The 56,871-nt window shown below is 71.4% G+C and carries 49 protein-coding genes, 1 tRNA gene and 1 pseudogene (2 of these 51 only partly in view); 31 read left to right on the top strand and 20 right to left on the bottom strand.

Going from position 1 to position 56,871, the window contains the following annotated elements; translation table 11 throughout:
* The 3 genes from trpA to lgt form a co-directional block, all read left to right on the top strand.
* On the top strand, positions 1 to 195 hold the 3' portion of the coding sequence (gene trpA, locus ACZ6S6_RS01325; RefSeq protein WP_362953686.1) for a tryptophan synthase subunit alpha. 618 nt of this gene lie to the left of the window's left edge; only the last 195 of its 813 coding nucleotides appear in the window; its start codon lies beyond the left edge, outside the window; its stop codon occupies positions 193 to 195.
* A 75-nt stretch (positions 196 to 270) separates the two neighbouring features.
* Positions 271 to 1,098 (top strand): thioredoxin domain-containing protein, encoded by an 828-nt coding sequence (locus ACZ6S6_RS01320; protein ID WP_362953688.1) that lies wholly within the window; start codon positions 271 to 273, stop codon positions 1,096 to 1,098.
* A gap of 98 nt (positions 1,099 to 1,196) precedes the next feature.
* Complete coding sequence (gene lgt, locus ACZ6S6_RS01315) at positions 1,197 to 2,156, top strand: prolipoprotein diacylglyceryl transferase (protein WP_469702929.1); 960 nt, start codon at positions 1,197 to 1,199, stop codon at positions 2,154 to 2,156.
* A gap of 294 nt (positions 2,157 to 2,450) precedes the next feature.
* Here lgt and ACZ6S6_RS01310 read toward each other — a convergent pair whose 3' ends face one another.
* The 7 genes from ACZ6S6_RS01310 to ACZ6S6_RS01280 are packed head-to-tail and all read right to left on the bottom strand — an operon-like array spanning position 2,451 to position 10,279.
* Entirely contained in the window at positions 2,451 to 3,278 is an 828-nt protein-coding gene (locus tag ACZ6S6_RS01310) for an HpcH/HpaI aldolase/citrate lyase family protein (RefSeq protein WP_469702927.1), read from the bottom strand.
* Positions 3,275 to 4,474 (bottom strand): CaiB/BaiF CoA transferase family protein, encoded by a 1,200-nt coding sequence (locus ACZ6S6_RS01305; protein WP_362953694.1) that lies wholly within the window; start codon positions 4,472 to 4,474, stop codon positions 3,275 to 3,277. The genes ACZ6S6_RS01310 and ACZ6S6_RS01305 overlap by 4 nt, the downstream gene beginning before the upstream one ends.
* Complete coding sequence (gene rbsK / locus ACZ6S6_RS01300) at positions 4,471 to 5,355, bottom strand: ribokinase (RefSeq protein WP_469702921.1); 885 nt, start codon at positions 5,353 to 5,355, stop codon at positions 4,471 to 4,473. Before rbsK ends, ACZ6S6_RS01305 begins: the two co-directional genes overlap by 4 nt.
* Positions 5,352 to 6,734: an ADP-ribosylglycohydrolase family protein gene (locus ACZ6S6_RS01295; protein ID WP_469702918.1), complete on the bottom strand. Its 1,383-nt coding sequence runs from the start codon at positions 6,732 to 6,734 to the stop codon at positions 5,352 to 5,354. The genes rbsK and ACZ6S6_RS01295 overlap by 4 nt, the downstream gene beginning before the upstream one ends.
* Positions 6,731 to 7,933: an ADP-ribosylglycohydrolase family protein gene (locus tag ACZ6S6_RS01290; RefSeq protein ID WP_469702915.1), complete on the bottom strand. Its 1,203-nt coding sequence runs from the start codon at positions 7,931 to 7,933 to the stop codon at positions 6,731 to 6,733. Before ACZ6S6_RS01290 ends, ACZ6S6_RS01295 begins: the two co-directional genes overlap by 4 nt.
* The gene (locus tag ACZ6S6_RS01285) at positions 7,860 to 9,080 is read right to left on the bottom strand and encodes an ADP-ribosylglycohydrolase family protein (RefSeq protein WP_362953701.1); all 1,221 of its coding nucleotides are present in this window, start codon (positions 9,078 to 9,080) and stop codon (positions 7,860 to 7,862) included. Before ACZ6S6_RS01285 ends, ACZ6S6_RS01290 begins: the two co-directional genes overlap by 74 nt.
* Entirely contained in the window at positions 9,077 to 10,279 is a 1,203-nt protein-coding gene (locus ACZ6S6_RS01280; protein ID WP_469703815.1) for an ADP-ribosylglycohydrolase family protein, read from the bottom strand. Before ACZ6S6_RS01280 ends, ACZ6S6_RS01285 begins: the two co-directional genes overlap by 4 nt.
* A 264-nt stretch (positions 10,280 to 10,543) precedes the next feature.
* Between ACZ6S6_RS01280 and ACZ6S6_RS01275 the strand changes: the two genes are divergently transcribed.
* From ACZ6S6_RS01275 to ACZ6S6_RS01265, 3 genes are all read left to right on the top strand, one after another.
* Positions 10,544 to 11,278 carry a VIT1/CCC1 transporter family protein gene (locus ACZ6S6_RS01275; protein ID WP_469702910.1) on the top strand — a complete coding sequence of 245 codons (735 nt, stop codon included), beginning with the start codon at positions 10,544 to 10,546 and terminating at the stop codon, positions 11,276 to 11,278.
* A 417-nt stretch (positions 11,279 to 11,695) separates the two neighbouring features.
* Positions 11,696 to 16,279, top strand: coding sequence for a glutamate synthase large subunit (gene gltB / locus ACZ6S6_RS01270; RefSeq protein WP_469702908.1), 4,584 nt, complete (start codon positions 11,696 to 11,698; stop codon positions 16,277 to 16,279).
* Positions 16,272 to 17,732, top strand: coding sequence for a glutamate synthase subunit beta (locus ACZ6S6_RS01265; protein ID WP_362953705.1), 1,461 nt, complete (start codon positions 16,272 to 16,274; stop codon positions 17,730 to 17,732). Before gltB ends, ACZ6S6_RS01265 begins: the two co-directional genes overlap by 8 nt.
* A 120-nt stretch (positions 17,733 to 17,852) precedes the next feature.
* Here ACZ6S6_RS01265 and ACZ6S6_RS01260 read toward each other — a convergent pair whose 3' ends face one another.
* Positions 17,853 to 18,776 carry a rhomboid family intramembrane serine protease gene (locus ACZ6S6_RS01260; RefSeq protein WP_469702903.1) on the bottom strand — a complete coding sequence of 308 codons (924 nt, stop codon included), beginning with the start codon at positions 18,774 to 18,776 and terminating at the stop codon, positions 17,853 to 17,855.
* Between the two features lie 138 nt (positions 18,777 to 18,914).
* Here ACZ6S6_RS01260 and ACZ6S6_RS01255 point away from each other — a divergent pair, with 138 nt between their 5' ends.
* From ACZ6S6_RS01255 to ACZ6S6_RS01235, 5 genes are all read left to right on the top strand, one after another.
* Positions 18,915 to 19,499, top strand: a complete 585-nt coding sequence (locus tag ACZ6S6_RS01255; RefSeq protein ID WP_469702901.1) for a HutD/Ves family protein — start codon at positions 18,915 to 18,917, stop codon at positions 19,497 to 19,499.
* A gap of 133 nt (positions 19,500 to 19,632) precedes the next feature.
* The gene (locus tag ACZ6S6_RS01250; RefSeq protein WP_362953710.1) at positions 19,633 to 20,139 is read left to right on the top strand and encodes a pyridoxamine 5'-phosphate oxidase family protein; all 507 of its coding nucleotides are present in this window, start codon (positions 19,633 to 19,635) and stop codon (positions 20,137 to 20,139) included.
* Between the two features lie 68 nt (positions 20,140 to 20,207).
* Positions 20,208 to 20,819 carry a TetR/AcrR family transcriptional regulator gene (locus tag ACZ6S6_RS01245; protein WP_362953711.1) on the top strand — a complete coding sequence of 204 codons (612 nt, stop codon included), beginning with the start codon at positions 20,208 to 20,210 and terminating at the stop codon, positions 20,817 to 20,819.
* Positions 20,820 to 21,116: 297 nt separating this feature from the next.
* Entirely contained in the window at positions 21,117 to 21,320 is a 204-nt protein-coding gene (locus ACZ6S6_RS01240) for a cold-shock protein (RefSeq protein ID WP_015607926.1), read from the top strand.
* 242 nt (positions 21,321 to 21,562) lie between these two features.
* Entirely contained in the window at positions 21,563 to 23,155 is a 1,593-nt protein-coding gene (locus tag ACZ6S6_RS01235) for a DEAD/DEAH box helicase (protein ID WP_362953713.1), read from the top strand.
* A gap of 135 nt (positions 23,156 to 23,290) precedes the next feature.
* On the opposite strand, the gene ACZ6S6_RS01230 is transcribed toward ACZ6S6_RS01235, so the two are convergent.
* From ACZ6S6_RS01230 to ACZ6S6_RS01220, 3 genes are all read right to left on the bottom strand, one after another.
* Positions 23,291 to 24,268 carry an ankyrin repeat domain-containing protein gene (locus ACZ6S6_RS01230; RefSeq protein WP_362953715.1) on the bottom strand — a complete coding sequence of 326 codons (978 nt, stop codon included), beginning with the start codon at positions 24,266 to 24,268 and terminating at the stop codon, positions 23,291 to 23,293.
* Between the two features lie 51 nt (positions 24,269 to 24,319).
* The gene (locus tag ACZ6S6_RS01225) at positions 24,320 to 25,228 is read right to left on the bottom strand and encodes a hypothetical protein (RefSeq protein ID WP_469702895.1); all 909 of its coding nucleotides are present in this window, start codon (positions 25,226 to 25,228) and stop codon (positions 24,320 to 24,322) included.
* A gap of 77 nt (positions 25,229 to 25,305) precedes the next feature.
* Positions 25,306 to 27,132: a glycoside hydrolase family 35 protein gene (locus tag ACZ6S6_RS01220; RefSeq protein WP_469702893.1), complete on the bottom strand. Its 1,827-nt coding sequence runs from the start codon at positions 27,130 to 27,132 to the stop codon at positions 25,306 to 25,308.
* Between the two features lie 220 nt (positions 27,133 to 27,352).
* Between ACZ6S6_RS01220 and ACZ6S6_RS01215 the strand changes: the two genes are divergently transcribed.
* Complete coding sequence (locus ACZ6S6_RS01215; RefSeq protein ID WP_362953721.1) at positions 27,353 to 28,231, top strand: helix-turn-helix domain-containing protein; 879 nt, start codon at positions 27,353 to 27,355, stop codon at positions 28,229 to 28,231.
* A 35-nt stretch (positions 28,232 to 28,266) separates the two neighbouring features.
* Complete coding sequence (locus ACZ6S6_RS01210; protein ID WP_362953722.1) at positions 28,267 to 28,602, top strand: chorismate mutase; 336 nt, start codon at positions 28,267 to 28,269, stop codon at positions 28,600 to 28,602.
* A 92-nt stretch (positions 28,603 to 28,694) separates the two neighbouring features.
* On the opposite strand, the gene ACZ6S6_RS01205 is transcribed toward ACZ6S6_RS01210, so the two are convergent.
* A complete protein-coding gene (locus ACZ6S6_RS01205; protein ID WP_469702889.1) occupies positions 28,695 to 30,131 on the bottom strand; it encodes an MFS transporter in 1,437 nt (478 codons plus the stop codon).
* 321 nt (positions 30,132 to 30,452) lie between these two features.
* Between ACZ6S6_RS01205 and ACZ6S6_RS01200 the strand changes: the two genes are divergently transcribed.
* The 11 genes from ACZ6S6_RS01200 to ACZ6S6_RS01150 all read left to right on the top strand — a co-directional run bounded on the left by ACZ6S6_RS01200 (position 30,453) and on the right by ACZ6S6_RS01150 (position 41,063).
* Complete coding sequence (locus ACZ6S6_RS01200) at positions 30,453 to 31,934, top strand: aldehyde dehydrogenase (protein WP_469702885.1); 1,482 nt, start codon at positions 30,453 to 30,455, stop codon at positions 31,932 to 31,934.
* Positions 31,935 to 31,972: 38 nt separating this feature from the next.
* Positions 31,973 to 32,953, top strand: a complete 981-nt coding sequence (locus tag ACZ6S6_RS01195) for a VOC family protein (protein WP_362953727.1) — start codon at positions 31,973 to 31,975, stop codon at positions 32,951 to 32,953.
* On the top strand, positions 32,950 to 33,789 hold the full coding sequence (locus ACZ6S6_RS01190) for an aspartate dehydrogenase domain-containing protein (RefSeq protein ID WP_362953729.1): 840 nt from the start codon (positions 32,950 to 32,952) through the stop codon (positions 33,787 to 33,789). The genes ACZ6S6_RS01195 and ACZ6S6_RS01190 overlap by 4 nt, the downstream gene beginning before the upstream one ends.
* The gene (locus ACZ6S6_RS01185) at positions 33,786 to 34,616 is read left to right on the top strand and encodes an alpha/beta fold hydrolase (protein ID WP_469702881.1); all 831 of its coding nucleotides are present in this window, start codon (positions 33,786 to 33,788) and stop codon (positions 34,614 to 34,616) included. Before ACZ6S6_RS01190 ends, ACZ6S6_RS01185 begins: the two co-directional genes overlap by 4 nt.
* 43 nt (positions 34,617 to 34,659) lie before the next feature.
* Entirely contained in the window at positions 34,660 to 35,181 is a 522-nt protein-coding gene (locus ACZ6S6_RS01180; protein WP_469702878.1) for a cupin domain-containing protein, read from the top strand.
* A complete protein-coding gene (locus ACZ6S6_RS01175) occupies positions 35,181 to 35,948 on the top strand; it encodes an SDR family NAD(P)-dependent oxidoreductase (protein WP_469702875.1) in 768 nt (255 codons plus the stop codon). Before ACZ6S6_RS01180 ends, ACZ6S6_RS01175 begins: the two co-directional genes overlap by 1 nt.
* Before the next feature lie 318 nt (positions 35,949 to 36,266).
* Positions 36,267 to 37,064, top strand: coding sequence for an SDR family oxidoreductase (locus ACZ6S6_RS01170; RefSeq protein WP_469702871.1), 798 nt, complete (start codon positions 36,267 to 36,269; stop codon positions 37,062 to 37,064).
* 38 nt (positions 37,065 to 37,102) lie between these two features.
* On the top strand, positions 37,103 to 38,773 hold the full coding sequence (locus ACZ6S6_RS01165) for a thiamine pyrophosphate-binding protein (RefSeq protein WP_469702867.1): 1,671 nt from the start codon (positions 37,103 to 37,105) through the stop codon (positions 38,771 to 38,773).
* Entirely contained in the window at positions 38,770 to 39,732 is a 963-nt protein-coding gene (locus ACZ6S6_RS01160; RefSeq protein ID WP_362953735.1) for a PDR/VanB family oxidoreductase, read from the top strand. Before ACZ6S6_RS01165 ends, ACZ6S6_RS01160 begins: the two co-directional genes overlap by 4 nt.
* Before the next feature lie 22 nt (positions 39,733 to 39,754).
* The gene (locus tag ACZ6S6_RS01155) at positions 39,755 to 39,985 is read left to right on the top strand and encodes a recombinase-like helix-turn-helix domain-containing protein (RefSeq protein WP_362953737.1); all 231 of its coding nucleotides are present in this window, start codon (positions 39,755 to 39,757) and stop codon (positions 39,983 to 39,985) included.
* A gap of 7 nt (positions 39,986 to 39,992) precedes the next feature.
* Positions 39,993 to 41,063 carry an aromatic ring-hydroxylating dioxygenase subunit alpha gene (locus ACZ6S6_RS01150; RefSeq protein ID WP_362953738.1) on the top strand — a complete coding sequence of 357 codons (1,071 nt, stop codon included), beginning with the start codon at positions 39,993 to 39,995 and terminating at the stop codon, positions 41,061 to 41,063.
* A gap of 227 nt (positions 41,064 to 41,290) precedes the next feature.
* Here the strand turns inward: ACZ6S6_RS01150 and ACZ6S6_RS01145 are convergent, their stop codons facing one another.
* On the bottom strand, positions 41,291 to 41,857 hold the full coding sequence (locus tag ACZ6S6_RS01145; protein ID WP_469702863.1) for a MarR family winged helix-turn-helix transcriptional regulator: 567 nt from the start codon (positions 41,855 to 41,857) through the stop codon (positions 41,291 to 41,293).
* A gap of 128 nt (positions 41,858 to 41,985) precedes the next feature.
* On the opposite strand from ACZ6S6_RS01145, the gene pepN reads away from it, so the two are divergent.
* Positions 41,986 to 44,490 carry an aminopeptidase N gene (gene pepN, locus ACZ6S6_RS01140; RefSeq protein WP_469702861.1) on the top strand — a complete coding sequence of 835 codons (2,505 nt, stop codon included), beginning with the start codon at positions 41,986 to 41,988 and terminating at the stop codon, positions 44,488 to 44,490.
* Between the two features lie 93 nt (positions 44,491 to 44,583).
* Here pepN and ACZ6S6_RS01135 read toward each other — a convergent pair whose 3' ends face one another.
* A complete protein-coding gene (locus ACZ6S6_RS01135; RefSeq protein WP_362953744.1) occupies positions 44,584 to 45,243 on the bottom strand; it encodes a TetR/AcrR family transcriptional regulator in 660 nt (219 codons plus the stop codon).
* A 248-nt stretch (positions 45,244 to 45,491) separates the two neighbouring features.
* On the opposite strand from ACZ6S6_RS01135, the gene ACZ6S6_RS01130 reads away from it, so the two are divergent.
* A complete protein-coding gene (locus ACZ6S6_RS01130; RefSeq protein WP_469703813.1) occupies positions 45,492 to 46,547 on the top strand; it encodes a serine hydrolase domain-containing protein in 1,056 nt (351 codons plus the stop codon).
* Positions 46,548 to 46,602: 55 nt separating this feature from the next.
* Here ACZ6S6_RS01130 and ACZ6S6_RS01125 read toward each other — a convergent pair whose 3' ends face one another.
* Positions 46,603 to 46,836, bottom strand: coding sequence for a hypothetical protein (locus ACZ6S6_RS01125; protein WP_469702857.1), 234 nt, complete (start codon positions 46,834 to 46,836; stop codon positions 46,603 to 46,605).
* 126 nt (positions 46,837 to 46,962) lie between these two features.
* On the opposite strand from ACZ6S6_RS01125, the gene ACZ6S6_RS01120 reads away from it, so the two are divergent.
* Positions 46,963 to 48,372 carry a pyridoxal phosphate-dependent decarboxylase family protein gene (locus ACZ6S6_RS01120; RefSeq protein ID WP_469702855.1) on the top strand — a complete coding sequence of 470 codons (1,410 nt, stop codon included), beginning with the start codon at positions 46,963 to 46,965 and terminating at the stop codon, positions 48,370 to 48,372.
* The gene (locus ACZ6S6_RS01115; RefSeq protein WP_469702853.1) at positions 48,369 to 49,805 is read left to right on the top strand and encodes a lysine N(6)-hydroxylase/L-ornithine N(5)-oxygenase family protein; all 1,437 of its coding nucleotides are present in this window, start codon (positions 48,369 to 48,371) and stop codon (positions 49,803 to 49,805) included. Before ACZ6S6_RS01120 ends, ACZ6S6_RS01115 begins: the two co-directional genes overlap by 4 nt.
* An 80-nt stretch (positions 49,806 to 49,885) precedes the next feature.
* On the opposite strand, the gene ACZ6S6_RS01110 is transcribed toward ACZ6S6_RS01115, so the two are convergent.
* Positions 49,886 to 51,703 (bottom strand): bifunctional metallophosphatase/5'-nucleotidase, encoded by a 1,818-nt coding sequence (locus tag ACZ6S6_RS01110; protein WP_469703810.1) that lies wholly within the window; start codon positions 51,701 to 51,703, stop codon positions 49,886 to 49,888.
* Positions 51,704 to 51,868: 165 nt separating this feature from the next.
* On the opposite strand from ACZ6S6_RS01110, the gene ACZ6S6_RS01105 reads away from it, so the two are divergent.
* Complete coding sequence (locus tag ACZ6S6_RS01105; RefSeq protein ID WP_469702851.1) at positions 51,869 to 52,564, top strand: SIMPL domain-containing protein; 696 nt, start codon at positions 51,869 to 51,871, stop codon at positions 52,562 to 52,564.
* A gap of 124 nt (positions 52,565 to 52,688) precedes the next feature.
* Entirely contained in the window at positions 52,689 to 54,122 is a 1,434-nt protein-coding gene (gene pyk, locus ACZ6S6_RS01100) for a pyruvate kinase (protein ID WP_469702849.1), read from the top strand.
* A 35-nt stretch (positions 54,123 to 54,157) separates the two neighbouring features.
* Here the strand turns inward: pyk and ACZ6S6_RS01095 are convergent.
* Positions 54,158 to 54,319: pseudogene (locus ACZ6S6_RS01095) on the bottom strand (helix-turn-helix domain-containing protein); the annotation flags it as partial.
* Between the two features lie 140 nt (positions 54,320 to 54,459).
* A tRNA-Leu gene (locus ACZ6S6_RS01090) sits at positions 54,460 to 54,542 on the bottom strand.
* Between the two features lie 102 nt (positions 54,543 to 54,644).
* On the opposite strand from ACZ6S6_RS01090, the gene ACZ6S6_RS01085 reads away from it, so the two are divergent.
* Positions 54,645 to 55,295 carry an ANTAR domain-containing response regulator gene (locus ACZ6S6_RS01085; protein ID WP_123526669.1) on the top strand — a complete coding sequence of 217 codons (651 nt, stop codon included), beginning with the start codon at positions 54,645 to 54,647 and terminating at the stop codon, positions 55,293 to 55,295.
* Between the two features lie 73 nt (positions 55,296 to 55,368).
* On the opposite strand, the gene ACZ6S6_RS01080 is transcribed toward ACZ6S6_RS01085, so the two are convergent.
* Together ACZ6S6_RS01080 and ACZ6S6_RS01075 are read right to left on the bottom strand one after the other, a co-directional pair.
* A complete protein-coding gene (locus ACZ6S6_RS01080; RefSeq protein ID WP_362953754.1) occupies positions 55,369 to 56,085 on the bottom strand; it encodes an ABC transporter ATP-binding protein in 717 nt (238 codons plus the stop codon).
* Positions 56,082 to 56,871, bottom strand: partial view of an ABC transporter ATP-binding protein gene (locus tag ACZ6S6_RS01075; protein ID WP_362953817.1) — the 3' portion only. Its footprint extends 107 nt past the window's final position; the window shows 790 of its 897 coding nt (coding positions 108-897); the start codon falls outside the window, past its right edge; the stop codon is at positions 56,082 to 56,084. Before ACZ6S6_RS01075 ends, ACZ6S6_RS01080 begins: the two co-directional genes overlap by 4 nt.

Below are 56,871 nucleotides of genomic sequence, written 5' to 3'. Positions count from 1 at the left end.
ACCGGCATCCCGGTCTGCGTCGGCCTCGGCGTCTCGAACGCCGACCAGGCGGCGGAGGTCGCCGGCTTCGCCGACGGCGTCATCGTCGGCTCGGCCTTCGTCAAGCGGATGCTGGACGCTCCCGACGAGGCGGCCGGCCTGGCGGCCGTCCGCTCGCTGGCGGCCGATCTGGCCGAAGGTGTTCGAAAGCGCTGACACCGGGCGTCACCCGAACGGGTGGACCTGGGACCGGGGAGGCACGAGAGTGCCTCCCCGGGTCGTTGCTGCGGTGTGAGCGAGAAGAACCCAGAGGGAAAAAGGGCCGCGCGAGACCGGCTGATCCAGCAGCGTGAGCAGGAGAAGGCGCGAGAGCGCCGCCGCCGCACGCTGATCGTCTCCACCGCGGTGGTGGGTGTCCTTGCGCTGGCCGCCGTCGTCGGCGTGATCGCCGCGAACAGCGGCGGCAAGGGCAGCAAGAACAAGGCATCGGGCCCCGCCGTCGCGCCGTCGGGCGCCACCGGCAAGGACAGCCTGGCCATCCAGGTGGGAGCGGACGACGCCCCGTCCACGCTCACGATCTGGGAGGATTTCCGCTGTCCGGTCTGCGCCCAGTTCGAGAACGCGTTCCGGGACACGATCCACCAGTTGGAGCAGAGCGGGCAGCTCAAGGTCGAATACCACCTCGCCACGCTGATCGACGGCAATCTCGGCGGCAGCGGCTCCCTCAAGGCCGCCAACGCGGCGGCCTGCGCCCAGGACGCGGGCAAGTTCTCCGCGTACCACGACATCCTGTACCGCAGTCAGCCGCAGGAGGCCGACGACGCCTTCGGTGACAACAGCAAGCTGATCGACCTGTCCAAGAAGGTCGACGGGCTCGACACGCCCGCCTTCCGCAGCTGTGTCGAGGACGGCACCCACGACAGCTGGGTCCAGAAGTCCGACACCGCGTTCCGGAAGGGCGGCTTCCAGGGCACGCCGACTGCACTGCTCAACGGTGAGTCGATCTTCCCCAAGAAGGGGAACGAACCCATCACCGTGGCCAACCTGAAGAAGTGGGTCGCCGAGGCCAACAAGGGCAAGCGGCCGGGCACGGTCACACCCGCCCCGTCGGGGTCCTGAACGGCGGAAACCTGGGGAGTCGATGACCGGCTCGTTACCCAGCCGTTGTCGGGCGGGTTGCCGCACCGCCCGCCCGGCAAGGTAGCGTCGACCCTGTCATGGACCTTGCCTACATTCCCAGCCCGTCGACCGGCGTGATCGATCTCGGCCCGATCCCGCTTCGCGGCTACGCGTTCTGCATCATCATCGGTGTCTTCGTCGCCGTCTGGCTCGGCAACAGGCGCTGGATCGCCCGAGGGGGCAGAGCCGGCACCGTTGCCGACATCGCCGTCTGGGCCGTTCCCTTCGGCCTGGTCGGCGGGAGGCTCTACCACGTCATCACCGACTACCAGCTGTACTTCAGCGACGGTGAGAACTGGGTCGACGCCTTCAAGATCTGGCAGGGCGGTCTCGGGATCTGGGGTGCGATCGCGCTCGGTGCGGTCGGTGCCTGGATCGGCTGCCGCCGCCGCGGGATCCCGCTGCCCGCCTGGGCCGACGCGCTCGCACCCGGTATCGCCGTGGCCCAGGCCTGCGGCCGCTGGGGCAACTGGTTCAACCAGGAGCTGTACGGCCGGGCGACCGACGTCCCGTGGGCGCTGAAGATCAGCGAGGGCCCCAACCGGGTGGCGGGCACGTACCACCCGACGTTCCTGTACGAGTCGCTGTGGTGCATCGGCGTGGCCGTCCTGGTGATCTGGGCGGACCGCCGGTTCAAGCTCGGCCACGGGCGGGCGTTCGCGCTGTACGTCGCGTCCTACTGCGCCGGTCGCGCGTGGATCGAGTACATGCGCGTCGACGAGGCCCACCACATCCTGGGCCTGCGCCTGAACGTGTGGACCGCGCTGATCGTATTCGTGCTGGCGGTGGTCTACATCGTGGTCTCGGCGAAGGTACGGCCGGGGCGCGAGGAGATCGTCGAGCCGGGGGAGCCGGGGGAGCCGGAGGCTCCGGACGCGGTTGGTGCCGAAGACGCGGAGTCCGGTGACGTGGAGCCGGGTGAGGCGGAGTCCGGTGCGGCTGCTGTCGAGTCCGACGCGTCGAAGACGAAGGATGCGGCGGAGACGGCCAAGGGCTGACGCCGACGCAACGACTAACGAGGGGCCGCCGAGCGATCGGCGGCCCCTCGTTGTCGTTGTCTGCCGCGACCACCGTCGCCGGGTGTCCTCAATCGCCGGACGGGCTGGTTTTTGCCGTCTGTGACCGGTTCTGTGCGGGCCGTGGTGTCCTCAATCGCCGGACGGGCTGGTTTTGCCGTCCGTGATCGGTTCTCCGTGGGCCTTGGTGTTCTCAATCGCCGGACGGGCTTGGATGGACTGCCTGGGGGAAAACAAGCCCGTCCGGCGATTGAGGACAGAAGGCGGGGCGCGTGATCAGCGTTCGCCGGGCGGGGCGACGCGCCCGGCCAGGGCGAGCGTGCGGTGGGCCGAGGCCACCACCGCCGCGTCCACGAAGCGGCCGTCCGGCAGGGCCAGCGCACCCGCCTCCGTCCGGGCCGCCTCGACGATCTCCTGCGCCGCGTCGACCTCCTGCGGCGTCGGCCGGAACGCCCGCTCGATCACCGGCAGCTGCCGGGGGTGGATCGCCGCCCGGCCGAGGAACCCCAGCGCCCGCCCATGGGCGCAGGACGCCCACAGACCGTCCAGGTCCCTGACGTCCGGGAACACCGACTGGGTGGGCGGGGCCAGCCCGGCCGCGCGGGCCGCGACCACCGTCCGGCTGCGCGACCAGTCGAGCCCCGTATCGTCCCGGACCCCCAGATCGGCCCGGAGATCCGCCTCGCCCAGGGCGATGGACCGCACCTGGGGGTGGGCGGCGGCCACCGAGTACGCGTGCTCGATGCCGAGTGCCGACTCCAGCAGCGGACAGAGCGCGACGCCGGGGGCCAGCGCCGCGATGTGATGGACGGACGCCGCGTGCGTGATCTTCGGCAGCCGCAGTTCGGCGAGGCCCGGCAGCCCGGCCAGGGCCAGGACGTCGGCCTCGGTGTGGACCCGGACATGGACCGGCACCGCGTCGGCGGCGGCGGGTCCGGAGAGGAGCTCCGCGGTGGCGGCCCGTGCGTACTCCTTGCGCTCCGGGGCGACCGCGTCCTCCAGGTCGACGATCACCACGTCCGCCCCCGAATCGCGCGCCTTGCGCACCACGTCCGGCCGGTCCCCGGGGACGTAGAGCCAGGTGAGGGGGATCGCCGGGGTCACAGGACCCGCTCCGCCCGCAGCGCCGAGATCTCCGGGCCGGTCAGCCCGAGCCCGGTGAGGATCTCCTCGGTGTCCGCCCCGTGCGGCCGGCCCGCCCAGCGGATCGCCCCCGGGGTGCCGGAGAGCCGGAACAGGACGTTCTGCATCCGCAGCGGGCCCAGCTCGGGGTCGTCGACCTCCGTGATGGAGTCCAGCGCCCGGTACTGCGGGTCCTCCATCACGTCGCGGATGTCATGCACGGGCGCGATGGCCGCCTCCGCCTTCTCGAACGCGGAGACCGCGTCGTCCCGGGTGTGCCGGGCGATCCAGTCGCCGACCGCCTCGTCGAGCTCCTCGCAGTGGTCGGCGCGGGTGGTGCCGGAGCCGAACCACGGCTCGTCGATCAGCTCCGCCCGTCCCACCAGGCGCATCACCCGCTCGGCGACGGACTGCGCGGAGGTGGAGACGGCCACCCACTGCCCGTCCGAGGTGCGGTAGGTGTTGCGCGGGGCGTTGTTGCGCGAACGGTTGCCGGTGCGCGGCTGGACGTAACCGAGCTGGTCGTACCAGAGCGGCTGCGGGCCGAGCACCGTCAGGATCGGCTCGATGATCGCCAGGTCGACGACCTGCCCCTCGCCGGTCCGCTCCCGTCCGGCCAGCGCGGTCATCACCGCGAACGCCGTGGCGATCGCCGCGATCGAGTCGGCGAGACCGAACGGCGGCAGCGTCGGCGGCCCGTCCGGCTCCCCGGTGATCGCCGCGAATCCGCTCATCGCCTCCGCGAGCGTGCCGAAGCCGGGCCGGTGCGCGTACGGGCCGAACTGGCCGAAGCCGGTGACCCGGACCAGTACCAGCCGGGGATTGACGGCGTGCAGCTCCTCCCAGCCAAGACCCCACCGCTCCAGCGTGCCCGGCCGGAAGTTCTCGATGATCACATCGGTGCCGGCGGCGAGCCGCAGCAGGATGTCGCGGCCGCCGGGCCCGGACAGATCGAGGGTCATGGTGCGCTTGTTGCGGCCGAGCAGTTTCCACCACAGCCCGATGCCGTCCTTCGTGGGGCCGTGTCCCCGGGACGGGTCGGGCCGCCCCGGATGCTCGACCTTGATCACCTCGGCGCCGTAGTCACCGAGCATGGTGGCGCACAGGGGGCCCGCGAAGAGCGTGGCGAGATCGATGACCCGGAGCCCGGTCAGCGGCGCGGCCGCCGGCCCGGTCATGCGGCGTCGATTTCGCTGCGGTACGGCATGGACGTCGAGGCGCCGGGTTTCTGTACGCAGAGCGCGGCGGCCGACGAGGCCCAGGCGATGGCCTGCGGCACCGGCCGGCCCTCACCGATCGCCACCGCGAGCGCCCCGGCGAAGGTGTCCCCGGCGCCGGTGGTGTCGACGGCCATGACGTCGGGGGCGGGGAAGTGCACGGGCGTGCGGCCCCGTGCCGCGTACAGGCAGCCCTTCGAGCCGAGCGTGATCACGACCGCCGGCACCTGGCCGAGCAGCACCTTGGCCGCCGCGTGCGGCTCGGAGTGCCCGGACAGCTCGGCCGCCTCGTGCTCATTGGGGATCAGCAGGTCGACGCAGTCCAGGAGTTCGTCGGGCAGCTGCCGCACGGGGGAGGGGGTGAGGAGAATCCGTACCCCCTGGGCATGGCCGGCCCGCGCCCCCTCGATCACGGCGGACAGCGGCAGCTCCAGCTGGAGCAGCAGCAGATCGGCGCCGGAGATGGCGGCGATCTCGCCCGGACCGAGCGCGGTGACGGCGCCGTTGGCGCCGGGGATGACCACGATCGCGTTGGAGCCCTTGGCGTCCACCACGATGTGCGCCGTTCCGCTGGGCCCCTCGGCGGTGTGCAGCAGATCCGTGTCGACGCCCGAGTGCTCCAGGTTCTCCCGCAGCCGGACGCCGTACTCGTCGTTGCCGACCGCACCGATCATCATCACGTCGCCGCCCGCACGGGCGGCGGCGACGGCCTGGTTGGCCCCCTTGCCGCCGGGCACGGTGCGGAACTCGCTCCCGGTGACGGTCTGTCCGCGCTCCGGAGCCCGGTCGACGTAGGCCACAAGATCCATATTGGTGCTGCCGAGCACCGCGATACCGGTCATGGGCGGAGTGCCTCCTGCTGGGTGAGCCGGTGGGTCAGGTCGGCCAGCGTGTCGAAGCCGACCGAGTCGAAACCGGGGACGGACGTGGCGAGACGGTTCTTCAGCGGGGTGGTCCACCGGTCGGGCAGCGCCTCGGGCCGCCCGGCCAGCAGCCCGGCGAGCGAACCGGCGGTCGCCCCGTTGGAGTCGGTGTCCCAGCCGCCGGACACCGCGCGGCAGACCGAGCCGGTGAAATCGCCGTCGGCGTGCGTGAGCGCGGCGGCGAGCAGCGCCGCGTTGGGCAGCACATGCACCCAGTGGTACCCGCCGTACGTGTCGTGGAGCCGGTCGACGACCGTGTCGAAGCCGGACGTGCCGCGGGCCGCCGCGACACCGTCCCGTACCGCCCGTGCGAACCGCGAGCGCGGTGGTACGACCCTGAGCCCGGCGGCCAGGCAGCCGTGCACATCGGCCTCGCCGCCGGCCGCCTCCGCGAGCGCTGCCGCGGTGAACATCGCGCCGTACACCCCGTTCCCGGTGTGCGTGAGGACCGCGTCCCGGTGGGCCTGCTCCGCCGCCGCGGCCGGGTCGCCGGGGTGCGTCCAGCCGTGCACATCGGCCCGGATCCGCGCCCCGATCCACTCCCGGAACGGATTGCGGTACCGGGCGGTGTCCGGCGGTTCGACGCCGTCCAGCAGATTGCGGTACGCGACGCGCTCGGCGGTGAACGTCCGGCCCGCCGGGAGCTCCTCCAGCCAGAGGCGGGCCAGGTCGGCGGTGGTGAACGACCGGCCGTACCGCTGGAGCAGCACCACGGTCAGCAGCGGGTAGTTGAGGTCGTCGTCCTCCGGCATCCCGTCGATGTTCTCGGCGAGCGAGGTGGTCGCGGAGCGCCGGTTCCAGGGGTAGGCGGCCGACAGGCCGGGGGGCACCCCCTTGGCGGTGAACCAGGTGGACAGCGGCCAGTTCCCGGTGGCGCGGGCCAGCGCGCGGATGCCCTCCAGCGGCAGCTTCTCGACCGGCTTGCCCAGCAGACAGCCGGCGGCGCGCCCCAGCCAGGCCGCGTGCAGCCGGTCGCGGCCCACGGCGGCCAGGTCCCTGCGGGGGCCGGGCCAGTGCGGGCAGGCGGCCCGGATCGCGTCCAGGCCGGTCGGCTCGTCCTGGGCGAACGGCGATTCCAGCAGCGCGAGTTCGTCCAGCAGACGCCCGGCGACCGCGCGCAGTTCCGGCGGTGCGGGGGGTTCGGAGGCGCCCGCGCGGTCCGGGGCGGGCGAGCCGCCGGCCTCGTACCACCGGCGCTCGATGTCCCGGGCGTCGCGCCCGTCCTCGGCGGCCTGCCGCAGCTCGTGCCCGACCAGGTCCTCCGGCTGCACCCAGGTGACCCGCACCCCCGTGCTCACGCGGTGCCCGCCAGTGCGGCGAACGCGGCCTCGTGGGCGCGGCGGCGGGCCGTGTCGTGTGCGAACACCTCGCGGGCGACCTCGGTCAGGGTCCGGGCCGGGGCGTGCAGATCGAGGCGGCTGGCCTCGCCGACCGTGCTCACCCAGTCGGCGGGGATCGCCCCCTCGCCGTGCAGCGCGCCCGCGACGGCGCCGCTCATGGTGGCGATCGAGTCGCAGTCCCGCCCGTAGTTGACCGACCCCAGGACCGTGCGCCGGTAGTCCCCGTCCCCGACGAGCAGCATGCCGAGCGCGACGGGGAGTTCCTCGATGGAATGCAGCCGGGAGGGGCGGCGGGCGCCGAGCGAGGGGGCGCGGTAGTCGGGGCCGACGGTGTCGAAGGGGGCGACGGCCTCGCGGATCGGGGCCAGGGCGGATTCGAGGTCCCGGTACCTGTCGGCCGTTTCGCACACCGCCTCGATGGCGGCCCGAGTGCCGTCCTTGGCGAGCGACAGGCAGGTCTCGACGACCGAGGCGGGCGTCGCACCGGGCGTACAGGCCGCGGCGACGGCGGCGGCGAAGACGCCGGCCGCCTCCCTTCCGTACGACGACTGGTGGGCGCCCGCGACGTCCAGGGCCTCGGCGTAGGCGGCCTGCGGATGGGCCGCGTTCACCAGGCCGACCGGCGCCATGTACATCGCCGCACCGCAGTTGACGATGTTGCCCGAGCCCGCCTCGCGCGGGTCGACATGGCCGTAGTGCAGCCGGGCGACGATCCACTTCTCCGCGAGGAAGATCCGCTGGAGCGGCAGCGCCTCGGCCTCCAGCTCCGGAATCCAGCGGGGGTTCGAGATCAGCTCCGGTACGAGGTGGTCGGCCACGGAGTACGCGTCGAGGTGGCCGCGCACCTTCCCGTACACCCGGACCAGCGCATGGGTCATCAAGGTGTCGTCGGTGACGTGCCCGTCGCCCTTGTGGTACGGGGCGATGGGGCGGGCGGTGCGCCAGTCGTCGCCGTCCCAGGGGCCGACGACGCCGGTGATCCGCCCGCCGTGGCGGGCCGCGATCTGCTCGGGGGGCCGGCCCTCGACCGGACCGCCGAGCGCGTCACCGACGGCGGCGCCGACGAGCGCGCCCGCGATCCGTTCATCGAGAGTGAGCGCCGTGGGCGTCGTGGGCGGTGCGGACCTCGTGGGCGCCGGGGGCGCGGTGGATGTCATGTCCGGATTGTCCACCCGGGGGTGCTGGTTCCGTGTCTGCCAGCAGCCCGGCGAGTTCCATCAGATCCGTGCCCGCGAAACGGGGCAGCGCGCACCCCGCCAGGGTGCGGCAGGCCTCGCGCCAGCCGTCGGGCACGGTGGCGATGCCGCCGAGCGCACCCGTCAGCGCACCGGCCAGGGCGGGCGCCGAATCGGCGACCCGGGACAGGCAGGCCGCGGACGGCACGGCCTGCGCGATCTCGCCGCGGGCCGCGGTGGCCAGCGCGAGGGCGACCGGGACGGTCTCGGCGGCGGCGATCCCGTAGCTGTAGACGTGGTCGACGATCTGATGCTCCAGCACCGGTACGAGGGCGAAGGCGCCGGCCGCCTCGCCGGCGAAGTCGCGGGCGATCCGGACCGCGTGGGCGGCGTTGCGGGCGATCTCGGTGCCCTCGGGGAGCTGCGCGAGCGCGGCGTTCACCGCCGTGTCCACGTCCGCCCCGCCGAGCGCCGCGGCGATCGCGGCGGCCATCGCCCGCGCACCGTGCACCCCGTCGCCGTCCTGGGTGTAGCGCGCGTCGAACTCGGCGAGGTCGGCGGCCGCCGCGGGGTCGCCGGGGTGGACGACGGCCAGCACGGCGGCCCGCACACACGCCGCGTCGTCGAAGTAGTGGGGGTTGTCGTGGCCGGTGGCGGGCGGGCGCAGCCCGGCGGCCAGGTTGCCGAGCCCGGCCCGCACCGAGATCCGGGCCCGCAGCGGCAGGACCGCCGACTCGACCTCGGGCGCCCGTGCGGCGGCCGCGGCGACCTCGGCGGCCAGCGCGTTCCAGGCGACGTCCACCGCGGCCCGCATCCGGCGGCCGGGGGAGAGGCCGTGCAGCGGGCCCGCCGCCGAGGTCAGGACGGTCCCGGCCGCGAACGCCGCCCATTCGGCGTCGTCGGACGGGCCGAGCCGCAGGGGTTCGGGCGGCTGGTTGAGGGCGATGGGGACGGGCAGTGTGGTGGTCGCGTTCTGCTCGGCGAAGGTGTCGAGCTCGCGGGTGAGGCGCCGGGTCCACTCCGGCATCCGGGCCGCCCGGTGCCGCGCGGCCGGCCACCCGGCGGCGTCCCCGGCGGCCAGCCCGAGCAGCAGTCCCTCGATCCGGGCGCGCCGGACGGTGCCGGTCATGGGCGCACCGCCGGTGCGTCGGCGCGGATGTCCCGGCGGCCGGCGCTGTCGCTGACGGCTCCACCGGGAGGGGGAGCCCCGCCGCCGGGCGAGGGGGCCGGGTGCCCCCTCCGTTCGTCCGCATCGGCCGGGGTGAGCAGCTCCGCGATGTCCAGGACGTGGTAGCCGCGCATCGACGGGAGGCAGCTGCCCCGGACCGGGCCGATCGCCTCCGCCCAGGGGCGCGGAATGGCCGAGGCCCCGTGCAGCGCCCCGGCCAGGGCGCCCGCCACCGCGGCCGTGGTGTCTGCGTCGCGGCCCATGTTGACCGCGGTCAGCACCGCCGTACGGAAGTCGCCGCGCGCCGCGGCGAACGCCCCGAAGGCCAGCCCCACCGCCTCCGGCGCCAGGTCCGTCCACGGGTAGCCGCCGATGACCACGGCCGAGCGCACCGCGCGTTCCATCGTGAGCCGGTCGGGGTACGGGTGCCGCGCGGCCGTCACCGCGCGGCGCAGCGAACGCGCGGTCCAGGAGTCCATCGGCACGGCGGAGAGCGCGGCGGCGATCACGGCGGTGACCCCGGCTCCCGTCATCGCGGCCGCCACCCCGGCCGCCACCGCCTGGCCGCCGTAGATGCCCTCGCCCTCGTGGCTGACCCGGCCGTCCACCGCGACCAGCCGGGCCGCCTCGGCGGGGCGGCCCGCCGCGAAGACGCCGAACGGTGCCGCCCGCATCGCCAGACCGTCGCTCCAGGCGTGCCGGTGCTGGGCGGAGATCGGGGCGGCCAGGCCCCGGCGCAGGTTCTCCAGGGTGCCGCGCTCGCTGAACCCGGCACCGCGGAACGGCCCCTCGTCCAGGTCCGCGATCCACAGCCGCCAGGCCCGCTCGACATGGCTGACGGTCAGCGCCGAACCGTGCCGGGCCAGCAGCAGCCCCGAGAAGATCGCGTACTCCGTGTCGTCGGTGCCCGCCGGGTCGTCGCTCACGAAGCCCTCGATGCGGCCCCAGCGGCGGCGGATCTCGGAGGGCCGCATGTTCTCCGCGGGGGCGCCCAGCGCGTCGCCGACCGCGAGGCCCAGCAACGAACCCCTGGCCCGGTCACCCGGACCGCCCCGGACCGTCCCGCCGGGGGACGGCGCTCCGTGTACCGGCGCCCCGCGTGCCGCCGTCCGCGTGCCGTCCGTCCGCGGCGCTGCCGGATTTCCTGCGATCAGCTCCATCGCGTCGACCCTTCGCTCGTACCGAGCCAGTTCCCGTACCTGTGGGATCTGTGCCACGCGGAGCCACGACAGAGGCCGACAATCGCAACAAAAGGGCCACTCGGATGACGGTCTTCGGACAGCAAGGCAAGCCGTACCTACCTGGTCACAGACGGTGGTAAGTACGGCCTGCCTTGCTGGCGGGGGCCATTTTTCGTGCGTACTTTCGATGGTGTCGAGCGGGGGCGGAGCGGGTTGGACCCGCGCCGCAGTAAGGGGAGAGCTGTGTCCATCATCGAGACCGACGCCGTACTGCACGAGGCGCACCGGGACAACCACACCCACCGCGATGTGAACGGTGGCTGGCTGCGGCCGGCGGTGTTCGGTGCCATGGACGGTCTCGTCTCGAACCTCGCCCTGATGACCGGTGTCGCGGGCGGCGCGGTCTCGCACCGGACGATCGTGATCACCGGGCTGGCCGGTCTGGCCGCGGGCGCCTTCTCCATGGCGGCCGGCGAGTACACCTCCGTCGCCTCGCAGCGCGAGCTGGTGGAAGCCGAACTCGACGTGGAGCGACGGGAGTTGCGCAAGCACCCGCTGGACGAGGAGCGGGAGCTCGCCGAGCTCTACGAGTCCCGGGGGGTCGAGGCCGGCCTCGCCCGCGAGGTCGCCCGGCAGCTGTCGCGCGACCCGGAGCAGGCCCTGGAGATCCACGCCCGCGAGGAGCTCGGCATCGACCCGGGCGATCTTCCCTCGCCGCTCGTCGCCGCCGTGTCCTCGTTCGGCGCCTTCGCGCTGGGCGCCCTGCTGCCCCTGCTGCCGTACCTGCTCGGCGCGAGCGCGATGTGGCCGGCCGTGCTGCTCGCCCTGACCGGCCTCTTCGGCTGCGGCGCGGTGGTGGCCCGGGTGACGGCCCGCAGCTGGTGGTTCAGCGGACTGCGTCAGCTGGTGCTCGGCGGCACGGCGGCCGCGCTCACCTACGGTCTGGGCATGCTGTTCGGCGTCGCGGTCGGCGGCTGAGCCGCTCCGGGGTCCGCCCCCGCGTCACGGGCCGGGACCGGAGCACCGGTCCCGGCCCGTCGCGAGTGCGCCATCCGTGTGACGTACGTCCCGGCACCCGCCGCTGGGCGGAACGGCCTGGCGCGACGTAAAATGAGACTCTATGCAGGGCCACACATAAGTAGTCATCACCCGGCTGTTTCGTTTCCGCCGCCGCCGGGCATGAGCTGTAGACACAGCAGGCAACGTTGCCTTCTCTCTGCGGTCTCCCGGGCGCCGACCCTCCGGCTGAGACCCACTCCACCGCCCTCGCGGTGTCCGTATGTTGGAACAAGTTATCCGCTTCTTGAGAAGCGTCATGTAATCTGCACGAAATTTCGCAGAGGGCCAACGTCGTCCCTCGGCAGCTCATATGCCACGACGACGACGGGAGAGCCAATGCGCACCGACGCCTGGTCGCCCATGGACGGTCGCCCCGCCCAGCAGGGGATGTACGACCCCCGCAACGAGCACGACGCCTGTGGCGTCGGATTCGTCGCCACTCTGACCGGTGTGGCCGGCCACGAGCTGGTGGAGCAGGCGCTGACCGTACTGCGCAACCTCGAACACCGCGGCGCCACCGGATCCGAGCCCGACTCCGGTGACGGCGCCGGAATCCTGCTCCAGGTACCGGACACCTTCCTCCGCGCGGAGGTCCCCTTCGACCTCCCCGATGCCGGTGCCTACGCCGTCGGCATCGCGTTCCTGCCCGCGGACGACTCCACGGCGGCCGTCCGGGGCCTGGAGAAGATCGCCGCCGAGGAGGGCCTGAAGGTTCTCGGCTGGCGCGACGTCCCGGTCACCCCCAACATCCTCGGCAAGGGCGCCCGCGCCACCATGCCCGAGTTCCGTCAGCTCTTCGTCGCGGACGGCGAGAGCACCGGGATCGTCCTGGACCGCAAGGCCTTCGTGCTGCGCAAGCGCGCCGAGCGTGAGACCGGGGTCTACTTCCCGTCGCTCTCCGCCCGCACGATCGTCTACAAGGGAATGCTCACCACCGGGCAGCTGGAGCCGTTCTTCCCGGACCTCTCCGACGACCGGTTCGCCACCGCGGTCGCGCTGGTCCACTCGCGCTTCTCCACCAACACCTTCCCGAGCTGGCCGCTCGCCCACCCCTACCGCTTCGTCGCGCACAACGGCGAGATCAACACGGTCAAGGGCAACCGCAACTGGATGAAGGCCCGCGAGTCCCAGCTCGCCTCCGGCTTGTTCGGCTCCGCCGACGACGGGCACAGCGGTACGGCGGGGCTGGACCGGATCTTCCCCGTCTGCACCCCGGACGCCTCCGACTCCGCCTCCTTCGACGAGGTCCTGGAGCTGCTCCACCTCGGCGGCCGCTCGCTGCCGCACTCGGTGCTGATGATGGTCCCCGAGGCGTGGGAGAACCACGCCTCCATGGACCCGGCCCGGCGCGCCTTCTACCAGTACCACTCCACGATGATGGAGCCCTGGGACGGCCCGGCCTGCGTCACCTTCACCGACGGCGTCCAGGTCGGCGCGGTCCTCGACCGCAACGGTCTGCGCCCCGGCCGCTACTGGGTCACCGACGACGGCCTCGTCGTGCTCTCCTCCGAGGTCGGCGTCCTGGACATCGACCCCGCCAAGGTCGTCCGCAAGGGCCGCCTGCAGCCCGGCAGGATGTTCCTCGTCGACACCGCCGAGCACCGCATCATCGAGGACGACGAGATCAAGGCGTCCCTCGCCGCCGAGCAGCCCTACCAGGAGTGGCTGGAGACCGGCGAGATCGAGCTGGAGGACCTCCCCGAGCGGGAGCACATCGTGCACACGCACGCCTCCGTCACCCGCCGCCAGCAGACCTTCGGCTACACCGAGGAAGAACTCCGCGTCATCCTCGCCCCGATGGCCCGCACCGCCGGCGAGCCGCTCGGCTCCATGGGCACGGACTCGCCGATCGCCGCGCTGTCCGCCCGGCCCCGACTGCTCTTCGACTACTTCACCCAGCTGTTCGCGCAGGTCACCAACCCGCCGCTGGACGCCATCCGCGAGGAGCTCGTCACCTCGCTGCGCTCCACGCTCGGCCCGGCCGGAAACATCCTGGAGCCGACCGCCGCCGCGTGCCGCAGCGTCACGCTGCCGTTCCCGGTGATCGACAACGACGAGCTGGCCAAGCTCATACACATCAACGCCGACGGCGACATGCCGGGCATGAAGGCCGCCACGCTCTCCGGTCTCTACCGGGTCGGCGGCGGCGGCGACGCACTGGCCGCACGGATCGAGGAGATCTGCGCCGAGGTCGACGCCGCCATCGAGGACGGCGCCCGCCTGGTCGTCCTGTCCGACCGGCACTCCGACGCCGAGCACGCGCCGATCCCGTCGCTGCTGCTCACCTCGGCCGTCCACCACCACCTCATCCGCACCAAGCAGCGCACCCAGGTGGGTCTGCTGGTCGAGGCCGGTGACGTCCGCGAGGTCCACCACGTCGCGCTGCTGATCGGCTTCGGCGCCGCCGCGGTCAACCCGTACCTGGCCATGGAGTCCGTCGAGGACCTGGTCCGGGCCGGCACCTTCATCGAGGGCATCGAGGCCGATCAGGCCATCCGCAACCTCATCCACGCGCTCGGCAAGGGCGTCCTGAAGGTGATGTCCAAGATGGGCATCTCCACCGTCGCCTCCTACCGCGGCGCCCAGGTCTTCGAGGCCGTCGGCCTGAACGAGGACTTCGTCGCCCAGTACTTCAACGGCACCGCCACCAAGATCGGCGGCGCCGGGCTCGACGTCGTCGCCAAGGAGGTCGCCGCCCGGCACGCCAAGGGCTACCCCGCCACCGGCATCTCCGCCTCGCACCGCGCGCTGGAGATCGGCGGCGAGTACCAGTGGCGCCGCGAGGGCGAACCGCACCTGTTCGACCCGGACACGGTCTTCCGCCTCCAGCACGCCACCCGCAACCGCCGCTACGACATCTTCAAGCAGTACACGGACCGGGTGAACGAGCAGTCCGAGCGGCTGATGACGCTGCGCGGCCTGTTCGGCTTCACCCCGGACCGCGAGGCGATCGACATCGAAGAGGTCGAGTCCGTCTCCGACCTCGTCAAGCGCTTCTCCACCGGCGCCATGTCCTACGGCTCGATCTCCCGCGAGGCGCACGAGACCCTCGCCATCGCCATGAACCAGCTGGGCGGCAAGTCCAACACCGGTGAGGGCGGCGAGGACGCCGACCGGCTCTACGACCCGGCGCGCCGCTCCTCCATCAAGCAGGTCGCCTCCGGCCGCTTCGGTGTCACCAGCGAGTACCTGGTCAACGCGGACGACATCCAGATCAAGATGGCGCAGGGCGCCAAGCCCGGCGAGGGCGGCCAGCTGCCCGGCCACAAGGTCTACCCGTGGGTCGCCAAGACCCGGCACTCCACCCCGGGCGTCGGCCTGATCTCCCCGCCGCCGCACCACGACATCTACTCCATCGAGGACCTGGCTCAGCTGATCCACGACCTCAAGAACGCCAACCCGGCGGCCCGCATCCACGTGAAGCTGGTCTCCGAGGTCGGCGTCGGCACGGTAGCCGCCGGTGTCTCCAAGGCACACGCGGACGTCGTCCTCATCTCCGGCCACGACGGCGGAACGGGCGCCTCCCCGCTCACCTCGCTCAAGCACGCGGGCGGACCCTGGGAGCTCGGCCTCGCCGAGACCCAGCAGACGCTGCTGCTCAACGGATTGCGCGACCGCATCGTCGTGCAGACCGACGGCCAGCTCAAGACCGGCCGCGACGTCGTCATCGCCGCACTGCTGGGCGCCGAGGAGTTCGGTTTCGCGACCGCGCCGCTCGTCGTCTCCGGCTGCGTCATGATGCGCGTCTGCCACCTGGACACCTGCCCGGTCGGCATCGCCACCCAGAACCCGGTCCTGCGCGAGCGGTTCTCCGGCAAGGCCGAGTACATCGTCAACTTCTTCGAGTTCATCGCCCAGGAAGTCCGCGAGATCCTCGCCGAACTCGGCTTCCGTACGATCGAAGAGGCCGTCGGCCACGCCGAGCTGCTCGACACCGACCGCGCGATCACGCACTGGAAGGCCCAGGGCCTCGACCTCGCCCCGCTGTTCCACGTCCCCGAGCTGGCCGACGGCGCCGTCCGCCACCAGATCGCCGAGCAGGACCACGGCCTGGCCAGGGCCCTCGACAACGAGCTGATCAAGCTCGCCGCCGACGCCCTGAAGGCCGACAGCGCCGAGACCGCCCAGCCGGTCCGCGCGCAGATCGCGATCCGCAACATCAACCGGACCGTCGGCACCATGCTCGGCCACGAGGTCACGAAGAAGTTCGGCGGTGCGGGCCTGCCCGAGGACACCATCGACATCACCTTCACCGGCTCCGCGGGCCAGTCCTTCGGCGCCTTCCTCCCCAGCGGTGTGACGCTGCGCCTGGAGGGCGACGCCAACGACTACGTCGGCAAGGGCCTCTCCGGCGGCCGCGTCATCGTCCGCCCGGACCGCGGCGCCGACCACCTCGCCGAGTACTCCACCATCGCGGGCAACACCATCGCCTACGGCGCCACCGGCGGCGAGCTGTTCCTGCGCGGCCGCACCGGCGAGCGGTTCTGCGTCCGCAACTCCGGCGCCACGGTCGTCTCGGAAGGCGTGGGCGACCACGGCTGCGAGTACATGACCGGCGGACACGCCGTCGTCCTCGGCGAGACCGGACGCAACTTCGCGGCCGGCATGTCGGGCGGCGTCGCGTACGTCATCGACCTCGAACGCGACCACGTCAACGTCGGGAACCTCGGCGCGGTGGAGGAGCTCTCCGACACCGACAGGCAGTGGCTGCACGACGTCGTGCGCCGCCACCAGGAGGAGACCGGATCCACGGTCGCCGAGAAGCTCCTCGCCGAGTGGGAGACCTCGGTGGCCCGCTTCAGCAAGATCATCCCGTCCACCTACAAGGCAGTGCTCGCCGCCAAGGACGCCGCTGAGCTCGCCGGTCTCTCCGAGCAGGAGACCACCGAGAAGATGATGGAGGCGGCGACCAATGGCTGACCCCAAGGGCTTCCTGACCACCGGCCGCGAGGTCGCCGAGACCCGCCCCGTCGACGAGCGCGTCAAGGACTGGAACGAGGTCTACGTTCCCGGCTCGCTGCTCCCGATCATCAGCAAGCAGGCCGGCCGCTGCATGGACTGCGGCATCCCGTTCTGCCACCAGGGCTGCCCGCTCGGAAACCTCATCCCCGAGTGGAACGACTACGCCTACCGCGAGGACTGGACGGCCGCGTCCGAGCGGCTGCACGCCACGAACAACTTCCCGGAGTTCACCGGGCGGCTCTGCCCCGCCCCGTGCGAGTCGGCGTGTGTGCTCGCCATCAACCAGCCGGCCGTCACCATCAAGAACGTCGAAGTCTCCATCATCGACCAGGCGTGGGACCGCGGCGACGTCACCCCGCAGCCGCCCGAGCGCCTCTCCGGCAAGACCGTGGCCGTCATCGGCTCCGGCCCCGCCGGACTCGCCGCCGCCCAGCAGCTGACCCGGGCCGGCCACACGGTCGCCGTCTACGAGCGCGCGGACCGCATCGGGGGCCTCCTGCGGTACGGCATCCCCGAGTTCAAGATGGAGAAGTCGCACATCAACCGCCGCATCGAGCAGATGCGCGCGGAGGGCACCAAGTTCCGCACCGAGGTGGAGGTCGGCACGGACGTCGACGCCGCCAAGCTGCGCCGCCGCTACGACGCCGTCGTCATCGCCGCCGGCGCCACCGTCTCCCGCGACCTTCCCGTCCCGGGCCGCGAGCTGAACGGGGTGCACTTCGCGATGGAGTACCTGCCGCTCGCCAACAAGGTGCAGGAGGGCGACCTGACGGTCTCCCCGATCACCGCCGAGGGCAAGCACGTCGTCGTCATCGGCGGCGGCGACACCGGCGCGGACTGCGTCGGCACCGCCCACCGGCAGGGCGCGCTCTCCGTCACCCAGCTGGAGATCATGCCCAGGCCGGGCGAGGACCGGAACGCCAACCAGCCCTGGCCGACCTTCCCGATGCTCTACAAGGTCACCTCCGCGCACGAGGAGGGCGGTGAGAGGATCTACTCCGTCTCCACCACCCACTTCGAGGGCGACGAGGAAGGCAACGTCCAGTCGCTCCACCTCATCGAGGTGGAGTTCAAGGACGGCAAGCCGGCGCAGAAGCCCGGCACCGAGCGGACGATCCCCGCCCAGCTGGTCACCCTCGCCATGGGCTTCACCGGCACCGACCAGGCCAACGGTCTGGTCCGGCAGTTCGGCCTGGAGCTCGACGCACGCGGTAATGTTGCCCGTGACGACGACTACGCCACCAACGTCAACGGCGTCTTCGTCGCCGGTGACGCCGGCCGAGGCCAGTCCCTCATCGTGTGGGCCATCGCCGAGGGCCGCTCCGCGGCACGCGGCGTGGACCGCTTCCTCACCGGGGCCAGCGCACTGCCGGCCCCGATCCGCCCGACGGACCGTTCCATGATGGTCTGATCACGGCACACCAGACGTCCCGTACAACGGCGTACGGAACTGAACGCGGCGCCTGCCCGTCCCCGACCGGACGATTCGGCAGGCGCCGTGGCGCGTCCCGGGGCAGGCGCACAGAGGGGTTCAGCCCGTCAGCGCCGACGTCTTGAGGACCACCAGCAGCATCAGCACGGCGAACAGCACCACGCACCCGGCGGCCTGGACCGCCGTACGGCGCTCCGCCGGGGCGTACGCGTAGACGACCGTCACGAACGCACCGGTCAGCAGCCCGCCCAGATGCCCCTGCCACGAGGTGAAGCCCGCCGAGATCACCATCCAGACCAGGAACCCGGCCAGGAACCTGTTCACCGCCTGCATGTCCCGGCCCAGCCGCCGGTTGATGACGTAGAAGGCCGCCGCGAGCCCGAAGATCGCACCCGAGGCGCCCACCGCGGTGTCCAGCGGCGCGATCAGGTACACCAGCACCGAACCGCCCAGCGCGGACAGCAGGTACAGCGCGAGGTAGCGGACCCGCCCCAGCCGCTCCTCGACGACCCGGCCCAGGTTCCACAGCGCGTACATGTTGAAGGCGATGTGCAGCACCCCGAACGGCACCGAGCCGAGGGCGGAATCGCCGGGCGGCAGATGCAGGAAGGCACTGGTCAGCAACCGGTACCACTCGCCGTCCACCACCCCGATCACATGGAGGCCGGGGAAGCCGCCGGGCTCGTAGACGTACTGGCTGCCGTCCGGACCGGCCAGCCCCGCACCCGTCATCCCGAACCGGTCGACGATCCCCGGGCGCACCAGCTCGCCCAGATACACCAGGATGTTCAGGCCCATCAGCACATAGGTGACGAGCGGCACCGTGCTCCGGGCCACCGCCCCGCCGAAGACCGTCCGCGCCTGCCGGACCGAACGCCGCCCCTCCTTCACGCACTCCACGCAGTGGTGGCCGACCGAGGCCACGCGCATGCAGTCCGGGCAGATGAAGCGTTCACAGCGGGTACAGCTCACATACGTCTCGTACGAGGGATGGCGATAGCACGTGGTGATGGCGGCCTCCATGGCCGGCTCCTTCATCGGTGAACGGGGCAAGAGCGGCCGGTGGGGGGCGGCGGCGATCAAGATAGCGAACCCCTGGGACAACCCAGTACAGGCCCTAAGCTCGACGTCCCCGACCCCGTTCGAGACTGGAGCATCCGTATGACCTCCGAGGCGTTCAGGATCCTGCGCGCGGCCGGCCGGGTGCAGGCGCCCTGGAAGAACGGCGGGGGAGTCACCCGCGAGATCGCCGCGTCCCCCGGCGCGGCGGCCGGCGCCTTCGACTGGCGGGTCAGCCTGGCGGACGTGACCGGGGACGGGCCGTTCTCCGTGTTCCCCGGCGTCGACCGCACCCTGACCGTGGTGGAGGGCGCCGGGATGGACCTCATGGTGGACGGGGAGCACCACATCGTCGACGAGCCGTACTGGCCGCACGACTTCCCGGGCGACGTGGAGACCGGTGGACGGCTGCTGGCGGGCCCGGTCGTCAATCTCAACGTGATGTACCGCAGGGACCGTACGCGGGCCGAGGTGGCGGTCGTACGCGGCACCCTGCGGCTGATGGCGCCCGAGGGCGGGACGGTGCTGGCCGTGGCGCTGGAGGACGGCGCCGTCATCGACGGTACGGACACCGGACTCGGCCGCTACGACGCGGTGCTGCTGCACGGCCGGGCGCCGTGCGTGCTGCGGACGCAGGGATACGCGGCGCTGATCACCCTGACGGGACAGGGGCCGGGCAGCCGGTAGGGGACGGCACGGGACGGTTTCCGGACGGGATCCGCCGGACGGGATCCGCCGGACGGGATCCGAACGGGTGGTCCGCGACAGCCGAGGAGGAAACCGGACAGGAGATGTCGGGATTACGGAGTTCGATGAACCCATGACATCGAACTCCTGGGCAGATTTCCGAACCGCGGAGCCGGACTTCGCCGACACCGTCCGACAGCGCTTCCAGCAGTACAGACACCACGTCCTGGCGACCCTCCGCAAGGACGGCTCGCCCCGGGTGACCGGCCTCGAAGTGGAATTCCGGCTGGGCGAGCCGTTCCTCGGCATGATGCCGGACTCCCGCAAGGCGCTGGACCTGCGCCGCGACCCCCGCTTCGCCGTGCAGGCCAACCCCGGCCCCGACGCCGAGATGGCCGACGGGGACGTCCGGATCTCCGGGCGGGCGGTGGAGGTGACCGACCCCGCCGTGCTGGCCCGCTTCGTCGACGAGGTGAAGCCGCCGGAGCCCTTCCACCTGTTCCGGATCGAGCTGACCGAGGTGGTGCGCACCGGCATCGAGGGCGGCGACACCCTGGTCATCCAGGTCTGGCGCCCCGGCCGCCCGCTGCGCTCCTTCCGCAGGGGCAACGACGACGGCTCCCCGGCCGAGACCTCCTGACGGCCCCGGCAGGGCGTGCTCGCGGCCCGTAGGGCGGCTGGGGAGGCGGCCGGGCGGAGAATGGGCGGGTGCCTACCAAGAAGAAGCCACAGGCGACGCCTTCCCCCGAGCGGCGCGGCGAACTGCTCGCCACCGCCGCCGAGGTGTTCGCCGCGCAGGGATACAACGCCACGACCGTCCGCCGGATCGCGGACGCGGCCGGAATGCTCGCGGGCAGCCTCTATTACCACTTCGATTCCAAGGAATCGATGGTCGACGAGATTCTCTCCACCTTCCTGAACGAGCTCTGGGAGGGGTACGACGCCGTGCTCGACGCCGGGCTCGGCCCCAGGGAGACCATCGAGGCTCTCGTCACCGAGTCCTTCCGCGAGATCGACCGGCACCGTGCCGCCGTCGCCATCTACCAGAAGGAGTCCCAGCACCTGGCGGCCCAGCCGAGGTTCCAGTACCTCCTCGACTCCCAGCAGAAGTTCGAGAAGGCCTGGCTCGGCACCCTGGAGCGCGGCGTCGCCGACCGGGTCTTCCGCGCCGACCTCGACATCCGCCTCACCTACCGGTTCGTCCGGGACACCGTCTGGGTCGCCGCCTCCTGGTACCGGCCGGGCGGGCAGCACAGCCCCGAGGAGATCGCCCGCCAGTACCTGTCGATGGTCCTGGAAGGGATCGCCCTGCGCGGCTGAGGCAACCCGTCCAGGACCGGTCTCCGACGATCTTCGAACGGCTCCGACCCGTACGCCCCAAGGGTTCACCCGGACAACAGCCGGCCGGCGGCGTGGCGTGTCCCACCGCCGGTCGGCAGATTGTGCTACGGTGATCCGGTTGCAGTTTTGGTACCCATGAACTTTATGTGCGCCTGACGGGAATGCTTCCTCAGGCGCTTTATTGTTTTCCGGCTTTCTCCGGGTGGGGCTCAATGCGGCGACTTGGAATTCGTAAAGTGCGGATTTCCGGCACTGCACCTGTTTTAGGAGAATGACATGGCTACTGGAACCGTGAAGTGGTTCAACTCGGAAAAGGGCTTCGGCTTCATCGAGCAGGACGGCGGCGGCGCTGACGTCTTCGCCCACTACTCCAACATCGCCACCCAGGGCTTCCGTGAGCTCCAGGAGGGCCAGAAGGTCTCCTTCGACGTCACGCAGGGCCAGAAGGGCCCGCAGGCGGAGAACATCGTCCCGGCCTAATTGCCGGACGCGTACCTCGCAGCCGGGGCCCGCACCGTGAAGGTGCGGGCCCCGGCTTGTGCTGTCCCTGGGAAGTACGGAAGTTCCGGGCGCCTTTGAGCGCCCCGCACCGGGTGCGACGAAGCACCCCGGGTGTTCCGGGCCCCCGCGCACCGCGTGCCGCAGTCCGCATTCCGCGCAGGCCCCGGCAAGTCCCAGCATTCCCACGTAGTTCCCAGGAATCCCCAGGAGGGCAATTCCGTATGATCCGCTCCGAACGTCAGGACCGTCCCGCCCGCAATCGCCCGTCGAGGGGGCGTGGCACGGCCCAGGCAAAGGCAACCGCACAGGGTTCCGGCAAGGGATCCGGCAAGGCGTCGCCGCGTCGCAAGGCAACGCCGCCGCAGGGTGAGTTCGCCCTGCCCGAAACCATGACCCCCGCACTGCCCGCCGTCGAGGCGTTCGCCGAGCTGGACATGCCCGCCGCCCTGCTGAAGACCCTTGCCGCGCAGGGCGTCACCGACCCGTTCCCGATCCAGGGCGCCACCCTGCCGAACTCGCTCGCCGGCCGGGACATCCTCGGCCGCGGCCGCACCGGCTCCGGCAAGACCCTCGCCTTCGGCCTCGCGCTGCTGGCCCGTACCGCCGGACGCCGCTCCGAGCCGAAGGCGCCCCTCGTCCTCGTCCTCGTCCCGACCCGCGAGCTCGCCCAGCAGGTCAGCGACGCACTGACGCCGTACGCGACGTCCGTCAACCTGCGGATGGCGACCGTCGTCGGCGGGATGTCGATCAGCAAGCAGTCCGGCACCCTGCGCCGCGGCGCCGAGGTGCTCGTCGCCACGCCGGGCCGGCTCAAGGACCTCATCGAGCGCGGCGACTGCCGCCTGGACCAGGTCGCCATCACCGTCCTCGACGAGGCCGACCAGATGGCCGACATGGGCTTCATGCCGCAGGTCGTCGCCCTGCTCAAGCAGGTCGAGCCGGACGGGCAGCGGATGCTCTTCTCCGCGACCCTGGACAAGAACATCGACCGGCTGGTCAAGATGTTCCTGACCGACCCCGTCGTGCACTCGGTCGACCCGTCCGCCGGCGCGGTCACCACCATGGAGCACCACGTGCTCCATGTGCTCGACGAGACCGACAAGAAGGCCGTCGCGACGAAGATCGCCGCCCGCGAGGGCCGGGTGATCATGTTCGTCGACACCAAGCGGGCCGCCGACCGCTTCGCCAAGCGGCTGCTCGCCAGCGGTGTACGGGCTGCCGCCCTGCACGGCGGCCGCTCCCAGCCGCAGCGCAACCGGACCCTGGACCAGTTCAAGAACGGCCAGGTCACCGCGCTCGTCGCGACGAACGTGGCGGCGCGCGGCATCCATGTCGACGACCTCGACCTGGTCGTCAACGTGGACCCGCCCACCGACCACAAGGACTACCTCCACCGCGGCGGGCGCACCGCGCGCGCCGGGGAGTCCGGCAGCGTCGTCACGCTGGTGCTGCCCGAGGAGAAGCGGGAGATGACCCGGCTGATGCAGGACGCGGGCATCGCGCCGCGCACCACCCGGATCAGGTCCAGCGACGAGGAGCTCACCCGGATCACCGGGGCGCGCGAGCCGTCGGGCGTCGCCATCGTCGTCGAGGTCCCGCAGCCGACCCAGCCGAAGCCGCGCACGCGGCCCGGCGGCACGGGGTCCGGTGCGGGCGCCGGCGGCGGTTTCCGCTCGGGCACGCGTGGCCGCGGCCGACGCGGCGGCGGTGCGGGGGGTGCCGGCGGCGCCGGTGCGCAGGGTGCGGGTCGCTCCGGCGGCTCCGGCGGCTCCGGCCGCGGTGGTGCGCCCGCGCGTGGTCGTCGCGCGGCGTAGCCGATACGTTTCAGCCCGTCCGGAGCTTCCGGGCGGTGCGCGCAAGCACATTCAGCCCGTCCGGCGATTGAGGACGGAGCGTCAGCCGGGTTCGCCCGAGCGCCGCTTCCGTCCTCAAGCGCCGGACGGGCTTGTTCATGTCCCGGGGTGCCCGAGCCGTGCCAGGACATCCGCGCCGAACGCCCGGCGCAGGGGATCACCCGCCGCGCACCACGCGGCCGCCGCCTGCCGGGTCTCCTCGCCGCCGCGCTCGCGCAGCGCCTCCGCCGACGCGTGCCAGTTGTCCAGGTCCGGGCTCCCGGACCGCAGCGCGCGGCGCGCCAGCTCCTCGAACGAGGCCAGGAGCCCCAGCTCGCTCTCCAGGAGCGTGGCGATCGCGCCGTGCCCCGTCTGCTGGTCCAGGCCCGCGAACGGCTCCCCGTTCCGCACCAGTTCGACGGTCAGCGTCTCCCCGCCGTCCACCACGGCACGGTGCACCGAGACCTGGTGCCCCTCCGACTCCCCGTAGGCGTCCAGCAGTCCGCCGCGCAGCTCCCGCTCCAGGTCCACGGCCAGCATGCGGCGCGTCTCGACGAGGGCCTCCTCCAGCGCCCCGTCCGGTGCTCCCGCACCGTGGCGCAGCAGCGCCCGTACCGTCTCCAGCGAGCCACGACGGGCGGCCAGGAGGAGAGGCGCCTCGCCCTCCGGCCCCGGCAGGCAGGGGTCGGCGCCGTGGGCGAGCAGCGTCCGCGCGGTCCGCGCGTGGCCGAGCCCCACCGCCCAGCGCAGCGCCGTGAACCCGAACTGCTCACGCAGATCCGGCCGGGCCCCGGCGGACAGCAGCGCCTCCACCACCTCGGTGTGACCGCCGCACGCCGCCCCGCAGATCGGCAGATCGCCCGACTCCGGCCCGCAGGCCCGGTCCGGATCGGCGCCCGCGGCGAGGAGCAGCCGCACCACACCCGGCCGGTCCGAGACCGCCGCCAGGTAGAGCGGGCTCGCGCCGTCCTCGTCGGACGACTCGGCGGACGCACCGGCGCGGAGCACCCGTACGACGGCGTCCTCGCCCTCGTACAGCGCGTCGAACAGGCTCAGCCCGTCCGCCACCGCCTCCGCCATCCGGTCTTCTGTCACATTTCGACTGTAATACCTTTCACTCCGCGGCCCGTTGCGGGCGGCGGCGCCTCACGTCGTGCAGTCCAGCACCGTGCGGCACAGCGCACACCGGGCCCGCACCCGGCCGCGGACCGGAACCCGGTTGCGCTGATGGCAGGTCGGGCACGGGAAGGCGACCCGGAGCCCGTCCGGGGCGGTCTCGAAGGTGTACGGAGGCTCGGGGCCCGGAGCCGCGCCCGCACCGGGATGGTCCTGGGCGTACCGCCGGTCCTTGGCGTACCGGCGCCGGCCCGCCCAGCCGGCCGCCGTCAACGGCGGCTGCAGGCCCTCGCGCAGGGCCTGCGCCCGGCCCTTCGTGTACGCCGTGTAGGCCTGCGGGCTGGTGAACCACGGCGAGGGGTCCTCGTCGAAGGCGAGCGCCCGCTTGGCCAGTACGTACCCGAACTCCTCGGGGGTGAGGTAGCCCAGCTTCTGGCTGGAGGTGGCGTCCTCCCGGAACGCGTCCAGCAGCAGCCAGCCCGCTCCCAGATAGGCGGCCGCGGTGTCGGTGAGGATCTCGTTGTCGCGGGTCCCGGGGAACTGGAGGTCGAGCCGGTGCAGCAGCACATGCATGACCTCGTGCGACAGCGCGGCCCCGATGTCCCTGCGGTGGGTGCGGAAGCGGTCGTTGAGCTCGATGAAGTACTCCGGCCCGGCCGCGAGTTCGACACTTCCCGCATGTTCCATCGCACGGAACGCGACGACCATCCGGGCGTCCGGCAGACGCAGGTGCTGCACCATCGCCCGCGCCACACGCTGCGCGCCGAGATGCAGATCGTCCGAGTCGGCGAAGGCCGCGTCGACGGGCAGGAGGCTCGGTGCGAACCGGTGGACACCGTCGTACGACAGCCGCCGGTACAGCGCGGTGATCGCCGACCGGACGGTGGCCAGGTGCGGGAAGCCGTGCACCACCGGGCTGCCGTGGGGGCTGTCGCTCACGCCCTCACCCCCGTCCGCGCCGCTCGGCTCCGCCCACTGTAGCCGGGGCGCCGCCGAGCGGCCCGGAAAGCCGGACGTCAGTCCAGGGCCTCCTCCGGGGTACCGGCACCGGCAGCGGTGCCCGTCCGCGCGGGCAGCCCCGGCCCCAGCTCCGCGAACGGCGCGCCCGCGTCCTCCACCTCCAGCACCCACACCTCGTTGACACCGTCCCGCAGCACCGGACCCGGTACGTACAGCGTCCGCTGCGGGCCCGCCGACCAGTACCGCCCGAGGCAGAACCCGTTCACCCAGACGAATCCGCGCGTCCAGCCCGGCAGTTCGAGCCCCGCGTGCCCGGTGCCGCCCGCGTCCGCGACCTCGAAGGAGCCCCTGTACAGGCCGCCGCGCCCGGACCCGTCGACCGGGGCGAACGGGACACCGGCCACCGCCGCCGCGTCCTCGAACGCGTCGAGCCGCAGCGCCCGCGCCCGTACGCCGTGCAGGAACTGGCGCTCGTGCAGCACGCCCCCGGTGATCCCCTTGGCCTCGCCCAGCCGCGGCCCGTAGTTGACCCGGCCCAGCGACTCCACCCACAGCTCGACCTCGGCGGGCCCGGCCACCGGCTCCGCCAGGGTGCCGTCCTCCTCGCTCAGGACGCCCCTGCGGACCCCGTCCACGTACACCACCGCCCGGTCCCGGAGGCCCGAAACGCCCAGGGCGTACGGCTGTCGGGGACCCGGTACGCCGACCCGGTAGCGCACCAGGCCGCGGTCGACGCCCAGCTCCTCGAACGTGGGCGGAACGCCGGACTCCGGCTGCTCCTCGTCGCCGAGTGCCTCCATGACGTCCTGGAGCGGTGCCCAGTCGGTCAGCGCGGCCCGCAGCGGTGCGGCGAGCGCGGCGGGCGCGTCCGGCAGCTCGGGCAGCGGCCCGTCCGCGTACTCGGCGAGGATCTTCCGGAACAGCCAGAACTTCTCCGTGGGCCGCCCGTACTCGTCGACCGGCGCGTCGTAATCGTACGACGTCACCGTCGGCTGGAGCTCCTGGTCCTGGAGCGGGCCCGCGCGGTTGGCGCCCGCCCAGCCGCCGAAGTTCGTCCCGCCGTGCGCCATGTAGATGTTGACCGACGCCCCGCACTCCAGGATCTCCCGCAGCGCGTCGGCGGCCTGTGCCGGATCGCGTACGACCGGCGGGGCGCCCCAGTGCTCGAACCAGCCGCACCAGAACTCCATGCACATCAGCGGGCCCGAGTCCTGGTGACGCCGCAGGACCCGGAACGCCTCGCGCGCCCCCGAGCCGAAGTTGGCCGTGGCGAGAAGACCGGGCACCGAGCCGCCCGTGAGCATGTGGTCCTCCGGCCCGTCGGAGGTGAACAGCGGGACGCTCACGCCGTACTCGCCGAGCATCGCGGCCACCTGCCGCAGGTAGGCCTGATCGGTGCCGTAACTGCCGTACTCGTTCTCCGCCTGCACCATGATCACCGGGCCGCCGCGGTCGATCTGCCGCTCCACGACCTGGGGCAGCAGTTCGGCGAACCAGCGTCGTACCGCGTCCAGATAAGCGGCGTCGCGGGTCCGCACCCGCCGCCCGAACCGCCCGGTCACCCAGACCGGCAGACCACCGTTCTCCCACTCCGCACAGATGTACGGCCCAGGGCGGACGATCGCCCACAGGCCGGCCCGCCGCACCGCGTCCAGGAAGCGGCCGAGCGCCGCCACGTCCCGGAACCGGCCCGGCCGCGGCTCGTGGAGATTCCACGGCACGTACGTCTCGACACAGTTCAGGCCCATCGCCCGCAGCATCGACAGCCGGTGATCCCACTGCGCCTCGTGCACCCGGAAGTAGTGCAGGGCGCCCGACAGCAGCCGTACGGGCCGCCCGTCGAGTCTGAAGTGGTCGTCGTCGCCCACCGTGAAGTCAGCCATCGTGCTCGTTCTCTCCTGTGCGGGCGGTCCCGGCCGCCGCGCCCCGCGAACCGGTACCGGCGGAATGCGGCACCGTGCGACGGAGCGGGCGAACTCGGGAGGAATGTCGCGACCCAGCCTCACCCCTGGCGTGCGGCCGGTCCATGGACAAAGATCATTGCTGTTTGGACGCAGCACATCGCTGTCGGCGCACGACGCGAGAACCGGGGAGCGAAAGCCGATGTACCACACCTGGATGCGCTTCTTCACCCCGAGCCCGCTCCACCACCGCCTCGGCCTGGTCTGCCTCGGGGTGGGGCTCCAGCACGGCGCGCTGCCCACCGTCGGCCCCCGCACCCTGGACCACCACGTGGCCGTGGTCATCAACTCGGGCAGCGGATGGTTCGCCGGGCCCGACGGGCGGCGGGTGCCGGTCACCGGGCCCAGCCTGATCTGGCTGACCCCGGGCACCCCGCACCACTACGGCGCCGATCCGGCCACCGGCTGGGACGAGAGCTTCGTCGACTTCACCGGCCCCGCCACCACCACGTACACCGAACTCGGCTACATCGAGCCGGACCGCCCCCTCGTCCCGCTCTCCGACACGGCGGCACCTCGGGCCGCCATCGGCCGGATGGTACGGGCGGCGCGGCGCGGGAACCCGCTGCTGGAGGTGGAGACCGGTGCGGCCGTCCACGAACTGCTCGTCGCACTGCGCCGGGCCCGCGCCGATGTCAGCCCCGACGGCGATCCGGTGCTCCAGGCCATGACGCGGGACGCGTTCCAGCCGCTCTCCGTCGCCGAGCACGCCGCCCGGCACGGCATGACCCCCGCCGAACTGCGCACGGCCGTCCGGCGCGGTGCGGGCTGCAGCCCGAAGGACTACCTCCTCGGTATCCGGCTCGGCCGCGCCAAGGAGCTCCTCGCCACCAGCGATCTGCCGGTCGCGGCAGTCGCCCGCCGCGTCGGGTACGACGATCCGGCGTACTTCTCCCGGCTGTTCGCCCGCCGGGTCGGCATCGCCCCGGTCCGCTTCCGCGAACAGCAGGGACGCAGCGTGCCGGGCGGCTGGAGCGACCGGGTGCCGGACCCGGACCACCCGCCGACGATCGCCCCGTAGTCCGCCGCGCCGGAGAGGACCTAAGCTCGATGACCATGACCACGAGCGACATCGACGAGTCCGTAGGCGCCGAGCTGAACCGGCTGCGCGAGAGCATCGACAACATCGACGCGGCAGTTGTCCACATGCTCGCCGAGCGCTTCAAGTGCACTCAGCAGGTGGGCCATCTCAAGGCCGCCCACCAGCTTCCCCCGGCCGATCCGGCGCGCGAGGGCCGCCAGATCGCCCGGCTGCGCCAGCTGGCGGAGAGCGCCCACCTGGACCCGGCGTTCGCCGAGAAGCTGCTGAACTTCATCGTGGCGGAGGTCATCCGCCACCACGAGCGCATCGCGGACGAATCGGCGAACGGGACGGCCGGCGCACAGGCCTGACCGAGGTCGTGTCCGAGAAGTCCCGTTGCCCGCCCGTAGCCGCCCGCCCGTAGCCGCCCGCCCGTAGCCGCCCGCCGGCTGCCGACCGCCCGTCAGGGCGAGATCTCCTCCAGCGGGCGGTTCGCCGTCTCCTCGGCCAGGGTTCCCGCCACCACCGCGCCCACCACGGCCACCGCACCCAGCATCACGAACACCGCCGCGACGCTGTCTCCCGCCGCGTAGACCACGCCGACCAGGATCGGGCCGAGGATCACGCCCAGGCGGTTGACCGCACCGCCGACACTGCACCCCAGGGCGCGCATCCGGGTCGGGTACAGCTCGGGCGTGTACAGGTACAGGCAGATGTTGGAGCCGAAGAAGCCGACCGCCGACAGCGAGGTCCAGATCAGGACCTGGGCGGGGGAGCGGGCGCCGAGTGCGGCGAGGGTCAGCAGGAGCGCGGCCGAGGCGCCGAGGCAGATGGCGAAGATCCGGCGGCGGCCCAGGACGTCCACGGTCAGCGCGACCAGCAGACAGCCGAGCAGACCGGCGACCGAGGTCACCGTGGAGTAGAGCAGGGCGTCGGAGAGGCTGAGGCCGTACTCGTCCTTGTAGATGCTGGGCAGCCAGGACGTCACGCCGTAGTTGACGAAGTAGCCGGTGAACCAGATCGCGCCGACGACCAGGGTGCGGCGCCGGTAGCGGCCGGTGAACAGGCCCCGGATGCCGATTGCGGCGCGTTCCGCCGGGGTGGCGGCCGTTGCCGCGGACGCCGGTTCCGCCTCCGGCGAGGCGCGGAGCGGCGGGGGCAGCGGTTCGCCCGTCGCCGCCGACACCTTCGCCTCGATTTCGGACATCACCGCGTCGGCCTCCGTGAGCCGGCCCCGGTCCGCCAGCCAGCGCGGTGACTCCGGGACCTTGCGCTGGACGAGGAAGGCCAGCAGGCCCGGCACGGCGGCGATCGCGAACATCACGCGCCAGCCCGCCGCCGGGACCACCCAGGCCGCGACCAGGGCGCCGATGGTGAGGCCGGCCGGGAAGACGAGCTCGTACAGCAGGACGAAGCGGCCCCGCTTGAAGCTCCGGGTGATCTCGCTGATGAACGCCGCGGCCACCGGCACCTCGCCGCCGATCGCGAGCCCCTGCACGAAGCGGAGCGCGAGGAAGGGGGTGAGTGAGGTGCAGGCGGTCAGCGCCAGACTCACCAGGCCCGAGACCGCCACGCAGTACGCGATCACCTTCACCCGGCCGTAGCGGTCGGCCAGCCGCCCCGACAGCAGGGCGCCGGCGAGCATGCCGACCGAGCCGACGGTGAGGACCGCCGTGGCGTCGCCCGTGGTCAGGTGCCATTCGTCGCGGAGTTCCGGCAGCGCGTAGGCGATCAGCAGCTGGTCGAAGGCCTCGAAGAAGGTGACGACACCCACGATGAGCCGGACGGTGACATGCCAGCGGGAGAGGGGCAGCCGTTCGAAGCGGGCTGCGATGGCGGCGCGAGTGGTGCCGGCGGGTGGTGGGCCCGGTGCGGCGTCCTTCGAGGTGTCGGTGCTCATCCAGGGTTCCTCCTGCTCCGCGTGGAGCCGGAGCGGTTGGGGAGCCAGGCGTACGGGGTGCAGAGGGGACGAGAGTGAGCCGAGCGTACGGGAGGGACACGGCCGTCGAGGGCTCGTGAGCGTGTGGCGACGCCCACTGTCTCCATGAGATCTCTGCAAGTGCCTAGCTTCTTAGTGCTTAAGTTTTATCCGCCCAGGGGTGGGCGCCGTCAAGACCTCCGAGGCGGGAGAGTTTTTTTCCGAGGAGGCTTGCGGACAATTACTTAAGGGCTTAGATTTTTAGTCCTGAGGTAACCGGATTCGACAGCAGGAGGCCAACTGATGCTTGCCGACGAGGTGTTGGTCGCGGGGCAGTGGCGCCAGGGCCGCGGAACCCTCATCGAGACGGTCGACCCGGCCACCGGCCAGGTCATCGCCACCGTGCACGCCGCCTCCCTGGACGACATCGAGGAGGCCGCCGCGGCCGCCTCCCGGGCGGCCCGTGACCCCGCCTGGCGCGAGCTGCCCGCCCACCTCCGCGCCCGGCTGCTGCACCGCGTCGCCGACCTCGTCGAGGAGAGCGCCGACCGGCTCTCGGCCCTGCAGACCGCCGACACCGGCAAATGCCGCACCGAGACCCGCGCCCTCGTCCTCAGCGCCGCCGGCACCTTCCGCTACACCGCCGCCGCCCTGGAGACCGCCGAGGACGCCCTCACCCCCTCCCGCGGCCCGTACGTCACGATGAGCGTCCACGAACCCATCGGCGTCGTCGGCGCGATCACCCCCTGGAACTCGCCGATCGCCAGCGACGCCCAGAAACTCGCCCCCGCACTCGCCGCGGGCAACGCCGTCCTCCTCAAGCCCGCCGAGTGGACCCCGCTCGTCGCCCTCGCCCTCGGCCGCCTCGTCCACCGGGCACTCACCGAGGCCGCACTGCCCACCGCACTGCTCTCCGTGCTGCCCGGCCGCGGCAGCGTCATCGGCGACGCGATCGTCCGCCACCCCGCCGTCGGGAAGGTCACCTTCACCGGCGGTACGAGCACCGGCCGCACCCTCGCCCACGCCGCCGCCGACAAGCTGATGCCCCTGTCGCTGGAGCTCGGCGGCAAGTCACCGACCATCGTGCTGGCCGACGCCGACCTGGAACAGGCCCTGGCCGGCGTCATGTACGGCGTCTTCTCCTCCAGCGGCCAGAGCTGCATCGCCGGCTCCCGGCTCTTCGTCGCCCGCTCCCGCTACGAGGAGTTCACCGCCGAACTCGTCGCCCGTACGCGGAAGCTGCGCGTCGGACCCGGCACCGACCCCGCCACCCAGGTCGCACCCCTCGTCCACCACCGCCACCGCGACAGCGTGGCCGCCCACGTCGACCTGGCCCGCGCGGAGGGCGCCACCGTCCGGTGCGGGGGAGCGGCCCCCGAGGGCGACCAGTACCGCGACGGCGCCTACTACCTGCCCACCGTCCTGGACGGGCTGCCCAACACCGCCCGCGTCTGCCAGGAGGAGATCTTCGGCCCCGTCCTGATCGCCCTGCCCTTCGACGACGAGGACGACCTCGTCGCCCAGGCCAACGACAGCGTGTACGGACTGGCCTGCGGAATCTGGACCCGCGACCACGCCAGGGCCTGGCGCCTGGCCCGCCGTATCGACGCGGGCACCGTCTGGATCAACACGTACAAGCAGTTCAGCATCTCCACCCCGTTCGGCGGACTCAAGGACAGCGGCATCGGCACCGAGAAGGGCCGCGACCTCATCCGCGGCTACCAGCGGCAGAAGTCCCTCTACTGGGCCACCGACACCACCCCACTGCCCTGGGCCGCCCACTGACGCCGCACGCGCCCCACGAACCCGAGCGGGAGAACACCATGCCCCACGAGAACCCCCAGCCCCACCACCGGCCCGTCGCCCGGCTGCGCGCCCTGCGCTCCGTCGAGCTGCGCACCCCCGCCTTCACCGAGTCCGCCGACTTCTACTCCGAGGTCTGGGGCCTGGAACCCGTCGAACGCGAGACGGACGCCACCTGGCTGCGCGGCACCGGGGAGGAACACCACGTCCTGGCCCTCACCCGCGGCGAACGCAACGGCCTCGGCCGCATCGCCTTCGCCGTCGCCACCCCCGCCGAGATCGACGAGGCCGCCCGCCGGCTCCTCGCCCGCGGGATCGTCCCCGTCGCCGGACCCGGCCCCCTCGACCAGGTCGGCGGCGGCTACGGGCTCCGCTTCACCGACCCCGAGGGCCGGCTGATCGAACTCAGCGCCCAGACCCACGCCGTCACCCCGCGCGGCCGGGACGCCGCCGTCCCCGTCGGCGTCACCCACACCGTCCTCAACACCACCGACATCGACGCCGCCGTCGCCTTCTACACCTCGGTCCTCGGCCTGCGCGTCTCCGACTGGTCCGAGCACCAGATGGCGTTCCTGCGCTGCAACGCCGACCACCACTGCATCGCCTTCAACCAGGCCGAGTGGACCTCCCTCAACCACGTGGCCTACGAGATGACCTCCATCGACCACTTCATGCGCGGCCTCGGCCGCCTCCGCCACCACGGCATCACCCCTCAGTGGGGGCCCGGCCGGCACGGCCCCGGCGACAACACCTTCTCGTACTTCACCGATCCCGCCGGACTCGTCTGCGAATACACCTCCGAGGTCGCCCAGATCGTCGAGGACGCCTGGATCGCCAAGGTCTGGCGCCGCACTCCCGACCTCTCCGACCTGTGGGGAACCGCCGGCCCGCCGTCCGCCGCGATCCGCTGCCACATGGCGGGAACCCCGGACCCCGGCCCCCTCGCCGCCCCCGCCGGCAGGGACGCCCCCGCCGCCGCACCAGAAGAGGTGACCGCATGACCGCCACCCTCACCCCTCGGCCGGACGCCCCCAACCGCCCCGCCCGCCCCGTGCGCCGCATCGGCCTCGTCGGCTGGGGAGCCATCGGACGCGTCGTCGGCACCGCACTCGCCGAAGGACACATCCCCGGCGCCGAACTCACCTGCATCATCGACAACCGGCCCCTCGTCGACGCCCCCGCACCCCAGCTGTCCTTCGAGGACGCCCTCGCCGTCTGCGACCTGATCGTCGAAGCCGCGGGCCAGGCAGTCGTACGGGAATGGGCCGAGCGGGTCCTGAACAGCGGCGCCGACCTGCTGATCGCCTCCACCGGCGCACTCGTCGACCCCGAACTCGTCGGCCGGCTGCGCGGCGCCGGACCCGGACGCGTCTACTTCACCGGCGGAGCCGTCGGCGGACTCGACCTCCTCCAGGCCGTCCGCGGCCTCGGCCCCCTCACCTCCGTCACCCTCACCACCACCAAACTGCCCGGCACCCTCCACCAGCCGTGGATGGACGCCGAGCTGACCGAGCGGCTGCGCACCACCACCGAACCCGTCGAGGTGATGCGCGGCACCGCCCGCGACGTCCCGGTCAAGTTCCCCAGGTCGACGAACGTCGCCGCCTCTGTCGCGCTCGCCACCGGTGACCCCGGCCTCGTCGAGGTCGTCGTCGTCGCGGACCCGGCCGCCACCCTCACCCGGCACGTCATCGAAGCGGCCGGCCCGCACGGCACGTACCGCTTCGAGGTGGCCCACCGGCCCGACGCCGCCAACCCCGCCACCAGCCAGGTCGTCCCGCACGCCGTGCTCCGCAGCCTCGGCGCCGTCGTCGGCCGGGCGGGACAGATCCTGTGACCGCCGCCGCCGCCGCTGCTCTCGCCGCCGTCGCCGTCGGAGGCGTCGGAGGCGTTCACACCCGGGAGGCCGGCGACCCCGACGCCCCGCTGCTGCTCTGCCTGCACGGCATCGGCTCCTCCTCCGCCGCCTTCGCCCCCCAGCTCGACGAACTCGCCGACCAGGTACGCGTGGTGGCCTGGGACGCACCCGGCTACGCGGACTCCGCCGACCCGGACCACGCCCCCGGCCTCGACGGCTACGCGGACACCGCCGCCGCCCTCATCCGCGAACGCGGCGGCCCCGCCCACGTCCTCGGCGTCTCCTGGGGCGGCGTCATCGCACTGCGCCTCGCCACCCGCCACCCCGACCTCGTCGCCTCACTGATCATCGCCGACTCCAGCCGCGGCTCCGGAACCCACCCCGACAAGGCGAAGGCCATGCGCGGACGGGCCGGACAACTCGCCGCCGAGGGCCCCGACGCCTTCGCCGCCGCCCGCGGACCCCGACTGGTCTCCGCCGGCGCACCCCCCGCGCTCGTCGCACGCGTCGTCGCCACCATGGCCGCCGCCGTCCGCGGCCCCGGCTACGGATACGCCGCCGCGTCCATGGCGGAGGCCGACCTCAGCGACGAACTGCCCGCCATCACCGCACCCGCCCTCGTCCTGTGCGGCGATCAGGACACCGTCACCGGCACCGACGAGTCGCAGGCCATCGCCGGAGCACTCACCACATCCGTGTACGTCACCCTCTCCGGCGCCGGACACCTCGCCAACCAGGAACGGCCCGAGGCCTTCAACGCCTGGGTCCGCGCCCACCTCCACGTCGTCGCCCGCGTTCCCGCGTAACGACGCGCCCCACCCCGACCCGCACCCCACCGAGGAGCATCCCGTGCCCATCGACAACACCCCGTACGAGACCGACGGCGACCTCGCGAAGTTCACCGACTCGCTCATCGCCACCAAGGACTCCCGCGAACCCGACTGGAACGCCCTGTCCTTCCAGGAGAAGGCCGGCGCCCAGTACCGCCGCGCCCAGATCCGCTACGTCGGCTCCGGCGCCACCGGCAACCACGAGAACGACAACCGCATCCTGCCCTCCGGCGGATTCACCCTCTCCAACATGCTGCTGCCGCCGGGCGCCGAGGGCCCCGAGCACACCCACCACGACGTCGAGGAGGCCTTCTTCGTCCTGGAGGGCCGGGTCAGGGTCGGCGTCCACCGCGGCGCCGACGAGGCCGAGTACCGCACCCTCGGCTACCGCGACATGATCGTCGTGCCCGCCGGAGTGGCCCGCTCACTCAAGAACGAGGGCGACACCGACGCCCTCTTCTGCGTGATCATCGGCACCCGGAAGCCGCAGGTCCCGACCTACCCCGAGCACTCCCCGATGCACGGCGTCACCCGCGACTGATGGCCACCGACGACACCCCCCGTACCGGCCGTACGGTCGTCGTCACCGGCGCCGGCCGCGGCCTGGGACTGGCCGCGGCCCGCCGGATCGGCAGCGACGGACACCGCGTCGTCATCGCCGAACTCGACGCGACCACCGGCAGACGGGCCGCCGAGGAACTGCGCGCCGACGGCATCACCGCGGACTTCCACCCGCTCGACGTCGCCGACCCGCACTCCGCCGACGCCCTGGCCGCCACCCTCGCCGGCGACGGCAGCCGGCTGTACGGGCTGGTCAACAACGCGGGACTCGCCAACGCGGTCGGCGGAAAACCCTTCCACGAGATCGACGTCGAGGCGTGGGACCGCATCATGGCGGTCAACGCCCGCGGCCCCTGGCTGGTCGCCCGCGCCCTCCTCCCGCTCATGCGGGAACACGGCGGCGGACGCATCGTCAACCTCGCCTCGGACGCCGCCCTGTACGGCTCTCCCCGCCTCGCCCACTACATCGCCTCCAAGGGCGCCGTGATCTCCCTGACCCGGGCCATGGCGCGCGAGACCGGCGACTTCGGCATCACCGTCAACGCCGTCGCCCCCGGCCTCACCGAGGGGGAGTCCGCGGTGGACATCCCCGCCGAACGCCACGAGCTCTACCGGCTCAACCGGGCGATCTCCCGCCCGCAGCAGCCGGCCGACCTGGTCGGCCTGATCGCCTTCCTCATAGGCGAGGAATCCGGCTACATCACCGGCCAGACCTTCGCGGTCAACGGCGGCTTCACGATGAACTGACCAGACCAGACCAGACCAGACCAGACCAGACCAGACCAAACCAGACCACGCCCGCCCGACGACCAACCCACGCCCGCCCGACGAGCAATTCAAGCCCGTCCGACGACCAACTCAAGCCCGCCCGGCGAGCAACCCAAGCCCGTCCGGCGATTGAGGACAAAGCGACCACCGGCCCGCAGCAATCAATCCCACCGGCCCGCAGCAACCATCCCGCCGGGCCGCCGAAATCAAGCCCGTCCGGCGATTGAGGACAAAACGGTGCGCCGGACCGCCCCGGCTCACCCCACCCGCACCCCCCACCCGCAAGGAGCCCACCCCATGGACCTCCGCCTGAAAGGCCACCGCATCCTCGTCACCGGCGGCAGCTCCGGCGTCGGCCTAGCCACAGTCCGCATGCTGCTCGCCGAGGGCGCCCGCGTCGCCACCTGCGGCCGCCGCGCCGACGCCCTCACCACCGCCCTCGACGGCCTCGCCGGACCGGACACCCTCTACCACGCACCCTGCGACGTGACCGACGAAGCCGCGGTACGCGCCTTCACCGAGGCCGCCGCGACCCGCCTCGGCGGCCTCGACGGACTCGTCAACAACGCCGGCGCCTCCCGGATGAAACCCTTCGCCGAGACCACCGCCGACGACTGGCGCGACGAACTGGAACTGAAGTTCTTCGGCGTCCTCAACCCCCTGAACGCCGCCCTGCCCCACCTGCGCGCATCCGGAAAGACCTCCGGCGACGCCTCCGTCGTCAACATCAACGCCGTCCTCGCCAAACAGCCCGAGACCGCGCTGATGACGACCAGCGCCGCCCGCGCCGGCATCCTCAACCTCTCCACCTCGCTGTCCAGGGAACTCGCCCCCGACGGCATCCGCGTCAACTCCGTCTGCCTCGGCCTCGTCGACACCGGCCAGTGGGAACGCCGCCACGCGGCCTCCGGCAGCCCCCTCGACTACCCCGCCTGGCAGGCCGCCCTCGCCGCCGACCGAGGCATCGCGCTCGGCCGCCTCGGCAACGCCGACGAAGTCGCGTACGCCGTCACCGCCCTGCTCTCGCCCAGGGCCTCCTACATCACCGGCACCACCGTCGACGTCTGCGGCGGCGTCAACCGCGCCATCGCCTGACGCCCACCCCGGCCCACCCACTCCAGGAGCACAACGACATGACCCAGCCCAACGGCGGCGACCTGCTCGTCGAGACGCTGCGCGGACTCGGCGTCGACACGGTGTTCGGCATCGTCAGCGTGCACAACCTGCCGCTCGTCGAAGCCGTCGACCGCGATCTGCGCTTCGTCCCCGTCCGCCACGAGGCCGCCGCGGTCAACGCCGCCGACGGCTACGCCCGCGCCACCGGCAAGCCCGGCTGCGCCCTCACCAGCACCGGAACCGGCGCGGGCAACGCCGCGGGCTCCCTCATCGAGTCCCTCAGCTCCGGCACCCCCGTCCTGCACATCACCGGCCAGATCGACAGCGAGTACCTCGGCTCCGGGCGCGGCTTCATCCACGAGACCAAGGACCAGCTCGGCATGCTCCGCGCGGTCTCCGCCCACGCCGTCACCGTCACCGACGCCGAGTCCGCGGGCGACGTCCTCCGCGACGCGGCGGCCCGCGCACTGACCCCGCCGCACGGACCGGTCAGCGTCGAATGGCCCATCGACCTGCAATTCGCCCCGCAACACCTCACCGGCACCCCGGTCCGCGAGGCCCCCGCCCCCGCCCTGCCCGGCCCCGCGCTCCTCGACGAGGCCGCCGCCCTGCTGTCCGCCGCCCGCCGGCCCCTCGTCTGGGCCGGCGGCGGAGCCAACAGCGCCCGCCCCGAACTCGCCGCCCTCCTGGACGCGTTGAACGCCGGACTCATCACCTCCAACTCCGGCCGCGGCGCCGTCCCCGAGTCCGACGACCGGGTCCTCGGCAACTACGCCACCGCGCCCGCGGGCCGTGCCCTGCTCGCCGAAGCCGACGTACTGCTCTCCATCGGCACCCACTTCCGCTCCAACGAGACGGCCGACTACAGCCTCGAACTCCCGCCCGTCCACCTCCAGCTGGACCTGGACCCGGCCGCCCCCGGCCGCGTGTACCCCGCCACTGTCGCCCTGCACGGCGACGCCGCCGCCGTACTCGCCGCCCTCCTGGGACGTGTCACCAGCGGCGGTACGGAGCCGAGCTGGCCCGACCGCGTACGCAGGGCCCGCACCGACGCCCGCACCGCACAGCGCCACGCCATCGGACCCCAGGCCGCGATCAACGACGCCGTCCGCGACGCCTGCCCGCCCGGCTCCGTCATCGCCCGCGACGTCACGATCCCCTCCTCCACCTGGGGAAACCGGCTCCTGGAGATCACCGACCCGGCCACCAACGTCTTCCCGCGCGGCGGCGGCATCGGCCAGGGCCTCGCCATGGGCATCGGCGCCGCGCTCGGCCGCCCCCACACCCCGACTGTCGTCATCGCCGGCGACGGCGGCCTCGCCGTCCACCTCGGCGAACTCCTCACCCTCGCCCAGGAGAAGCCCGACCTCACCCTCCTCGTCTTCAACGACGGCGGCTACGGCGTCCTGCGCAACATGCAGGACAACCACTTCCCGCGCCGCTCCGGAGTCGACCTCACCACCCCCGACTTCGAGCAGCTCGCCGCAGCCGTCGGCCTCCCGTACGCGCGCATCGCCGCCGAGGCCGACGCCGGACCCGTCATCAAGGAGGCCACCGCCTCCCCGGGACCCACCCTCGTCGAGATCGACCTCAACGCGCTCGGCCCGATGAACACCCCGTTCACCCCGCCGGTCAAGCTCCCCGCAGCCGCCACCGATACCTCTGGAGAAGGAGGCAACCCGTCATGACGTCCGCCGAGGAACCCCGGCTCGACCTGCTCGTCCACCGCATGACCTGGGAGGCCGACGGCATCCTGAGCATCGAACTCACCCACCCGGACGGCTCCCCGCTCCCCGCCTGGCGGCCCGGCGCCCACATCGACGTACACACCGGCGGACACGTCCGCCAGTACTCACTGTGCTCCGACCCCGCCGACCCCGGCCACTGGCGCATCGGCGTCCTCAGGGAACCCGCCTCCCGCGGCGGCTCCGCCCACCTCCACACCCATCTCCGCCCCGGCCAGACCCTCCACGTCCAGGGCCCCCGCAACCACTTCGAGCTCGACACCACCGCCGACGCCACCGGCTACCTCTTCATCGCGGGCGGCATCGGCATCACCCCGATCCTCGCCATGGTCCGCGAGGCCGCCCGCACCGGCACCCCGTGGCGGCTCGTCCACGGCGGCCGCACCCGCACCTCCATGGCCTTCGGCGCCGAACTCTCCGCGCTCGCCGAACTCCCCGGCGGATCAGTCGAATTCGTCCCCCAGGACGAACACGGCCACCCCGACCTCGACACCCTCACCGCAGACCTCGCCCCCGGCACCCAGGTCTACTGCTGCGGGCCCGAACCCCTCCTCGCCGCAGTCGAGGAACGCTGCCCCGACGCCCGTACGGAACGCTTCGCCGCCCCCACCGCCCCGCCGCGCGACGGCGAGGACACCGGCTTCGACATCGTCTGCTCCCGCACCGGACGCACCGTCGAGGTGGGCCCCGACACCTCCGTACTCGACGCACTGGAGAGCGCCGGCATCACCGTCGCCTCCTCCTGCCGCGACGGCATCTGCGGCACCTGCGAGACCAAAGTCCTCGAAGGCACCCCCGACCACCGCGACTTCCTGCTCACCGACAGCGAACGCGAATCCGGCGCGTCGATGATGCTCTGCGTCTCCCGCGCCCGCACCCCCCGCCTCGTACTCGACCTCTGAAACGCCCCCGAAAGGAGCCGACATGACCACCCCGACCACCCCGCAGTACCTCAACCCCAACCAGTCACGCACCGCCGAGCCCACCCCGTACGAGAAGAAGCTCGCCGCCGAGATCGAGGAGGTCTTCGGCAGCGGCGCCCACGACCTGCCCGGCCTCGTCGCCGGACTCAACGCCCGCGACCTGCCCGCACCCGACGGCAGCCCGTGGACCGAGGAAACCTTCCGCACCGAGATGCGACGCCTGGGAGCGTGAGACAACCATGACCACCGACACCGCCACCCCCGTACAGCCCGGCACCCCCACCCGCCCCTCCGAGGTCGCCCGCCCCGGCAACCGCACCGCCGACCAGCTCTTCGCCACCGGCATCCGCAACCAGTGGTACGCCGTCTGCCCCTCCGGCTTCGTCCCCGCAGGCGGCATGAAACGCCTCACCCTCCTCGGTGAGGAATGGCTCCTCTTCCGCCGCGCCGACGGCACCCTCCACATGCTGGAGGACCGCTGCCCGCACCGCGGCGCCCGCCTCTCCCTCGGCAAACACCTCGGCGACCGCATCGCCTGCTGGTACCACGGCGTCCAGGTCGACGGCACCGGCACCGTCGCCGCCGTACCCGGCCTGCCCGGCTGCAACCTCGAAGGCAAACAGCTCGTCGCCGCACCCCACGTCATCGAGACCGGCGGCGGGATCCTCGCCTACTTCGGCGACGACGAACACCCCGAACCGGTCCCGCTCACCCTCCCCGAACAGCTCACCGACCCCGGCACGACCGCGTTCCTCTGCTACGCCGAGTGGAACGTCAACTGGCGCTACGCCGTGGAGAACCTGCTCGACCCCATGCACGGGTCGTTCCTGCACCGCGACTCGCACAGCATGGCCGAGGGACAGACCACCGCACGCTTCCGCATCCGCGAGACCGAACGCGGCTTCTTCTTCGAGAAGACCGACCAGAGCGGCGTCAACTTCGACTGGGTCGAGCTCTGCCGCACCGGCGTCGACTGGGTCGACCTCACCATCCCGTACCCGCCGACCGCCGGCCCCGGCGGCCCGTTCGGCATCGTCGGCATGGCCACCCCCATCGACGAGAACCGCTGCGCCGTCTTCTTCTGGCGCTACCGCAAGGTCACCGACTGGCAGCGCGACACCTGGCGCTTCCTGTACCGCACACTCCTGGAGGACCGCCACTGGGAGGTCCTCGAACAGGACCGCGTCATGCTGGAGGACCTCCGTACGGACGCCGACCAGGCGGAGAACCTCTACCAGCACGACCTGGGCGTGGTCCGCGTCCGCCGCATGTACCGCACCGAGGCGGAGACCCAGGCCACGAAGCCCTGAACAACATCCTCAATCGCCGGCACCCCAAGCCGCACACCGGCACCCCAAGCCGGACACCGGCACCCCCAAGCCGGACACCGGCACCTCAAGCCCGTCCGGCGATTGAGGACAGACTTCGCTCCGGGGCAACGGCACCCAAAATCAAGCCCGTCCGGCGATTGAGGACACACCCCGCGCCGAGGTACCGGCGCCCCGCGGAGCGCCCCCCACCCCACCCCAAGGAACCGCTACTCGCCCGACTCCGCCGCCAACACAGACCGCTCCAGCTTCTCCAGCAACCGCGCCAACTGCCGGCACTCCGCAGGAGACAACCCCGCCAGCATCCGCCGCTCGTTGTCCAGATGCTCCGAGAACAGCTCGTCGATCACCGACAACCCCTCGTCCGTCAGCCGCGAGTGCACCACCCGGCGGTCCTGCGGATCCCGCTCCCGCCGGATCAGCCCGTCCTTCTCCAGCCGGTCGATCCGCAACGTCACCCCCGCCGAACTGATCAGCCCCGAATCGGCCAGCTCACCCGCCGTACGGCGGAACGGCGCCCCCGCCCTGCGCAGCGCCGTCAGCACATCGAACCCGGCCATCGACAGCCCCTTGCGCTCCACCGGCCGCGAGATCGCCGCGCTGTACCGCAAGAACGCCCGGTGCAGCCTGCCGAACACCTCCAGCGGAGCCGTGTCCAGCTCCGGCCGCTCCCGCCGCCAGTCCTCCACGATCGAGGCCACCGCGTCCTGCCCCTTCGCGGACGTCGCGGACGTCGCGGACGTCGCGGACGTCTCGGAAGCCTCGTTCTTCGCCATCCCGGGCACTCCTCCGTACAGGTACACAACGGGTAAGAATCTTAGCCCTCAAAGGACCTGGTACGAACCCGCTCAGCCCGCCGCGAACCCGCCAGCACCTCGCACACCGCATACGGCAGCATGGGGCCATGTCCGTACTGATGCGCGACGAAGCGCAGACCCGAGCCCAGTTCCTCGACGTACAGCGGTACACGATCGACCTCGATCTGACCGCGGGGGAGGAGACCTTCGACTCCCGCACCCTCATCCGGTTCACCGCCCTCGCGGACGGCGACACCTTCGTCGAGATCAAGCCCGCCACCCTGCGCTCGATCAGCCTCGACGGTCACCCACTCGACCCCGCGGACCTCGACGGCAACCGGTTCCCGCTGACCGCCCTGACCAGCGGCGAACACGAACTCCGCATCGACGCCGCCATGCGCTACTCCCGCACCGGCGAAGGCATGCACCGCTTCACCGACCCCACCGACAACGAGACCTACGTCTACACCCAGCTCTTCCTGGAGGACGTCCAGCGCGTCTTCGCCGCGTTCGACCAGCCCGACCTCAAATCCGTCTTCGCGCTCACCGTCACCGCCCCCCAGGGCTGGACCGTCCTCGGCAACGGCATCGCCCGGCACACCGGAGACGGCCGCTGGACCCTCGCCCCCACACCGCCGGTCTCCACCTACCTCGTCGCCGTCGCCGCGGGCCCCTGGCACTCCGTGACCACCGAACACGCCGGACTGCCCTTCGGCATCCACTGCCGCCGCTCGCTGGCCCCCCACCTCGACACCGACGCCGAGGAAATCCTCGACATCACCCGCGCCTGCTTCGACCGGTTCCAGGAGAAATTCGAGGAGCCCTACCCCTTCGACTCCTACGACCAGGCCTTCGTCCCCGAATTCAACGCGGGCGCCATGGAGAACCCCGGCCTCGTCACCTTCCGCGACGAATTCATCTACCGCTCCGCCGTCACCGACACCGAGCGCCAGACCCGTGGCATGGTCATCGCGCACGAGATGGCCCACATGTGGTTCGGTGACCTCGTCACCCTCGCCTGGTGGGACGACATCTGGCTGAACGAGTCCTTCGCCGAGTACATGGGCTACCAGACCCTCGCCGAGGCCACCGACTTCACCGACACCTGGGTCGACTTCGGCGTCGCCCGCAAGGGCTGGGGCTACGACGCCGACCAACGCCCCTCCACCCACCCCGTCGCACCCGACCCGGCCGCCGTCCCCGACACCGCCTCCGCGATGCTCAACTTCGACGGCATCTCCTACGCCAAGGGCGCGTCCGCCCTCCGACAGCTCGTCGCCTGGCTCGGCGAGAAGGACTTCCTGGCCGGCATCAACGCCCACTTCGCCCGCCACAAGTTCGGCAACGCCACCCTCGCCGACTTCATCGACAACCTCGCGTCCGCCACCGACCGCGACGTCCACGCCTGGGCCGGCCAGTGGCTGCGCACCTCCGGAGTCGACACCCTCACCGCGCACGTCACCGAGGCCGACACCACCTGGTCCCTCGCCGTCGACCACCGCGGCTCCCGCCCCCACCGCATCGCCGTCGGCACCTACGACCACGCCATCGACACCCAGTCCGGCCCCGACCGGCTCGTCCTGCGCGACCGCTTCGACCTCGGCATCCCCCAGGACGGCACACCCGTCACCCGCCCCGGCCGCCGCCCCGCCCTCGTCGTCCTCAACGACGGCGACCTCACCTACGCCAAGATCCGCCTCGACCCGGACTCCTGGAACACCGTCCTGCACAGCCTCTCCGGCATCCCCGACGCACTCACCCGAGCCGTCACCTGGAACACCGCCCGGGACATGGTCCGCGACGGCGAACTCGCCCCCACCACCTACATCGAGGCCGCCCGCACCCACCTCCCGCACGAGACCGACCTCGCACTCCACCAGGGCGTCCTCACCTTCGCCTGCGCCCAGATCGCCGGCCGCTACCTCACCCCCGAGAACCGGCCCGCCGCGCTCACCGCTATCACCGCCCTCTGCCGCGACCTCATGCGCCGCACCGAGGACGGCAGCAACCCCGGCCTCCGCCTCATCGCCGTACGCCGCCTCATCGACGCCGCCACCCAGCCCGACGCCATCCAGGGCTGGCTCACCGAGGGCACCGTCCCCGGCGGACCCGAACTCGACGCCGAACTGCGCTGGCGCATCCTCACCCGGCTCGCCGTCCTCGGCGCCGCCGACGAAGCCGCCATCGCCGCCGAACTCGACCAGGACCCCAGCGCCACCGGCCAGGAAGGCGCCGCCCGCTGCCGCGCCGCCCTGCCCACCCCCGAGGCCAAGGCCGCCGCCTGGCAGGCCATGTTCACCGATGACAGCCTCTCCAACTACCTCTTCACCGCCGTCGCGCAGGGCTTCTGGCAGCCCGAACAGGCCGACCTCGTCAGCGCGTACGTGCCCCGCTACTACCCCGAGGCGGCCCAACTCGCCGTCCGCCGCGGCCCGGTCATCGCCGAAGCCGTCGGCAGTCACGCGTTCCCCGCTTACGCCATCGACGCCGACAGCCTCCACCTCGGCGAACAGGCACTCACCGACCGGACACTCATCCCGGCCCTGCGCCGCAAACTCGCCGACCAGATCGACGACCTGCGCCGCGCCCTCGCCGTCCGCGACGCCCACTGACCCGGACCCGACCAGCCCGCACCACCCGTGCCCGGCCCGCCCTCACCACGCAGGGCGGGCCGGGCACGCCTGTACCCAACACCGGGACAGCCCTCAGGCTGCGCGGACCGCCGCCTCGACATGGGCGAGTTGGGCGGCGAGCAGCTCTACGAACGCGGCGCGGCGGTCCGCTCCGAGGGGGCGGACGTCGCGGGCGAAGTGGGACAGGGCCGGGAAGCGTTCCGGGTCGGCGCCGAGTACCGCGACGCGGAAGAGCTCCATGCCCTGGTCGTACTCCTGGGGGGTGATGGTGCTGACCCCGGCCTCGGAGGCGATCAGCGCGGAGATGAGGACCGCGATCCGGTGATAGTGCTCCGGGATCTTCTCGTCGGGCAGTCCTGACGCCCGCAGGGCCTGCAGTACCTCTTCCATCACCAGCCGGGAACCCGTGCCGCTCGACGCGTGGCGCCCCCAGACCGCGGCGAGCTGGGGCTGCTGGCCGAAGGCCTCCCGCACGCGCAGGCCCAGGGCGGTGATGCGCTGCTTCCAGTCGCCCTCGGGGCGGTAGCCGTCCATGGCGGCCAGCAGAATCCGGTCGGCGACCGCGCGCAGCAGTTCGGTCTTGCTGCGGAAGTGCCGGTAGAGGCTGGAGGAATCGGTCCCGAGGGCCGCGGCCAGTCTGCGCACGCTGAACGACTCGGCGTCGCCCGTACGCAGCAGGTCCGCCGCCGCGTCCAGGATCTCCTCGGTCGACCAGCGCCTTCGCCCTGCCATCCCGCTCCTCTCGTCGGGTCCCAGCCTAACGTATGCACTTGGTGTTGCACGCACCGCGTGCATAATGAGGACATGGGCGTGCCGGGCAGCCGTCAGCGGGCCGTCCGGCATGCCGCCCGTGCCCCGCCACCCGGGCGGGCCGGCCGACGTGGAGCCCACCCCGGGGACTACGAAAGGACCCAGCCGTGAGGAACTCACCGGATCCCGCGAAGCTGAACGCAGCCATCGAGAACGTCCACCGCGCAGGCATGCCGGGCCTGTTCGCCGAAGTACGTGACGGCGACCAGGTCTGGCGCGGCGCCGCCGGGGTCGCGGACACCGCCACCGGCCGCCCCGTCACCGCCGACATGCGCCACCGCGTCGGCAGCATCACCAAGACCTTCACCGCGGCCGCCGTGCTGCAACAGGTCGAGAGCGGCCGGATCGGCCTCGACACACCGATCAGCCGGTACCTTCCGAGACTGGTCCCCGGGGAGCGCGGTGACGCGATCACCGTCCGGATGCTGATCAACCACACCAGCGGCCTCGCCGAGTACCTCCCCTACGCCTACCCGTCCCTCAAGGCATTCCCCAACGTCGCCGGCACCCGGCCCGAGAGCCTGGACGACAACCGGCTCACCCGGTTCCACCCCACCGAACTCATCGAGATGGGAGTCACCGCACCCGCCACCGGCGCCCCGGGCAGCACTCCAGGGGTGTACTCCAACACCAACTACCTGCTCCTCGGCCGGCTTCTGGAACACGTCACAGGCACCACGGCCGAGCAGTGCATCACCCGGGACGTCATCGAGCGCGCCGGGCTCCGGGACACCGAACTCCCCACCGGAACACATGTCGAGGGACCGCACTCCCAGATCTACGAGGCGTGGTTCGGCATGATCGACCCACCGCGCGACTACAGCGTCTACGACATGTCATGGGTGGGACCGGCGGGCTCGCTGATATCGACCGCCGCCGACCTCAACCGCTTCTACGGCATGCTGCTGGCCGGCGAGATCGTCAGCCCGTCATCGCTGGCACAGATGCAACGCACCGTCCCGGTCATCTCCCAGGAGGGAAAGACGATCGAGTACGGCCTCGGCCTGCACCCGACGCAGGCCCCCGGCCGGCCCACCTTCTGGGGCCACGGCGGCACGGTCTGGGGCGCCGGAGCACTGTCCATGACCCGTGCCGACGGCAACCGGCAACTGTCCGTCGCACTGAACCTGCAGAGGTGGAACACGCTCGACCCCACCGGCAGGCCGCAGCCCCACCCCATCGACGACGCGCTCGCGGCCCTGTGCGGCGTGGCGATGTACGGCTGACCGAACCGGAGGAACGCCCCCACCCCGCAGACACGATCGGGCGCCTGGAGAACACTCACTCCCGGGCGCCCGATCGTCCGCGTCCCGGCGAGGCACACCCCACCGCGACCTCCGGAACCGCGTTCAGCGCCCAGGCCTCCGGGGCCGCCTCCAGCGCCCAGGCCTCCGGAACCGCCTCCAGCGCCCAGCCTCCGGAACCGCCCAGCCGCCCAAGCCCCCGGAACCGCCCCCAGCAACCCACGAACAGCCAGGCCCACAGCCGCACCACCCATACCACCCGAACCTCCACCACCCCGCCCCCATCCCGCACCCGTCCCCCTTTCGAGTTCAGATCACCGGGCTCACCGGCCGCGCCACCCAAAACCCGGACAAGCTGGGATGTCCACCCATGCGCTCCGAAGGGCCACCACCGCACATGCCCACCCCGCCCCTCGCCGGAGGCACCACCGGCCCCGCCGCCCTGCGCCCCCTCCTCGACACCGTGCTCACCGCACTCCACGACGGCGCCCACCGACGCGACGGCCCCCTCCCCGCAGGCGGCCCCGACACCGTCACCCCCCACCTGCGCACCGCCCTCCACCCCGTCATCCCCGACCACGGCACCGGCGCCCACCACGCCCTCAGCACCCTCATCACCGCCCTCACCCAAGGCGCCGCGGACCCCGCCGACCCCCTCTGCGCCGCCCACCTCCACACCCCGCCCCTCGCCCTCGCCGCAGCAGCCGACCTCGCCGCCTCGGCCCTGAACCCCTCCATGGACTCCTGGGACCAGGCACCCGCCGCCTCCGCCCTCGAAGCCGACCTCACCACCGCGCTCGCCGCCGAGATCTACCCCCACCACACCGCGCCCGACGCCCTCGTCACCACCGGCGGCACGGAAGCCAACCAACTCGCGCTCCTCCTCACCCGCGAACGCCACGGCCCCGTCCAGACCATCCGCGGCGCCAACGCCCACCACAGCATCACCCGCGCCGCCTGGCTCCTCGGCCTCCCCGAACCCATCACCGTCCCCGCCCCCACCGGCGTCATCGACCTCACCGCCCTCGACGACACCCTCGCCCGACTCCGCGGGCCCGTCCTCGTCACCGCCACCGCGGGCACCACCGACACCGGCCAGATCGACCCTCTCACCGAGATCGCGGACCTCTGCGCCACCCACGGCGCCGAACTCCACATCGACGCCGCCTACGGCGGACCCCTCCTCTTCAGCCCCAGCCACCGCAACAAGGTCCACGGCCTCGACCGCGCCCACAGCGTCACCCTCGACCTGCACAAACTCGGCTGGCAACCCGCGTCAGCAGGCATCCTCGCCGTCCCCGAACACCACCACCTCGACGCACTCCACCACCACGCCCCCTACCTCAACGCCGACGACGACACCGAAGCCGGCCTCCCCGACCTCCTCGGCCGCTCCCTGCGCACCACCCGCCGCCCCGACGCACTCAAAATCGCCGTCACCCTCCAAGCGCTCGGCCGCACCGGACTCGCCGACCTCATCGACCGCACCTGCACCGCCGCCCACCACCTCGCCGACCTCATCACCAAAACCCCCACCCTCGACCTCTACGACCACCCCACCATCACCACCGTCCTCTTCCGCCCCACCGACACCGACGACCACACCGTCGCCACCATCCGCCGCACCCTCCTCACCCGAGGCCACGCCGTACTCGGCCGCACCCACACCAACGGCCGCCTCTGGCTCAAAGCCACCCTCCTCAACCCCCACACCACCCCCCACGACCTTCAGAAACTCCTCGACCTCGTCACCGACCTCGCCACCGAACTCGCCACAGCACTCCCGGAAGGCAGCACACACCGATGACAGCCCGGCCAGCCCGGCCAGACCGGCCCACCCCCGACGCCGACCAGCCACACGACCTCGTCGGCATCGGCATCGGCCCCTTCAACCTCTCCCTCGCCGCCCTCGCCCACGGCATCCCAGGCACCCCCCACCCCCTCGCCGCCACCTTCTACGAACAACGCCCCGCCTTCCACTGGCACCCGGGCCTCCTCATCGACGGCGCCAGCCTCCAGGTCCCCTTCCTCGCCGACCTCGTCACCCTTGCCGACCCCACCAGCCCCTGGACCTTCCTCAACTACCTACGCACCCGCGACCGGCTCTTCCCCTTCTACTTCGCCGAGCGCTTCCACATCCAACGCGCCGAATACGACGCCTACTGCCGCTGGGTCACCGAACAACTACCCGGCCTCCACTTCGGCCATCAGGTCGACGCCATCCGCTGGAACGCCGAACGCGCCCTCTTCGAAGTCGACTTCACCCAACTCGACATTCACGGCGAAGCCGAGGCGCTGGGCCGCGCCCACACCCGCCACATCGCACTCGGCGTCGGCACCGAACCTCATATCCCCGAACCCCTCAAACCCCTGGCCGAAGCCGGATCAGTCCCCGTCATCCACTCCGCCGACTACCTCCACCACCGCGAACAACTCCTCGACGCCGAACACATCACCGTCATCGGATCAGGACAGTCCGGCGCCGAGATCTTCCTCGACCTCCTGCGCGCCCGCCCCGCCGGCCGCGAAAAACTCCACTGGCTCGCCCGCACCCCCGCCTTCGCACCCATGGAGTACTCCAAGCTCGGCCTCGAACACTTCACCCCCGACTACACCCGCTACTTCCACGCCCTCCCCGAGCCCGTCCGCGACGAACTCGTCCCCGACCAATGGCAGCTCCACAAGGGCATCGACCACGACACCATCACCGCCATCCACGAAGAGCTCTACCGCCGCACCCTCCACGGCGGCTGGCCCGACGCCACCCTCACCCCCGGCGTCTGCGTACGCACCGCGGGCCGCGTCGCCGGCACCCGCGTCGAACTCCACCTCGAACACACCCAGCAGGGCACCCGCTCCCGCCTCACCACCGACGCCGTCGTCCTCGCCACCGGCTACCGCGAACGCCCCCTCGACCAGATGCTCGACGGCCTCCACACCCACCTGCGCCGCGACAGCTCCGGCCGCCCCCGCATCGACGACCAGTTCCGCCTCGACCTCGACCCCGCCATCACCGGCAACATCTACGTACAGAACGCCGAACGCCACACCCACGGCGTCGGCGCCCCCGACCTCGGCCTCGCCGCCTGGCGCAGCGCCACCATCCTCAACAACCTCACCGGCACCACCGCCTACCACCTCCCACAACGCACCGCCTTCACCACCTTCGGCCTCACCCCCCACGCCCCGAAGGTCCCCCACCAGGGCACCGCCCTCACCCCTCTGGTCCAGAGCAACTGACACCCCCCCGCCCCACCCGGCACACAGAAAAGCGGCCGCCCCCATCCCAAAAGGAAAGGAGACGGCCGCCCCACCACAACCTAGAACACCGGCGTACCGTCCCGCGTCAGCCGCCAGTCCACCGAAGCGAACTGCGCACCGTCCACCGAACCCTTCGCCTGCACCCACGCGATGATGGTGTTCCGGATCTCCTCCGAATTCGCCCAGAGCTGCTTCGCACCCGGCACATGCGGGAAGTTACCCCCACCACTCGCACGGTAATTATTCACCGCCAGCACGAACTGCGCCGCCGGATCAATCGCCTTGCCCTCGAACGAAAGACCAACAATCCGCGAACCATTCGGCTTCGCGACGTCGATGTCATACGTCAGACCCGACACCGCGTCATAATTGTAATCCGGAGTGTTGTCCGCGTTCGTCAGCTTCGCCGGATCCACCGGAGCACCCGCCGCCGTCTGCACGTAATACCGTGCCGAGAACTCCAGATAATCCTTGATCTGCGCACCCGTCAGCAACCGCGCCTCAAGCGTGTTCTCGAACGGATACAGACCCGCCGCATCCTTGATCGTCACATCCCCGGCCGGGATCTGTGCCGTACGCGAGAAACACGAAGCCTGCGACAGCACCGGCAGCGCCGCGTACTCGCCACCCGCCAGCGCCGCCGTCACCGTCTCCGCCTGGACGACATTGATCAGATCGATGATCGGCTCGTCCTTCCACGCCGCCTCGGCCGTCGTCATCGCCGCCGTCGACGTACCGATCACCTGATTGACGTACGCCACAACCTTCTTGTGCTCATCCGCCAGCAACTTCGTGATCTTCCGGTCCTCCGCCGCCGTGTTGGAGTTCAACACCTGCGACCCCGCCTTCTCGACCACCCAGCGGCCCTTCTCCCACACCAGATCGAAGTCGAACAACGTCAGCCGCTGCCCCCACTTCAACGGCTCCGAAAGAACGACCTTCTTTCCGGTCTTCTTGTTCTCCACGAAGTACTCGGGAATCTCCAGATGCGCATGACCCACCAGAATCGCATCGATCCCCGGCACCTGCTCCGCCACCAGGCCCGCGGCATTCTCCACATACGGAATCTGATCACCGTACGACGACGTCCCGCTGTTCCCCGAGTGCGCCGACACGATCACCACATCCGCACCCATCGAACGCAGCCGCGGCACGAACTTCGCCGCCTGCTCCTCCAGGCCCGGGAACACCACCTTGCCGCTGACGTTCACCTTGTCCCAGATCGCGATACCCGGATTCGTCAGACCCAGGATCGCCACCTTCACATCCCGGCCGTGCGGCGTACGCAACTTCTTGATCACATACGGCGCGAACGCCGGCTTCAACGTCTTCGCATCCAGCGCGTTCGCACCCAGCAGCGGGAAATCACACTGCTCCTCGAACTTGCGCAGCACCGGAATGCCGTAGTTGAACTCATGGTTGCCCAGCGCCGCCGCGTCATAACCGATCGCGTTCATCGCCTGCGCCATCGGATGCACCGGACCGCGCTTCGCCGTGATCGGATCGATCTTCGCGTAGTAGTACGACAGCTGCGTGCCCTGGATCGTGTCACCCGCATCGATCATCAGGGTGTTGTGGCGGCCCTTCTCCCGGCGCACCTGATCCACCAGCGTCGAGATCTTCGCCAGCCCGACGTCGTTGTGGTCGTCGTCGTCGAACTCCTTGTCCGTGAAATAGTCCCAGTTGAAGACATTTCCGTGCAGATCGGTCGTACCCATCACGGTGAACGAGTACCGCTTCTGCGGACGCCCATGACCGTTCCCGTGCCCATGCCCGTGGCCGTGCGCCTCGGCGGGAACCGCGGCACCGCCCGCGATCGCGACACCCGCACCGGCCGCGGCCGATGTGCCCAGGAACGTCCTTCGATTCAGCGGCATCTCGTCTCCCACATCTCAGTTCTCTCCGTACACAACGCGCGTAGACCCCGCGCACGCGTGGACAACGCGCGTAGATAATCACCCACGCACGGCACCCGGCAACACCCCTCGCAGGTTTCGTTTCGATGACCACCCGCTGTCGCACCCGAGTGCCACAGTGGATCCATGACCGACACCCCGTACCCCTACGGCACCCCCGACCACCCCCGCCTCGCCGTCCGCGGCGAAGCCCGCCTCGAAATCGAACCCGAAACCGCAAGCGTCGGCATCACCGTCAGCGCCCGCGGAAAAGACCGCCGCGCCGCCCTCGACGACCTCACCCGGCGCAACACCACCGTCCTCGAACTCGCCCGCACCTACGGACAAGCCGTCGAAAAGCTCGAAACCGGCACTTTCACCATCACCCCCGAACTCACCCAGCGCGGCCGCGACGAGAAGATCCGCGCCTACCACGGACGCGTCCACATCACCGCCGTACTCAACGACTTCACCGCACTCGGCGAATTCACCACCCACGTCGCCGACCTCGACATGACCCGCATCGACGGCCCCTGGTGGGCCCTGCGCCCCGACTCACCCGCCCACGGCGAAGCCCGCCGCCAAGCCGTACGCGAAGCCGTCCAGCGCGCCCGCGAATACGCCGACGCCCTCGGCGCCCGGCTCGCCGCCCTCGTCGAACTCGCCGACCTCGGCGCCGAGAACACCACCCCCGCCATGCCCGCCGCCGGTGGCTACGGCCGCACCCGCGGGTTCGCCGGCGCGGCAGCCGAACCCGCCCCGGCGCTCGACCTCGAACCACAACGCCAGACCGTCCACGCCCAGGTGAACGCCCGCTTCCTCATGACCCCGCCCGCGCTCTAGGGAAATGCTCATCCGAGCACCCCGCCGCACAATTCAACACTTGTCAAAAACCCTTCACCCAAAGGTTGTTGAGGAGTCATGCGGAGCCAATTCGCTACCCGTAGGTAAGGTCTAGGCTCAAACCATGCGCCGAGCAAAAATCGTTTGCACCCTAGGACCCGCCACCGACACATATGACCAGATCAAGGCCCTGGTCGAAGCGGGTATGGACATGGCCCGCTTCAACCTCAGCCACGGCACCTACGCCGAACACGAAGAGCGCTACCACCGAGTACGCAAAGCATCCGACGAAGCCGGACGCAGCGTCGGAATCCTCGCCGACCTTCAAGGTCCGAAGATCCGCCTCGGACGCTTCCGCGAAGGACCCGTACTCCTTGAACGCGGCGACGACTTCACCATCACCGTCGAACCCATGGAGGGCGACCGCCACATCTGCGGCACCACCTACGAAGGCCTCAACGCCGACGTCGCCCCCGGCGAACGCATCCTCATCGACGACGGCCGCGTCACCCTCGAAGTCACCGAAGTCGAAGGTCCCCGCGTCCACACCACCGTCATCGAGGGCGGCATGGTCTCCGACCACAAGGGACTCAACCTCCCCGGCGTCGCCGTCTCCGTCCCCGCCCTCTCCGAAAAGGACATCGACGACCTCCGCTGGGCCCTGCGCACCGGCGCCGACATCATCGCCCTCTCCTTCGTGCGCAGCGGACGCGACATCGACCCAGTCCACCGCGTGATGGACGAGGAGGGCCGCCGCCTCCCCGTCATCGCCAAGGTCGAGAAGCCCCAGGCCGTCGAGAACATCGACGACATCGTCGCCGCCTTCGACGGCATCATGGTCGCCCGGGGCGACCTCGGCGTCGAAATGCCCCTGGAACAGGTGCCGATCGTCCAGAAGCGCGCCATCAAGCTCGCCAGGCGCAACGCCAAGCCGGTCATCGTCGCCACCCAGATGCTCGACTCGATGATCGACAACTCCCGCCCCACCCGCGCCGAGGCCTCCGATGTCGCCAACGCCGTCATCGACGGCACGGACGCGGTCATGCTCTCCGGCGAGACCAGCGTCGGCAAATACCCCGTCGAGACGGTCCGCACGATGTCCCGCATCGTCGAGGCCGCCGAGGAGGACATCCTCACCAAGGGCCTCCCGCCGCTCACCGACCGGAACAAGCCCCGTACCCAGGGCGGCGCGGTCGCCCGCGCGGCAGCCGAGATGGGCGACTTCCTCGGCGCGAAGTTCCTGGTGGCCTTCACCCAGAGCGGCGACACGGTCAAGCGCCTCTCCCGCTACCGCTCACCCATCCCGCTCCTGGCCTTCACCCCGGACCCGGCGACCCGCTCCCAGCTGAACCTCACCTGGGGCGTGGAAGCGTTCCTGGGCCCGCGTGTGGAGTCGACGGACGCGATGGTGGCGCAGGTCGACGAGGAGCTGCTGAAGATCGGCCGTTGCCGGAAGGGCGACGTGGTGGTCATCACGGCCGGCTCCCCGCCCGGCGTCGCGGGCTCGACGAACCTGGTGCGGGTGCACCACATCGGCGAGGAGGACAGCCCGAAGTAGGGCGGCTCAGTATTTCGGCCCGACGTGTGCATCCATTGCTGCCAGGTCTCCAGCGTGATCTCACGCTCGTGTTTCCTTCCCGGGCCGTGCTGAGGGAACAGGCAGAGAAGGTGCTTTGAGCGGACCTTGATGTTGTGGCAGCCCGTTTTACGGACTCGACACGTGGCGTTGTCCGGGAACACCTTGCGCATGGCTTGCCGGACCTGAGGAGAGCGAGTGCCTTTTGGCGGACTTCTGCGCTGTGGAAGATCACATCACCACTCTGGGCGATGGCGCGTGCCGGCAATAGCAAAAAGCGGATGTTCACGAGAACGTGAACATCCGCTTTTCCATTGGGTGCCCGGTGTGGGATTCGAACCCACATGCCCTAAGGCACGGCATTTTGAGTGCCGCGAGTCTCACCAGTTCCTCCAACCGGGCAAGGCGGGAGCCATGGAGTAGTGTACCGGGTCCCGTTGCTGTAGCGCTGCTGGGTAGGCTGCTGAGCAGCAGCAGCATGCCCGGCCCGCAACAAGGAGCCCCGTGACCACCCCCGAGTCACCCCAGCCCGTCGCCGACGACGACAAGTCGCACGTCCCGCCGCTGACGACCCGCGTCGTCATCGCCGAGGACGAGGCGCTCATCCGCCTCGACCTGAAAGAGATGCTGGAGGAAGAGGGGTACTCGGTCGTCGGTGAGGCCGGGGACGGGCAGCAGGCTGTCGAGCTGGCCCGGGAGCACAAGCCGGACCTGGTCATCCTCGATGTGAAGATGCCGGTCCTCGACGGGATCTCCGCCGCCGAGAAGATCGCCGAGGAGTCCATCGCACCCGTCCTGATGCTCACCGCGTTCTCGCAGCGCGACCTCGTGGAGCGGGCCCGGGACGCCGGGGCGATGGCGTACCTGGTGAAGCCGTTCAGCAAGAGCGACGTGGTGCCGGCCATCGAGATGGCGGTGTCGCGGTTCGCGGAGCTGAAGGCGCTGGAGGGCGAGGTCGCGGACCTGTCGCAGCGGCTGGAGACGCGGAAGCTGGTGGACCGCGCGAAGAGCATTCTGCAGACGGACTACGGGCTGTCCGAGCCCGCCGCGTTCCGCTGGATCCAGAAGACGTCGATGGACCGCCGGCTGTCGATGCAGCAGCTGGCGGAGGCGTTGATCGAGGACGCCGAGGAGAAGAAGAAGGCCGCGGAGTAGTTCCGTACGAAGAGGTGAAGGCCCGCGCCCCGGGAGCAGTCCGGGGCGCGGGCCTTCTGCCGTACAGGCGGGTTCAGTCCTCGCCGAGGTAGGCCTTGCGGACCGACTCGTCGTGGAGGAGGTCCGCGCCGGTGCCGGAGAGGACGATCTTGCCGACCTCCATGACGTGGCCCTGGTCGGCCAGGGAGAGCGCGGCCTGGGCGTTCTGCTCGACGAGCAGGATCGTGGTGCCCTGGGCCTTGAGTTCGACGATGGTCTCCATGATCTTCTGCATCATGATCGGGGAGAGGCCCATGGAGGGTTCGTCGAGCATCAGGAGCTTGGGCTGGCACATCAGGGCCCTGCCCATGGCGAGCATCTGCTGTTCGCCGCCCGAGAGGGTGCCCGCGGCCTGCTTCCGGCGTTCCCCGAGGATGGGGAAGAGGTCGTAGGCGCGCTGGATGTCCTTCTCGATGCCTGCCTTGTCGCTGCGGAGGTAGGCGCCGAGCTGGAGGTTCTCGGTGATCGTCAGCCGGGGGAAGATGTGGCGGCCCTCGGGGGAGTGGGCGAGGCCCAGAGCGACGATCTTGTGTGCGGGGATGCCCACCAGCGGCTTGCCCTCGAAGAGGATGCGGCCGCCGATGGGCTTGAGCAGCCCGGAGAGGGTGCGCAGGGTGGTGGTCTTGCCCGCACCGTTGGTGCCGATCAGGGTGACGACCTGGCCGGCTTCGACGCTGAAGGAGATGCCCTTGACGGCTTCGATCTTGCCGTAGGCGACGCGGAGGTCCTCGACCTCTAGCAGTGCGGTCATCGGGTGTCCTCCTCCTCGGTGCTGGTGGTGTCGGTGGTGGCTGCGGCTGTCTTGGTGGCGACTGCCTCGGCGGCTTCGACCTCGGCGACTTCCTCGGCGCCGGGGGCGCCTTCGAAGGGGGTGCCGAGGTAGGCGGCGACGACGCGTTCGTCGCTCTGGACGACGTCGGAGGTGCCTTCGACGAGCTTCTCGCCCTGGACGAGTACGGCGACGCGGTCGCAGAGGTTGAAGATGAAGCGCATGTCGTGCTCGATGACGAGTACGGCGATGCCCTGGTCGCGGATGGCGAAGATGAGTTCTTCGGTGACGCGGGTTTCCTGCGGGTTCATGCCGGCGGTGGGCTCGTCCAGGAGGAGGAGGCCGGGGTCGCTGGCGAGTGCGCGGGCGATTTCCAGCTTGCGCTGGTCTCCGTAGGGGAGGTTGCGCGCGAGGTGTTCGGCCTTGTCCTGGAGGCCGATGAACTCCAGGAGTTCCATGGCGCGTTCCCGGCTGGCGTTCTCGGCCCTGGTGAAGCCGGGGAGGCGCAGGAGGGCGGACCAGAGGCCTTCCTTGGTCCTGGTGTGGCGTCCGACGAGGACGTTCTCCAGGACGGTCATGTTGGCGAAGAGCCGGATGTTCTGGAAGGTGCGGGCGATGCCTGCCTGGGTGACGAGGTGGGGCTTGGGGGGCAGGACGGTGCCTTTGTAGCTGACCTTGCCCTCGGTGGGGACGTAGAGGCCGGTGAGGCAGTTGAAGAAGGTGGTCTTTCCGGCGCCGTTGGGGCCGATGAGGCCGACGATCTCGCCC

The sequence above is a fragment of the Streptomyces sp. NPDC048671 genome, from assembly GCF_055587045.1.
The sequence above is the reverse complement of the archived record's forward strand: the minus strand, read 5'-3'. Positions and strand labels throughout refer to the sequence as shown.

Bases quoted from the DNA above. Each gene is read 5' to 3' on its own strand.
- ACZ6S6_RS01115 (WP_469702853.1), top strand. From the start codon at position 48,369: ATGACAGCCCGGCCAGCCCGGCCAGACCGGCCCACCCCCGACGCCGAC.
- ACZ6S6_RS01290 (WP_469702915.1), bottom strand. From the start codon at position 7,933: ATGACATCCACCGCGCCCCCGGCGCCCACGAGGTCCGCACCGCCCACG.
- ACZ6S6_RS01080 (WP_362953754.1), bottom strand. From the start codon at position 56,085: ATGACCGCACTGCTAGAGGTCGAGGACCTCCGCGTCGCCTACGGCAAG.
- ACZ6S6_RS01160 (WP_362953735.1), top strand. From the start codon at position 38,770: ATGACGTCCGCCGAGGAACCCCGGCTCGACCTGCTCGTCCACCGCATG.
- ACZ6S6_RS01135 (WP_362953744.1), bottom strand. From the start codon at position 45,243: ATGGCAGGGCGAAGGCGCTGGTCGACCGAGGAGATCCTGGACGCGGCG.
- ACZ6S6_RS01265 (WP_362953705.1), top strand. From the start codon at position 16,272: ATGGCTGACCCCAAGGGCTTCCTGACCACCGGCCGCGAGGTCGCCGAG.
- pepN (WP_469702861.1), top strand. From the start codon at position 41,986: ATGTCCGTACTGATGCGCGACGAAGCGCAGACCCGAGCCCAGTTCCTC.
- ACZ6S6_RS01200 (WP_469702885.1), top strand. From the start codon at position 30,453: ATGCTTGCCGACGAGGTGTTGGTCGCGGGGCAGTGGCGCCAGGGCCGC.
- ACZ6S6_RS01145 (WP_469702863.1), bottom strand. From the start codon at position 41,857: ATGGCGAAGAACGAGGCTTCCGAGACGTCCGCGACGTCCGCGACGTCC.
- ACZ6S6_RS01220 (WP_469702893.1), bottom strand. From the start codon at position 27,132: ATGGCTGACTTCACGGTGGGCGACGACGACCACTTCAGACTCGACGGG.
- ACZ6S6_RS01240 (WP_015607926.1), top strand. From the start codon at position 21,117: ATGGCTACTGGAACCGTGAAGTGGTTCAACTCGGAAAAGGGCTTCGGC.
- ACZ6S6_RS01110 (WP_469703810.1), bottom strand. From the start codon at position 51,703: ATGCCGCTGAATCGAAGGACGTTCCTGGGCACATCGGCCGCGGCCGGT.
- rbsK (WP_469702921.1), bottom strand. From the start codon at position 5,355: ATGACCGGTATCGCGGTGCTCGGCAGCACCAATATGGATCTTGTGGCC.
- pyk (WP_469702849.1), top strand. From the start codon at position 52,689: ATGCGCCGAGCAAAAATCGTTTGCACCCTAGGACCCGCCACCGACACA.
- ACZ6S6_RS01305 (WP_362953694.1), bottom strand. From the start codon at position 4,474: ATGACCGGGCCGGCGGCCGCGCCGCTGACCGGGCTCCGGGTCATCGAT.
- ACZ6S6_RS01190 (WP_362953729.1), top strand. From the start codon at position 32,950: ATGACCGCCACCCTCACCCCTCGGCCGGACGCCCCCAACCGCCCCGCC.
- ACZ6S6_RS01120 (WP_469702855.1), top strand. From the start codon at position 46,963: ATGCCCACCCCGCCCCTCGCCGGAGGCACCACCGGCCCCGCCGCCCTG.
- ACZ6S6_RS01235 (WP_362953713.1), top strand. From the start codon at position 21,563: ATGATCCGCTCCGAACGTCAGGACCGTCCCGCCCGCAATCGCCCGTCG.
- ACZ6S6_RS01210 (WP_362953722.1), top strand. From the start codon at position 28,267: ATGACCACGAGCGACATCGACGAGTCCGTAGGCGCCGAGCTGAACCGG.
- ACZ6S6_RS01105 (WP_469702851.1), top strand. From the start codon at position 51,869: ATGACCGACACCCCGTACCCCTACGGCACCCCCGACCACCCCCGCCTC.
- ACZ6S6_RS01175 (WP_469702875.1), top strand. From the start codon at position 35,181: ATGGCCACCGACGACACCCCCCGTACCGGCCGTACGGTCGTCGTCACC.
- ACZ6S6_RS01205 (WP_469702889.1), bottom strand. From the start codon at position 30,131: ATGAGCACCGACACCTCGAAGGACGCCGCACCGGGCCCACCACCCGCC.
- ACZ6S6_RS01150 (WP_362953738.1), top strand. From the start codon at position 39,993: ATGACCACCGACACCGCCACCCCCGTACAGCCCGGCACCCCCACCCGC.
- ACZ6S6_RS01255 (WP_469702901.1), top strand. From the start codon at position 18,915: ATGACCTCCGAGGCGTTCAGGATCCTGCGCGCGGCCGGCCGGGTGCAG.
- ACZ6S6_RS01250 (WP_362953710.1), top strand. From the start codon at position 19,633: ATGACATCGAACTCCTGGGCAGATTTCCGAACCGCGGAGCCGGACTTC.
- ACZ6S6_RS01170 (WP_469702871.1), top strand. From the start codon at position 36,267: ATGGACCTCCGCCTGAAAGGCCACCGCATCCTCGTCACCGGCGGCAGC.
- ACZ6S6_RS01195 (WP_362953727.1), top strand. From the start codon at position 31,973: ATGCCCCACGAGAACCCCCAGCCCCACCACCGGCCCGTCGCCCGGCTG.
- ACZ6S6_RS01155 (WP_362953737.1), top strand. From the start codon at position 39,755: ATGACCACCCCGACCACCCCGCAGTACCTCAACCCCAACCAGTCACGC.
- lgt (WP_469702929.1), top strand. From the start codon at position 1,197: ATGGACCTTGCCTACATTCCCAGCCCGTCGACCGGCGTGATCGATCTC.
- gltB (WP_469702908.1), top strand. From the start codon at position 11,696: ATGCGCACCGACGCCTGGTCGCCCATGGACGGTCGCCCCGCCCAGCAG.
- ACZ6S6_RS01215 (WP_362953721.1), top strand. From the start codon at position 27,353: ATGTACCACACCTGGATGCGCTTCTTCACCCCGAGCCCGCTCCACCAC.
- ACZ6S6_RS01285 (WP_362953701.1), bottom strand. From the start codon at position 9,080: ATGACCGGCACCGTCCGGCGCGCCCGGATCGAGGGACTGCTGCTCGGG.
- ACZ6S6_RS01165 (WP_469702867.1), top strand. From the start codon at position 37,103: ATGACCCAGCCCAACGGCGGCGACCTGCTCGTCGAGACGCTGCGCGGA.
- ACZ6S6_RS01130 (WP_469703813.1), top strand. From the start codon at position 45,492: ATGCCGGGCCTGTTCGCCGAAGTACGTGACGGCGACCAGGTCTGGCGC.
- ACZ6S6_RS01260 (WP_469702903.1), bottom strand. From the start codon at position 18,776: ATGGAGGCCGCCATCACCACGTGCTATCGCCATCCCTCGTACGAGACG.
- ACZ6S6_RS01280 (WP_469703815.1), bottom strand. From the start codon at position 10,279: ATGGAGCTGATCGCAGGAAATCCGGCAGCGCCGCGGACGGACGGCACG.